Origin of the sequence: Streptomyces sp. NBC_00388 (assembly GCF_036061255.1) — a bacterium.
Taxonomy (GTDB): domain Bacteria; phylum Actinomycetota; class Actinomycetes; order Streptomycetales; family Streptomycetaceae; genus Streptomyces.
The window spans coordinates 1,742,550-1,799,582 of the sequence record NZ_CP107948.1 but is presented as its reverse complement, the minus strand read 5'-3'; the positions used below and the strand labels follow the sequence as shown (position 1 = coordinate 1,799,582).

At 70.3% G+C, this 57,033-nt stretch carries 52 protein-coding genes (2 of these 52 running past the window's edge); 35 read left to right on the top strand and 17 right to left on the bottom strand.

Going from position 1 to position 57,033, the window contains the following annotated elements; genetic code table 11:
* From uvrB to OG917_RS08275, 4 genes are all read left to right on the top strand, one after another.
* Positions 1-2,126: the 3' portion of an excinuclease ABC subunit UvrB gene (gene uvrB / locus OG917_RS08290; RefSeq protein WP_328316899.1), read on the top strand. 7 nt of this gene lie to the left of the window's left edge; only the last 2,126 of its 2,133 coding nucleotides appear in the window; its start codon lies off the left edge, out of view; its stop codon occupies positions 2,124-2,126.
* A 143-nt stretch (positions 2,127-2,269) separates the two neighbouring features.
* The gene (locus tag OG917_RS08285; protein WP_328321739.1) at positions 2,270-2,836 is read left to right on the top strand and encodes a TerD family protein; all 567 of its coding nucleotides are present in this window, start codon (positions 2,270-2,272) and stop codon (positions 2,834-2,836) included.
* Positions 2,837-3,006: 170 nt separating this feature from the next.
* Positions 3,007-4,803: a TerD family protein gene (locus tag OG917_RS08280; RefSeq protein WP_328316898.1), complete on the top strand. Its 1,797-nt coding sequence runs from the start codon at positions 3,007-3,009 to the stop codon at positions 4,801-4,803.
* Between the two features lie 289 nt (positions 4,804-5,092).
* Positions 5,093-6,073, top strand: a complete 981-nt coding sequence (locus tag OG917_RS08275; RefSeq protein WP_328316897.1) for a TerC/Alx family metal homeostasis membrane protein — start codon at positions 5,093-5,095, stop codon at positions 6,071-6,073.
* Positions 6,074-6,115: 42 nt separating this feature from the next.
* Here OG917_RS08275 and OG917_RS08270 read toward each other — a convergent pair whose 3' ends face one another.
* Both OG917_RS08270 and OG917_RS08265 read right to left on the bottom strand, forming a co-directional pair.
* Positions 6,116-6,772 carry an MBL fold metallo-hydrolase gene (locus tag OG917_RS08270; RefSeq protein WP_328316896.1) on the bottom strand — a complete coding sequence of 219 codons (657 nt, stop codon included), beginning with the start codon at positions 6,770-6,772 and terminating at the stop codon, positions 6,116-6,118.
* A 9-nt stretch (positions 6,773-6,781) separates the two neighbouring features.
* Entirely contained in the window at positions 6,782-7,405 is a 624-nt protein-coding gene (locus OG917_RS08265; protein ID WP_328316895.1) for a maleylpyruvate isomerase family mycothiol-dependent enzyme, read from the bottom strand.
* 188 nt (positions 7,406-7,593) lie between these two features.
* Between OG917_RS08265 and uvrA the strand changes: the two genes are divergently transcribed.
* A complete protein-coding gene (uvrA, locus tag OG917_RS08260) occupies positions 7,594-10,641 on the top strand; it encodes an excinuclease ABC subunit UvrA (protein WP_328316894.1) in 3,048 nt (1,015 codons plus the stop codon).
* 392 nt (positions 10,642-11,033) lie between these two features.
* On the opposite strand, the gene OG917_RS08255 is transcribed toward uvrA, so the two are convergent.
* On the bottom strand, positions 11,034-11,963 hold the full coding sequence (locus tag OG917_RS08255) for a carbohydrate kinase family protein (protein WP_328316893.1): 930 nt from the start codon (positions 11,961-11,963) through the stop codon (positions 11,034-11,036).
* A 123-nt stretch (positions 11,964-12,086) separates the two neighbouring features.
* On the opposite strand from OG917_RS08255, the gene OG917_RS08250 reads away from it, so the two are divergent.
* The 11 genes from OG917_RS08250 to pgi all read left to right on the top strand — a co-directional run bounded on the left by OG917_RS08250 (position 12,087) and on the right by pgi (position 23,521).
* Positions 12,087-12,512, top strand: a complete 426-nt coding sequence (locus OG917_RS08250; RefSeq protein ID WP_328316892.1) for a Rieske (2Fe-2S) protein — start codon at positions 12,087-12,089, stop codon at positions 12,510-12,512.
* A 52-nt stretch (positions 12,513-12,564) separates the two neighbouring features.
* Positions 12,565-14,544 (top strand): excinuclease ABC subunit UvrC, encoded by a 1,980-nt coding sequence (uvrC, locus tag OG917_RS08245; RefSeq protein ID WP_328316891.1) that lies wholly within the window; start codon positions 12,565-12,567, stop codon positions 14,542-14,544.
* Entirely contained in the window at positions 14,537-15,481 is a 945-nt protein-coding gene (rapZ, locus tag OG917_RS08240) for an RNase adapter RapZ (protein WP_328316890.1), read from the top strand. Before uvrC ends, rapZ begins: the two co-directional genes overlap by 8 nt.
* Positions 15,478-16,506: a gluconeogenesis factor YvcK family protein gene (locus OG917_RS08235; RefSeq protein ID WP_328316889.1), complete on the top strand. Its 1,029-nt coding sequence runs from the start codon at positions 15,478-15,480 to the stop codon at positions 16,504-16,506. The genes rapZ and OG917_RS08235 overlap by 4 nt, the downstream gene beginning before the upstream one ends.
* On the top strand, positions 16,497-17,486 hold the full coding sequence (gene whiA / locus OG917_RS08230) for a DNA-binding protein WhiA (RefSeq protein WP_328316888.1): 990 nt from the start codon (positions 16,497-16,499) through the stop codon (positions 17,484-17,486). The genes OG917_RS08235 and whiA overlap by 10 nt, the downstream gene beginning before the upstream one ends.
* Positions 17,487-17,751: 265 nt before the next feature.
* The gene (gene gap, locus OG917_RS08225; protein WP_328316887.1) at positions 17,752-18,756 is read left to right on the top strand and encodes a type I glyceraldehyde-3-phosphate dehydrogenase; all 1,005 of its coding nucleotides are present in this window, start codon (positions 17,752-17,754) and stop codon (positions 18,754-18,756) included.
* Between the two features lie 107 nt (positions 18,757-18,863).
* Positions 18,864-20,075, top strand: a complete 1,212-nt coding sequence (locus OG917_RS08220; protein WP_328316886.1) for a phosphoglycerate kinase — start codon at positions 18,864-18,866, stop codon at positions 20,073-20,075.
* A gap of 7 nt (positions 20,076-20,082) precedes the next feature.
* Complete coding sequence (gene tpiA / locus OG917_RS08215; protein ID WP_328316885.1) at positions 20,083-20,868, top strand: triose-phosphate isomerase; 786 nt, start codon at positions 20,083-20,085, stop codon at positions 20,866-20,868.
* Between the two features lie 111 nt (positions 20,869-20,979).
* Positions 20,980-21,210, top strand: a complete 231-nt coding sequence (gene secG / locus OG917_RS08210) for a preprotein translocase subunit SecG (protein ID WP_250303883.1) — start codon at positions 20,980-20,982, stop codon at positions 21,208-21,210.
* Between the two features lie 133 nt (positions 21,211-21,343).
* Entirely contained in the window at positions 21,344-21,679 is a 336-nt protein-coding gene (locus OG917_RS08205; RefSeq protein WP_328316884.1) for an RNA polymerase-binding protein RbpA, read from the top strand.
* 186 nt (positions 21,680-21,865) lie between these two features.
* Positions 21,866-23,521 (top strand): glucose-6-phosphate isomerase, encoded by a 1,656-nt coding sequence (gene pgi, locus OG917_RS08200; RefSeq protein WP_328321732.1) that lies wholly within the window; start codon positions 21,866-21,868, stop codon positions 23,519-23,521.
* Between the two features lie 90 nt (positions 23,522-23,611).
* Here the strand turns inward: pgi and pgl are convergent, their stop codons facing one another.
* Genes pgl through tkt form a run of 5 tightly spaced genes read right to left on the bottom strand, consistent with a single transcriptional unit; the run spans position 23,612 to position 30,206 of the window.
* Positions 23,612-24,394, bottom strand: a complete 783-nt coding sequence (pgl, locus tag OG917_RS08195; RefSeq protein WP_328316883.1) for a 6-phosphogluconolactonase — start codon at positions 24,392-24,394, stop codon at positions 23,612-23,614.
* Entirely contained in the window at positions 24,391-25,440 is a 1,050-nt protein-coding gene (opcA, locus tag OG917_RS08190) for a glucose-6-phosphate dehydrogenase assembly protein OpcA (protein WP_328316882.1), read from the bottom strand. Before opcA ends, pgl begins: the two co-directional genes overlap by 4 nt.
* Complete coding sequence (gene zwf / locus OG917_RS08185) at positions 25,437-26,960, bottom strand: glucose-6-phosphate dehydrogenase (protein WP_328316881.1); 1,524 nt, start codon at positions 26,958-26,960, stop codon at positions 25,437-25,439. The genes opcA and zwf overlap by 4 nt, the downstream gene beginning before the upstream one ends.
* A gap of 4 nt (positions 26,961-26,964) precedes the next feature.
* Complete coding sequence (tal, locus tag OG917_RS08180; RefSeq protein WP_328316880.1) at positions 26,965-28,083, bottom strand: transaldolase; 1,119 nt, start codon at positions 28,081-28,083, stop codon at positions 26,965-26,967.
* A 35-nt stretch (positions 28,084-28,118) separates the two neighbouring features.
* The gene (tkt, locus tag OG917_RS08175; protein WP_328316879.1) at positions 28,119-30,206 is read right to left on the bottom strand and encodes a transketolase; all 2,088 of its coding nucleotides are present in this window, start codon (positions 30,204-30,206) and stop codon (positions 28,119-28,121) included.
* Positions 30,207-30,537: 331 nt separating this feature from the next.
* Between tkt and OG917_RS08170 the strand changes: the two genes are divergently transcribed.
* The 3 genes from OG917_RS08170 to OG917_RS08160 all read left to right on the top strand — a co-directional run bounded on the left by OG917_RS08170 (position 30,538) and on the right by OG917_RS08160 (position 33,088).
* Positions 30,538-31,491 (top strand): heme o synthase, encoded by a 954-nt coding sequence (locus tag OG917_RS08170; protein ID WP_443058923.1) that lies wholly within the window; start codon positions 30,538-30,540, stop codon positions 31,489-31,491.
* A gap of 86 nt (positions 31,492-31,577) precedes the next feature.
* On the top strand, positions 31,578-31,928 hold the full coding sequence (locus tag OG917_RS08165) for a hypothetical protein (RefSeq protein ID WP_328316877.1): 351 nt from the start codon (positions 31,578-31,580) through the stop codon (positions 31,926-31,928).
* A gap of 65 nt (positions 31,929-31,993) precedes the next feature.
* Positions 31,994-33,088, top strand: coding sequence for an amidohydrolase family protein (locus OG917_RS08160; protein ID WP_328316876.1), 1,095 nt, complete (start codon positions 31,994-31,996; stop codon positions 33,086-33,088).
* 165 nt (positions 33,089-33,253) lie between these two features.
* On the opposite strand, the gene OG917_RS08155 is transcribed toward OG917_RS08160, so the two are convergent.
* The 3 genes from OG917_RS08155 to OG917_RS08145 form a co-directional block, all read right to left on the bottom strand.
* A complete protein-coding gene (locus OG917_RS08155; protein WP_328316875.1) occupies positions 33,254-34,252 on the bottom strand; it encodes a COX15/CtaA family protein in 999 nt (332 codons plus the stop codon).
* Positions 34,253-34,368: 116 nt separating this feature from the next.
* Entirely contained in the window at positions 34,369-35,136 is a 768-nt protein-coding gene (locus OG917_RS08150) for an ABC transporter permease (protein WP_328316874.1), read from the bottom strand.
* Complete coding sequence (locus tag OG917_RS08145) at positions 35,133-36,059, bottom strand: ABC transporter ATP-binding protein (protein ID WP_328316873.1); 927 nt, start codon at positions 36,057-36,059, stop codon at positions 35,133-35,135. Before OG917_RS08145 ends, OG917_RS08150 begins: the two co-directional genes overlap by 4 nt.
* A 165-nt stretch (positions 36,060-36,224) precedes the next feature.
* Here OG917_RS08145 and OG917_RS08140 point away from each other — a divergent pair, with 165 nt between their 5' ends.
* From OG917_RS08140 to OG917_RS08100, 9 genes are all read left to right on the top strand, one after another.
* Complete coding sequence (locus OG917_RS08140) at positions 36,225-36,956, top strand: helix-turn-helix transcriptional regulator (protein ID WP_328316872.1); 732 nt, start codon at positions 36,225-36,227, stop codon at positions 36,954-36,956.
* On the top strand, positions 36,953-38,374 hold the full coding sequence (gene sufB, locus OG917_RS08135) for a Fe-S cluster assembly protein SufB (RefSeq protein WP_328316871.1): 1,422 nt from the start codon (positions 36,953-36,955) through the stop codon (positions 38,372-38,374). The genes OG917_RS08140 and sufB overlap by 4 nt, the downstream gene beginning before the upstream one ends.
* Before the next feature lie 63 nt (positions 38,375-38,437).
* Positions 38,438-39,661, top strand: a complete 1,224-nt coding sequence (sufD, locus tag OG917_RS08130; RefSeq protein WP_443058922.1) for a Fe-S cluster assembly protein SufD — start codon at positions 38,438-38,440, stop codon at positions 39,659-39,661.
* Positions 39,661-39,981, top strand: a complete 321-nt coding sequence (locus tag OG917_RS08125; protein WP_328316870.1) for a bifunctional 3-phenylpropionate/cinnamic acid dioxygenase ferredoxin subunit — start codon at positions 39,661-39,663, stop codon at positions 39,979-39,981. Before sufD ends, OG917_RS08125 begins: the two co-directional genes overlap by 1 nt.
* 7 nt (positions 39,982-39,988) lie before the next feature.
* A complete protein-coding gene (sufC, locus tag OG917_RS08120; RefSeq protein ID WP_328316869.1) occupies positions 39,989-40,780 on the top strand; it encodes a Fe-S cluster assembly ATPase SufC in 792 nt (263 codons plus the stop codon).
* A complete protein-coding gene (locus OG917_RS08115) occupies positions 40,777-42,033 on the top strand; it encodes a cysteine desulfurase (RefSeq protein WP_328316868.1) in 1,257 nt (418 codons plus the stop codon). Before sufC ends, OG917_RS08115 begins: the two co-directional genes overlap by 4 nt.
* Before the next feature lie 58 nt (positions 42,034-42,091).
* The gene (sufU, locus tag OG917_RS08110; protein ID WP_328316867.1) at positions 42,092-42,547 is read left to right on the top strand and encodes a Fe-S cluster assembly sulfur transfer protein SufU; all 456 of its coding nucleotides are present in this window, start codon (positions 42,092-42,094) and stop codon (positions 42,545-42,547) included.
* Positions 42,544-42,882 (top strand): metal-sulfur cluster assembly factor, encoded by a 339-nt coding sequence (locus OG917_RS08105; protein ID WP_327298283.1) that lies wholly within the window; start codon positions 42,544-42,546, stop codon positions 42,880-42,882. Before sufU ends, OG917_RS08105 begins: the two co-directional genes overlap by 4 nt.
* Positions 42,883-43,062: 180 nt before the next feature.
* The gene (locus tag OG917_RS08100; protein ID WP_443058921.1) at positions 43,063-44,463 is read left to right on the top strand and encodes a hypothetical protein; all 1,401 of its coding nucleotides are present in this window, start codon (positions 43,063-43,065) and stop codon (positions 44,461-44,463) included.
* Here the strand turns inward: OG917_RS08100 and OG917_RS08095 are convergent.
* Entirely contained in the window at positions 44,447-45,457 is a 1,011-nt protein-coding gene (locus tag OG917_RS08095; protein WP_328316866.1) for a DUF7847 domain-containing protein, read from the bottom strand. The genes OG917_RS08100 and OG917_RS08095 overlap by 17 nt on opposite strands.
* A 232-nt stretch (positions 45,458-45,689) precedes the next feature.
* Between OG917_RS08095 and OG917_RS08090 the strand changes: the two genes are divergently transcribed.
* From OG917_RS08090 to dapD, 3 genes are all read left to right on the top strand, one after another.
* Positions 45,690-46,010, top strand: coding sequence for a DMT family transporter (locus tag OG917_RS08090; protein ID WP_328316865.1), 321 nt, complete (start codon positions 45,690-45,692; stop codon positions 46,008-46,010).
* Positions 46,010-46,600 carry a TetR/AcrR family transcriptional regulator gene (locus OG917_RS08085; RefSeq protein WP_328316864.1) on the top strand — a complete coding sequence of 197 codons (591 nt, stop codon included), beginning with the start codon at positions 46,010-46,012 and terminating at the stop codon, positions 46,598-46,600. Before OG917_RS08090 ends, OG917_RS08085 begins: the two co-directional genes overlap by 1 nt.
* Before the next feature lie 323 nt (positions 46,601-46,923).
* Positions 46,924-47,922 carry a 2,3,4,5-tetrahydropyridine-2,6-dicarboxylate N-succinyltransferase gene (gene dapD / locus OG917_RS08080; RefSeq protein WP_328316863.1) on the top strand — a complete coding sequence of 333 codons (999 nt, stop codon included), beginning with the start codon at positions 46,924-46,926 and terminating at the stop codon, positions 47,920-47,922.
* A gap of 27 nt (positions 47,923-47,949) precedes the next feature.
* Here the strand turns inward: dapD and dapA are convergent, their stop codons facing one another.
* Together dapA and OG917_RS08070 are read right to left on the bottom strand one after the other, a co-directional pair.
* Positions 47,950-48,843 carry a 4-hydroxy-tetrahydrodipicolinate synthase gene (gene dapA / locus OG917_RS08075; RefSeq protein ID WP_328316862.1) on the bottom strand — a complete coding sequence of 298 codons (894 nt, stop codon included), beginning with the start codon at positions 48,841-48,843 and terminating at the stop codon, positions 47,950-47,952.
* Positions 48,844-48,943: 100 nt separating this feature from the next.
* Positions 48,944-49,546: a COG4315 family predicted lipoprotein gene (locus OG917_RS08070; protein ID WP_328316861.1), complete on the bottom strand. Its 603-nt coding sequence runs from the start codon at positions 49,544-49,546 to the stop codon at positions 48,944-48,946.
* 331 nt (positions 49,547-49,877) lie between these two features.
* Between OG917_RS08070 and OG917_RS08065 the strand changes: the two genes are divergently transcribed.
* Entirely contained in the window at positions 49,878-50,381 is a 504-nt protein-coding gene (locus tag OG917_RS08065) for a DinB family protein (RefSeq protein WP_328316860.1), read from the top strand.
* A gap of 260 nt (positions 50,382-50,641) precedes the next feature.
* Here OG917_RS08065 and lepB read toward each other — a convergent pair whose 3' ends face one another.
* Positions 50,642-51,508 carry a signal peptidase I gene (lepB, locus tag OG917_RS08060; protein ID WP_328316859.1) on the bottom strand — a complete coding sequence of 289 codons (867 nt, stop codon included), beginning with the start codon at positions 51,506-51,508 and terminating at the stop codon, positions 50,642-50,644.
* A gap of 212 nt (positions 51,509-51,720) precedes the next feature.
* Entirely contained in the window at positions 51,721-53,565 is a 1,845-nt protein-coding gene (locus OG917_RS08055; protein WP_328316858.1) for an endonuclease/exonuclease/phosphatase family protein, read from the bottom strand.
* Between the two features lie 227 nt (positions 53,566-53,792).
* On the opposite strand from OG917_RS08055, the gene OG917_RS08050 reads away from it, so the two are divergent.
* On the top strand, positions 53,793-55,271 hold the full coding sequence (locus OG917_RS08050; protein ID WP_328316857.1) for a hypothetical protein: 1,479 nt from the start codon (positions 53,793-53,795) through the stop codon (positions 55,269-55,271).
* 113 nt (positions 55,272-55,384) lie between these two features.
* Here OG917_RS08050 and OG917_RS08045 read toward each other — a convergent pair whose 3' ends face one another.
* A complete protein-coding gene (locus OG917_RS08045; protein WP_328316856.1) occupies positions 55,385-56,152 on the bottom strand; it encodes an SDR family NAD(P)-dependent oxidoreductase in 768 nt (255 codons plus the stop codon).
* 103 nt (positions 56,153-56,255) lie between these two features.
* Between OG917_RS08045 and OG917_RS08040 the strand changes: the two genes are divergently transcribed.
* Positions 56,256-56,486, top strand: a complete 231-nt coding sequence (locus OG917_RS08040; RefSeq protein WP_164267523.1) for a CarD family transcriptional regulator — start codon at positions 56,256-56,258, stop codon at positions 56,484-56,486.
* 461 nt (positions 56,487-56,947) lie between these two features.
* On the top strand, positions 56,948-57,033 hold the 5' end (the start) of the coding sequence (locus OG917_RS08035) for a TetR/AcrR family transcriptional regulator (protein WP_328316855.1). The gene runs 502 nt beyond the window's last position; 86 of the gene's 588 nt are visible here — the first part of the coding sequence; it begins with the start codon at positions 56,948-56,950; the stop codon falls past the right edge of the window.

Genomic DNA, 57,033 nt, shown 5'->3' with positions numbered 1-57,033 from the left:
CCGTTTCCAAGATCGAACGCACGGTGGCGCCTTTCGAGGTCGTCAGTCCCTACCAGCCCAGCGGTGACCAGCCGACGGCCATCGCCGAGCTCGAGAAGCGTGTCCGCGCAGGTGAGAAGGATGTCGTCCTGCTCGGCGCGACCGGTACAGGCAAGTCGGCGACCACCGCCTGGATGATCGAGAAGCTGCAGCGCCCCACGCTCGTGATGGCACCGAACAAGACGCTCGCCGCCCAGCTGGCGAACGAGTTCCGCGAGCTGCTCCCCAACAACGCCGTCGAGTACTTCGTCTCGTACTACGACTACTACCAGCCCGAGGCCTACGTACCGCAGTCCGATACGTACATCGAGAAGGACTCCTCGATCAACGAGGAGGTCGAGCGGCTGCGCCACTCCGCGACGAACTCGCTGCTGACCCGCCGGGACGTGGTCGTGGTCGCCTCGGTCTCCTGTATCTACGGCCTGGGGACACCGCAGGAGTACGTGGACCGGATGGTGCCCCTCAAGGTGGGCGAGGAGTTCGACCGGGACGAGCTGCTGCGCCGTTTCGTCGACATCCAGTACACGCGCAACGACGTGGCGTTCACCCGTGGCACCTTCCGGGTGCGCGGGGACACCATCGAGATCTTCCCCGTGTACGAGGAGCTCGCCGTCCGTATCGAGATGTTCGGCGACGAGATCGAGGCGCTCTCGACGCTGCACCCGCTCACCGGCGAGATCATCAGCGAGGACGACTCCCTCTACATCTTCCCTGCGACCCACTACGTGGCGGGCCCGGAGCGCATGGAGAAGGCGGTCAACGGCATCGAGAAGGAGCTGGAGGAGCGGCTCGCGGAGCTGGACAAGCAGGGCAAGATGCTGGAGTCCCAGCGGCTGCGCATGCGCACCACCTACGACCTGGAGATGCTGCGCCAGATCGGCAGCTGCTCCGGCATCGAGAACTACTCGATGCACTTCGACGGCCGCGACCCCGGCACCGCGCCCAACACGCTCCTGGACTACTTCCCCGAGGACTTCCTCCTCGTCCTGGACGAGTCGCATGTCACCGTCCCGCAGATCGGCGCGATGTACGAGGGCGACGCCTCCCGCAAGCGCACCCTTGTCGACCATGGCTTCCGGCTGCCGTCGGCCCTGGACAACAGGCCGCTGAAGTGGGAGGAGTTCCAGAAGAGGATCGGCCAGACCGTCTACCTCTCGGCCACACCGGGGAAGTACGAACTCTCCCGGGGCGACGGCTTCGTGGAGCAGATCATCCGTCCCACCGGGCTTGTCGACCCCGAGGTGGTCGTCAAGCCGACCGAGGGCCAGATCGACGACCTCGTCCACGAGATCCGCCGGCGTACGGAGAAGGACGAGCGGGTCCTGGTCACCACGCTCACCAAGAAGATGGCCGAGGACCTGACCGACTACTTCCTCAACCTGGGCATCCAGGTGCGCTATCTGCACAGTGACGTGGACACGCTGCGCCGTATCGAGCTGCTGCGCGAGCTGCGGGCCGGGGAGTACGACGTACTGGTGGGGATCAACCTGCTGCGTGAGGGGCTCGACCTCCCCGAGGTGTCGCTGGTCGCCATCCTCGACGCCGACAAGGAGGGATTCCTCCGCTCCGGCACCTCGCTGATCCAGACGATCGGCCGCGCGGCGCGCAATGTGTCGGGCCAGGTCCACATGTACGCGGACCGGATCACGCCGGCGATGGAGAAGGCCATCGACGAGACCAACCGGCGCCGTGAGAAGCAGGTCGCGTACAACACGGAGCGGGGTCTCGACCCGCAGCCGCTGCGGAAGAAGATCAACGACATCGTCGCGACGATCGCGCGCGAGGAGGTCGACACCGAGCAGCTGCTCGGTACGGGCTACCGCAAGCCCAAAGAGGGGAAGCAGCCGAAGACTCCGGTGCCCGCTCTGGGCGGCGCAGCGGCGAAGGGCGGCAAGGGGGCCAAGGGAGCGAAGGCGGTTCCGACCGACCGCCCTGCCGAGGAACTGGCCGGAATCATCGAGGAGATGACCGAGCGGATGCGTGCCGCCGCAGCGGACCTGCAGTTCGAGGTGGCCGCCCGGCTCCGTGACGAAGTCGGTGAGCTGAAGAAGGAGTTGCGCCAGATGAAGGAGGGCGGGCTCGCCTGACCGGGTTGTTGCAAGAACGACACAAAAATGTCCCGGCCCTCCTGCGGTGTCCGCGCGACTGCGTAGGGTGCGGGGAAACGTGGGGAAACAGGAAGAAGGGACAGCGCGTGACGGCCAATTTTGCGAAGGGCCCCGGCGTCAATCTGACCAAGGGGCAGGCCATCAGCCTGCAGAAGAACGACGGGGGCACACTGACGGCGGTGCGGATGGGGCTCGGCTGGCAGGCGGCGCCGCGCCGTGGGCTGTTCGGCTCCCGCACCCGGGAGATCGACCTGGACGCATCGGCGGTGCTGTTCGCCGACAAGCAGCCGGTGGACGTGGTGTTCTTCCGCCACCTCGTCAGCGACGACGGCTCGGTCAAGCACACCGGTGACAACCTGGTCGGCGGTGCGGGCCAGGGCGGCGACGACGAGGCCATCCTGGTGGACCTCGCACGGGTCCCCGTCCACATCGACCAGATCGTCTTCACGGTGAACTCCTTCACCGGCCAGACGTTCCAGGAAGTGCAGAACGCCTTCTGCCGCATCGTCGACGAGACCAACGGTGAAGAGCTCGCCCGCTACACGCTCGACGGCGGGGGCCAGTTCACCGCCCAGATCATGGCGAAGGTGCACCGCGCGGGCGGCGGCTGGCAGATGACGGCCATCGGCAACCCTGCCAACGGGCGCACGTTCCAGGACCTGATGCCGGCGATCCTGCCGCACCTGTAGCCACCGAGACAGGCTCCCTCACCACGCGGCCTCACCACCCGGCGAAGAGCGCGCAGGCAGTTCCCGGCGGCACCACGCCGCCGGGAACTGCTGTTCGCGTGCCGGTGAAGCGGCGGCGGTGAAGCGGCGGGGCCGGTGAACAACCGCTACGCGACGAGGGGACACGCGCGATGACGGCCGAGCTGGCCCGGGGGCAGAACCACCCCCTGCCCGGGACCCGACTGGAGATCCGGGTGTCGGCCGGGAGTCCGGTCCTGGCCGGGGCGACATTCGGCGACGAACAGGGCAGGGTCAGCGGCGCGGAGTGGGTCGCCCACCCCGGAGCGCCCCGGCTGCCCGGTCTCGTAGTACCCCGGCAGGCGGCGGCCGATCACCGGCTCACGGTGGATCCGGAGGCGCTGCCGGAGGCCGTGCACCGGGTCCACATCCTGCTGGCTCTGCCCACCGGGACCGGTGGGCCGTCCTCTTTCGCCTCTGTCGCGGCGCCGTTCACGACCGTCACCGGACCGGACGGTGCGGAGGTCGTCAGCTACACCCTCACCGGCCTCGGCGCCGAGTCGGCAGTGGTGGCGCTGGAGCTCTACCGGAGACAGGGTGCCTGGAAGGTCCGTGCTGTCGGCCAGGGGTACGAGGGCGGCCTCGCCGAGCTGCTGGGCGACCAGGGAGTGCCGCGCGCCAGGGACCTCGCGGGCGTCATCGAGGCCGCCGTCACCGGCGGCGCGGCCGTCCCCGCGGCTCCGGCCGCGGGGCGCAGCGCCCAGCGAAGCCGGGTCGACTACACACACCCGCGCCGGCAACCGTCCGCGCCCCCGGCCGGGGACATGTCCGCGCCCGGGCCGGACGAGCGGGCCCGGCCGGTGGCGGGCGACGCCACCGGGTGGTCGATGGAGGAGCGGCTGTACAACCAGGTCCGGGGAATGTTCGAGGACCTGGCCCGGACGGTCGCCGCGTACCGCAGCGCGGTCGGCTTCGCCGACTCGCGGCTGGAGCGCGAGACCGACGGGGTGCTCGCCGACTCGCGCAGCCGTACCGGCCCCGCCGGCGCCGAGGCCCGGCGGCAGGCGCAGGAGAAGCGCGACCTGCTGACCGCTCGGGCGCAGGAGGTGCTCGACCGGGATCTCGACCAGCTGACCGCCGAGTCCGGGGTGGTCGAACCGGCGCTGGCCCCGGCCTTCGCCCGCTGGGATCACCCCGTCTGGCAGGGATACCGGGTGCCGGGGGAGGCCCCGCTCGCGGTGCGCGTCGGTGATCTGCACCTCCCGGTCCGTCCTGAGCTGCACATCCCGATGCTGGTGCGGCTGCCGCTGGAGCGCGGTATCTGGGTCGACAGCGGCCGTACCGGATCCGCGGCAGAGCTCGATGCGGCCGCGCTGCGCAGCCGTGCGATGGACACCGCCGTCGCCCACACGGCCCGCCTTCTCGCTGTCCACCCGGCGGGGGAGTTCTCCGTCCAGGTGATCGACCCGGCGGGCGCCGGTGCCGGCCCGCTGGCTCCGCTGACCGGTTCCGGAGTGCTCGACGCGCCCCCGGCGAGGGGCCCACAGGGAGTGACCGCCGTCCTCGCACGGCTGGTGCGGCGCGTGGACCTGGTGCAGATGGCGGTGCGCGGAGGCGCGGCCGATTCCCTGTCACCGGACCTCGACCCCGCCCAACAGCTGCTGATCGTCAACGACTTCCCGCACGGTTTCGACGACCGCGCCCTCACGCGGCTGCGCTATCTGGCCGACGAGGGGCCTTCTGCCGGTGTCCATCTGCTGATGGTCGCCGACCGGGAGGACGCGCGGGACCACGGCCCGGTGCTCGACCCGCTGTGGCGTGCGTTCCTGCGCATCACTCCGGTGCCGGACGACCACATCGCCGACCCCTGGGTCGGACACGCGTGGACCTACGAGCCCTCGGTGCCGGCGCCGGGCAGCGACCTCCTGCGGGACGTGCTGCGTCAGGTCGCCGCCGCTCGCCGCGCCTGACCTCTCCGGGATTCCCGCCCTCTGCGTTCGGGGAAGGGTTTGCCTTCTCAGACCCCACTGAGCTGCGCCTTTGGTCTTTTCTTTACTCAGCCCTTTACCTGGCCTTGGTGTTCCCTGTACTGTTTTTGGTGCGGAGGGGAGTACTCCCCAACTGCGGCGCACCCGTCAGTACGGACCCTTGAGGGTTCCGGGGCGCCGGCCCGGGGCGCCGGTCGGTCCGGCCCGGGTGGAGGAGACCTCCGGCAGCGACGACGCTGATCAAGTAGCCGTAGCAATCGCCGGAGGCGTGATGGACGTTTCACTGACCCTGTGGGCCCTGACCATTCTTGGTCTGGGCGCCCTGATCGCGGTCGACTTCGTGATCGGGCGCAAACCCCATGACGTATCGGTCAAGGAGGCCGGTGTCTGGACCGTGGTCTGGATCGCCCTGGCCGCGCTCTTCGGCCTCGGGCTGTTCCTCTTCGGTGGCGGCCAGGCGTCGGGGGAGTTCTTCGCCGGATTCATCACCGAGAAGTCGCTCAGCGTCGACAACCTCTTCGTCTTCATCCTGATCATGGCGAAGTTCTCGGTGCCGTCCCACCTGCAGCAGCGAGTGCTGCTGTTCGGAGTCCTGATAGCGCTGGTGCTGCGCGCGGTCTTCATCGCGGCGGGCGCGGCGATCATCGCCGGCTTCTCCTGGGTCTTCTTCCTCTTCGGCGCGTTCCTGATCTACACCGCCTGGAAGCTCATCAAGGAGGCGCGATCGGACGACGAGGAAGAGGAATACGAGGAGAACCGCCTGCTCAAGTCGGTCGAGCGCCGCTTCGGCGTGGCCGACCGCTACCACGGCACCAAGCTCTTCATCCAGCAGAACGGCAAGCGGATCATGACGCCGCTGATGGTCGTCATGCTCGCCATCGGCACCACTGACGTGCTGTTCGCGATGGACTCGATCCCCGCGATCTTCGGGCTCACCAAGGACCCGTACATCGTCTTCACGGCCAACGCCTTCGCCCTCATGGGCCTCCGTCAGCTGTACTTCCTCATTGGCGGCCTGCTGAAGAAGCTGGTGCACCTCAGCTACGGGCTGTCGGTCATCCTCGGCTTCATCGGCGTCAAGCTGCTGCTGCACGCGCTGCACGAGTCGGGGGTCCCGGTGCCGGAGATCTCCATCCCTGTCTCGCTGGCGGTCATCTGCGGTGTCCTGATCGTCACCACCGTCACCAGCCTTCTCGCGACCAGGAAGCAACGGGCGGCCGGGGCCGGGGAGAAGGACAGGACCCACGTCTGACGGAGCGGCCCGGAGCCGCAGGCGTACGGGCGCGGGCGCCGGTCACCAGCCGCGTGCGCGCCACTCCGCCAGGTGCGGGCGCTCGTCGCCCAGTGTGGTGTCGTGGCCGTGCCCCGGATAGACCCAGCTCTCGTCGGAGAGCTGGTCGAAGAGCTTCGTCTCGATACCGTCCAGCAGGCTGGTGAACGCCTTCGGATCCTCGTGGGTGTTCCCGACCCCGCCGGGGAAGAGGCAGTCACCCGTGAAGACGTGCGGGTGGCCGTGCGGGTCGTCGTAGATCAGCACGATCGAGCCGGGGGTGTGGCCGATCAGCCGGCGGGCCATCAGCGGGACCCGGCCGACATGGATCGTGTCACCGTCCTCCACCGGCACATCGGTGGCGACAGGGATGCCCCCGGCGTCGTACCGCCCGGCATAGGTACGGGCGCCGGTGGCATCCACCACCGCCTGCAGGGACTGCCAGTGGTCGCCGTGGCGGTGGGTGGTGACGACGGAGGCGATGGAGTCGGATCCGATCAGCTGCAGCAGTGTCCCGGTGTCGTTGGCCGCGTCGATCAGCAGCTGTTGCCCGGACTCGCGACAGCGCAGCAGGTACGCGTTGTTGTTCATCGGGCCCACCGCGACCTTGGAGATCATCAGAGCTGTCAGCTCGTGTACGTCCGCCGCGCCGCCGACCTTCACCACTCCGCTGTACGTCATGGTGCGAGTCTAGAGCGACGGCAGCGAGGGCAGGGCGCCGTTGCCGGGGACGGTCAGGCCCTTGCCGTCGCCCCGGCCCGAGAGCCAGCCCAGCAGCGCCGCGGCGGGCCCGGTGACGCCGGCCACCGCGGGGTCGGCGGAGAAGCGGTCCCGCAGGAAGTCGATCTCCCGCTCGGTGAACTCCCCGGGCAGATCGTCCAGCTCGTATCCGATGCCGAGATCGACGTGGTGCAGCTCGACCTCGGCCCACCGCCGGAAGGGGAGCCGGGCCGCCGTGTCCGTGACGCCGTTGCGCAGAGTGACGGTTCGGGACCAGTCCGCGGGGAGTCCGGTGTGCTCGCGGAGCCGGGCCGCGCTCTCGCGCACGTCCGCCAGCTGTTCGGCGAGCGGGCGGTGCGCGTCGCGCTCGATGTCGCCGTCGCGGGCCTCGGCGGACGCGTACATCGGAAGCCCGTTGAGAACATTTCCGATCGCGTCGGCGTTACGGGAGAGATGAGCCAGTACGTGACCGCGGGACCAGCCGGGAAGCCGTGACGGTTCCGCGGCCGCGGCGTTGTCCAGTCCGGCGGCCGAGGCCAGCAGCCTTTCGGTCGCCTCGTCCAGGGATCTCAGGTCTCGCGCGTGATCGATCATGCAGCCGACGATAGGCCCCTCCACTCCTTCGGGTGAAGCTGTTTACCGATGGCAGGTAATCGAATGCGCGTGCTATAAGCTCGTGAGAGACATCCAACAAGCCATCTTCAGACATCGCTGAGGCGCCCCCCATACCCTGGGGAGGGGGCTCCGCCCCTGCTTCTTCTCTCAGAAAGGTGCGGACCGGCGTGGCCGACCGTCTCATCGTTCGTGGCGCTCGCGAGCACAACCTCAAGAACGTCTCGATCGACCTCCCACGTGACTCCCTGATCGTCTTCACCGGGCTCTCCGGATCAGGCAAGTCCTCCCTCGCGTTCGACACGATCTTCGCCGAGGGGCAGCGCCGCTATGTCGAGTCGCTCTCCTCGTACGCCCGGCAGTTCCTCGGGCAGATGGACAAGCCCGATGTGGACTTCATCGAGGGTCTGTCCCCCGCCGTCTCGATCGACCAGAAGTCGACCTCGCGCAATCCGCGCTCGACGGTCGGCACCATCACCGAGGTCTACGACTACCTGCGGCTGCTCTTCGCACGCATCGGCAAGCCGCACTGCCCCCAGTGCGGCCGGCCCATCTCGCGCCAGTCCCCGCAGGCCATCGTCGACAAGGTCCTCGAACTGCCCGAGGGCAGCCGCTTCCAGGTCCTCTCGCCGCTCGTGCGCGAGCGCAAGGGTGAATTCGTCGACCTCTTCTCCGACCTCCAGACCAAGGGGTACAGCCGTGCCCGGGTGGACGGCGAGACGATCCAGCTCTCCGAGCCGCCCACGCTGAAGAAGCAGGAGAAGCACACCATCGAGGTGGTCATCGACCGCCTCACGGTGAAGGACAGCGCCAAGCGGCGCCTCACCGACTCCGTGGAGACCGCCCTCGGCCTGGCCGGCGGCATGGTCATCCTGGACTTCGTCGATCTGCCCGCTGACGACCCCGAGCGTGAGCGGATGTACTCCGAGCACCTCTACTGCGCGTACGACGACCTGTCCTTCGAGGAGCTGGAGCCGCGCTCCTTCTCGTTCAACTCGCCCTTCGGCGCCTGCCCCGACTGCACCGGCATCGGGACGCGCATGGAGGTCGACCCCGAGCTGCTCGTCCCGGACGAGGACAAGTCACTCGACGAGGGCGCGATCTCACCGTGGTCGCACGGCCACACCAAGGAGTACTTCGCCCGGCTGGTCGGCGCGCTCGCCGGCGAGCTCGGATTCCGCACGGACATCCCCTGGGCGGGGCTCCCGCAGCGCGCCAAGAAGGCCCTGCTGTACGGCCACAAGACCCAGATCGAGGTCCGCTACCGCAACCGGTACGGCCGCGAGCGCGCCTACACGACCTCCTTCGAGGGCGTGGTGCCCTTCGTCAAGCGGCGGCACTCCGAGGCCGAGAGCGACTCCAGCAGGGAGCGCTTCGAGGGCTATATGCGCGAGGTGCCCTGCCCGACCTGTGAGGGCACCCGGCTGAAGCCGATCGTCCTCGCGGTCACCGTGATGGAGAGGTCCATCGCCGAGGTCGCCGCCATGTCGATCAGCGAGTGCGCGGACTTCCTGGGCCGGCTGAAGCTCAACGCCCGCGACAAGAAGATCGCCGAGCGGGTGCTCAAGGAGGTCAACGAACGGCTGAGGTTCCTGGTCGACGTCGGCCTCGACTACCTCTCGCTCAACCGCGCGGCGGGCACGCTCTCCGGCGGTGAGGCGCAGCGCATCCGGCTGGCCACCCAGATCGGTTCCGGCCTGGTCGGTGTGTTGTACGTCCTGGACGAGCCGTCCATCGGCCTGCACCAGCGCGACAACCACCGCCTGATCGAGACGCTCATCAGGCTGCGCGACATGGGCAACACCCTGATCGTGGTCGAGCACGACGAGGACACCATCAAGGTCGCCGACTGGGTCGTGGACATCGGCCCCGGCGCGGGCGAGCACGGCGGCAAGGTCGTGCACTCCGGTTCGCTGAAGGACCTCCTCACCAACAAGGAGTCGCTGACCGGCCAGTACCTGGCGGGCAAGAGGGCCATCCCGATCCCGGACGTGCGCAGGCCCGTGGACCCGGGGCGGCGGCTGACGGTGCACGGAGCCCGGGAGAACAACCTCCAGGACATCGACGTGGCCTTCCCCCTCGGGGTGCTGACCGCGGTCACCGGTGTCTCCGGATCCGGAAAGTCGACGCTGGTCAACGACATCCTCTACACGCACCTCGCCCGCGAGCTCAACGGTGCGCGTACGGTCCCCGGCCGGCACACCCGGGTCGACGGCGATGACCTGGTCGACAAGGTCGTCCACGTCGACCAGTCGCCCATCGGACGTACGCCCCGGTCCAACCCGGCGACGTACACCGGAGTCTTCGACCATGTGCGCAGGCTCTTCGCCGAGACGATGGAGGCCAAGGTCCGGGGCTACCTTCCGGGGCGCTTCTCCTTCAACGTCAAGGGCGGTCGCTGCGAGAACTGCTCGGGTGACGGCACGATCAAGATCGAGATGAACTTCCTGCCGGACGTGTATGTCCCGTGCGAGGTCTGCCACGGTGCGCGCTACAACCGGGAGACCCTGGAGGTCCACTACAAGGGCAAGTCGATCGCCGAGGTCCTGGACATGCCGATCGAGGAGGGCCTGGACTTCTTCGAGGCCGTCCCGACGATCGCGCGTCATCTGCGCACGCTGCACGAGGTGGGCCTCGGGTACGTCCGGCTCGGGCAGTCCGCCCCCACCCTCTCCGGCGGTGAGGCGCAGCGGGTGAAGCTGGCGAGTGAGCTGCAGAAGCGTTCGACCGGCCGCACGGTCTACGTCCTGGACGAGCCGACGACGGGCCTTCACTTCGAGGACATCAGCAAGCTCATCAACGTGCTGTCGGGGCTGGTCGACAAGGGGAACTCGGTGATCGTCATCGAGCACAACCTGGACGTCATCAAGACCGCGGACTGGGTCGTCGACATGGGACCCGAGGGCGGCAACGGCGGTGGCCTGGTCGTCGCGGAGGGCACTCCCGAGGAGGTGGCCGGGGTCCCGGCCAGCCATACGGGGAAGTTCCTGCGGGAGATCCTGGACGCCGAGCGGATCAGCGACGCGGCCCCGGCCGTCCGCGCTCCGGCGAAGAAGGCCACCGCGAAGAAGGTCACCGCGAAGAAGGCGGCCCCGAGGAAGGTGACGGCGGCGAAGGCGCCGGCGAAGGGAGCCGTGGAGAAGAAGGCAGCGGCCAAGAAGCCGGCGGCCAAGAAGTCCCCGCCGAAGAAGGCGACGCGCACACGCCGGGCTTCGTGACCGGCGACGGGTGCCGCGCGCGGTGACGCCGTGACGGGCCCGGCCCGTCACGGCGCCGCGGACCGGCCCCGTGAAAGTGGCGCGGGCCGGCGGTGGCGTACGGTTCCGGGCCGCCGTGACGGGCCGGGGCGAAGGTCTGCCCGTGGTGCTCTGCCATGGGCAGTAGCGGCGGGCCGGGCGGGTCGCCCTGCGCCGTGCCGGGAGCCCCCCCGGGGGCCCCCGGGGGGCCCAAGGCCTGTCCCGCAATCCCTGGCGGGCGCACGACGTCAGCTACGGCACCTCGCCGCGTTGCCGGAACGCCCGGATACATCCAGTATGCGAACACCCCTGCGCCGTGCGAGGCACCGCAGACGGCGCCGCGCGCCGATCCACCAGGGATTACGGGACAGCCCTCAGCCGGGCCGCCGTTCGAGTTCCCACGCGTAGGGCGGTTCGGCCCCCGTGCGTGAGCAGGTCACTGCGGCCGCACGGGCAGCGAAGCCCAGGACCTGGGCCCAGTCGTCGGCGGACATCGCGGCCGTCGCCGCCGCCGACAGCGCGTCCCGTTCCGCCAGACCGTGCAGCAGCGCCGCGTTGACGGTGTCGCCTGCGCCGATCGTGTCCGCCACGTCGACCGCGGCGCCGGGGACCGCGTACCGGTCACCCGCCCTGGTCCGTACGGTCAGCCCCGCGCCACCGTGGGTGACCACGACCGCCTCAGGCCCCGCGGCCAGCCACTCCTCCGGGGTGCCGCCGAGCCAGTGGGCGTCCTCCTCCGACAGCTTCAGGAGGGTGACATCGGGCAGCCAGCCCCTGAAGCGTTTGCGGTAGGCCTCCGCGTCCTGGATCAGCCCCGCCCTGATGTTCGGGTCGAGCAGGGTGAACACCCCGCGCGCCGCCTCCCGCCGCAGGAGCGCCTCGTAGGCACTCGCACCCGGTTCGAGCACCAGTGAACAGGTCCCCACGGCCAAAGCCCGCACCTCGGAGGGGAGTTCCTCCGGTAGCTCGAAGAGCCGGTCCGCGCTGCCCTCCGCGTAGAAGCCGTACCCCGCGGAACCGTCGTCGCTCAGCGCCGCCACCGCGAGCGTCGTCGGCTCCGGCCCGCGCTGCACCAGGGAAAGGTCCACACCGGCCGCCCGGAGACCGCCGAGCAGCGCCTGGCCGAAGCCGTCGGTGGAGACCCGCGAGCAGAAGCCCACCCGGGCGCCGAGCCTCCCCAGGGCGATGGCCGTGTTGTAGGGCCCGCCGCCCAGCCGTGGCAGCAGCGCGGGCAGCGGTCCGCCGGGCGCCGCGGCGTTCTGCGGCACCAGGTCGATCAGGGATTCTCCGGCGACGGTGATCACAGATCCAGAACGTAGCCGAAGTTCCCGGGCCCGTAAACGCTGCAAACACCGCCTGCCGTGACGGGGATCTCCACCGGTATGGTCGGGTCCGTCGCCGATGCCCGTTGAACACTGGAGCCCCCCATGTCCGGTCTGCCCCCCGCCCGTCGTTCCGTCCTCATGGGAGCCGCCCTGGCCGGTGCCGCCGGACTGGGTCTCACCGCGTGTTCGGGAGGCGGCGGCGGCACCGCGTCGGGGCCGGACAAGCCCGTCGACCTCGGGTCCGCGGACGCCGTACCGGTCGGGGGAGTCAAGTACTACCGGGAGCAGTTCCTGCTCGTGAGCCGGCCGAGCGCCGACGAGTACAAGGCGCTCTGGTCGCGGTGCACCCACCAGAACTGCCCCCTGCAGAAGATCGAGGGCAAGGTGGGTATCTGTCCCTGCCACGGCAGCCGCTTCGACGTCACGACCGGCAAGGTCCTGCAGGGCCCCGCCAGCCGCCCGCTCGCCGACGTCCCGGTCAGGGTGCAGGGCGGAAAGCTGATCGCGGGCCCCGACAAGAAGGCCTGACGCCGCCCGCGGTGACTCCGCGCTGTCAGTCACCGCCAGTAGGGTGGGAGACATGGCAGACCCCTCCAGTTACCGCCCCAAGCCGGGACAGATCCCCGACTCCCCGGGGGTCTACAAATTCCGCGACGAGCACCACCGGGTGATCTACGTCGGGAAGGCGAAAAGCCTGCGCCCGCGCCTGTCCTCGTACTTCCAGGACCTGGCCAATCTCCACCCGCGCACCCGCACGATGGTCACCACGGCCGCGTCCGTGGAGTGGACCGTGGTCTCCACGGAGGTCGAGGCGCTCCAGCTCGAATACTCCTGGATCAAGGAATTCGACCCCCGTTTCAACGTCAAGTACCGGGACGACAAGAGCTATCCGTCCCTCGCTGTGACGCTGAACGAGGAATTCCCGCGGGTGCAGGTGATGCGCGGCCCCAAGAAGAAGGGCGTGCGCTACTTCGGTCCGTACGGCCACGCCTGGGCCATCCGCGAGACCGTCGATCTGATGCTCCGCGTCTTCCCGGTGCGCACCTGCTCCGCCGGGGTGTTCAAACGCTCCGCGCAGATCGGCCGCCCCTGCCTCCTCGGCTACATCGGCAAGTGCTCGGCCCCCTGTGTCGGCCGTGTCACCCCCGAGGAGCACCGTGAACTCGCGGAGGAGTTCTGCGACTTCATGGCCGGCCGCACCGGTGCCTACATCCGCCGCATCGAGAGGGAGATGCGGGAGGCGGCCGAGGAGATGGAGTACGAGAGGGCCGGCAGGCTCCGCGACGACATAGAGGCGCTCAAGCGCGCCCTGGAGAAGAACGCCGTCGTCTTCAACGACGCCACCGACGCCGACCTGATCGCCGTGGCCGAGGACGAGCTGGAGGCCGCCGTCCAGATCTTCCACGTCCGGGGCGGCCGGGTCCGCGGCCAGCGCGGCTGGGTGACCGACAAGGTCGAGGCGGTGGAGACCTCCGGCCTCGTCGAGCACGCGCTCCAGCAGCTGTACGGCGAGGAGCAGGGTGAGGGCGTGCCCAAGGAGGTGCTGGTCCCGGCGCTCCCGGAGCGGACCGAAGCCGTCGCCCAGTGGCTCGCCGACCGCCGTGGTTCCCATGTCTCGCTGCGCATCCCGCAGCGCGGTGACAAGAAGGACCTGATGGCGACCGTGCAGCGCAATGCCCAGCAGGCGCTGGTGCTGCACAAGACCAAGCGCGCCTCCGACCTCACCACCCGGTCCCGGGCCCTGGAGGAGATCGCCGCGGCCCTGGGCCTCGACAGCGCCCCGCTGCGGATCGAGTGCTACGACATCTCGCACCTCCAGGGCGACGACGTGGTGGCGTCGATGGTGGTCTTCGAGGACGGTCTGGTCCGCAAGGGGGAGTACCGCCGCTTCCAGATCAAGAGCTTCGAGGGGCAGGACGACGTCCGGTCCATGCACGAGGTGCTCACCCGGCGCTTCCGGCGGTACCTCCAGGAGAAGGAGCGGACCGGGGAGTGGACCGAGGAGCAGGCCGCCGAGGCCTGCGAGGAGGACGGCCGCCCCAAGCGCTTCGCCTACCCGCCCCAGTTGGTGGTGGTCGACGGCGGGCAGCCCCAGGTGGCGGCGGCGAAGCGGGCACTCGACGAGCTGGGCATCGACGACGTCGCGGTCTGCGGGCTGGCCAAGCGGCTGGAGGAGGTCTGGCTCCCCGACGACGACGATCCGGTGGTCCTGCCGCGGTCCAGCGAGGGGCTCTACCTCCTCCAGCGGGTGCGTGACGAGGCCCACCGTTTCGCCATCACCTACCAGCGGGCCAAGCGGGCCAAGCGTTTCAAGGCGGGCCCGCTCGACTCGGTGGCCGGGCTCGGCGACACCAGGAAACAGGCTCTGATCAAGCACTTCGGCTCGGTGAAGAAGCTTCGGCAGGCAACAATCGACCAGATCTGCGAAGTGCCCGGCATAGGCCGCAGGACGGCCGAGTCGGTGGCCGCGGCGCTCGCACAGGCGGCCCCGGCCGCACCTGCCGTGAACACGGCCACAGGAGAGATCATGGAAGACGACGGGGGCGACACGCATGAGTGACGAACAGGAACGGGACGGAACACACGTGAGTACGGGCAGTGGGGGCACGGGCACGGCAGCCGAGACAACGGAAGCGGCCATCCCGGAGCTGGTGATCATCTCCGGGATGTCCGGCGCCGGACGGTCCACCGCGGCGAAGTGCCTGGAGGACCTCGGCTGGTTCGTGGTGGACAACCTCCCGCCCGCGCTGATCCCCACCATGGTGGAGCTCGGCGCCCGCTCGCAGGGGAACGTGGCCCGTATCGCCGTGGTCGTCGATGTCCGGGGCCGCCGCTTCTTCGACAACCTCCGCCAGTCCCTCGCGGACCTGGCCGCCAAGGAGGTCACCCGGCGCATCGTCTTCCTGGAGTCCTCGGACGACGCGCTGGTGCGCCGCTTCGAGTCGGTCCGCAGACCGCACCCGCTCCAGGGGGACGGCCGGATCACCGACGGCATCGCAGCCGAGCGCGACCTGCTGCGCGAGCTCCGCGGCGACGCCGACCTGGTGATCGACACCTCCAGCCTCAACGTGCACGAGCTGCGAGCCAAGATGGACGCCCAGTTCGCAGGCGACGAGGAGCCCGAGCTGCGGGCGACCGTGATGTCGTTCGGCTACAAGTACGGGCTGCCGGTCGACGCGGACCTCGTCGTCGACTGCCGCTTCCTGCCCAACCCGCACTGGGTCCCCGAACTGCGCCCGTTCACCGGCCTCAACGAGGAGGTGTCCGCGTACGTCTTCAACCAGCCGGGCGCCAAGGAGTTCCTCGACCAGTACAGCGAACTGCTCCAGATCATCGCCACCGGCTACCGCCGTGAGGGCAAGCGGTACGTGACCATCGCCGTCGGCTGTACCGGCGGCAAGCACCGCTCCGTTGCGATGTCCGACAAGCTCGCCGCCCGGCTGGCGTCGGAAGGGATCGAGACGGTGCTCGTCCACCGGGACATGGGGCGCGAGTGACGGGCCGCAGCACCGCCAGGCTGCGGCGCGTACGGCTGGTGCCGGGCCGGACCAGGCGCGGCACCCAGCCGAAGGTCGTCGCGCTGGGCGGCGGCATGGGGCTCTCCGCGTCGCTGGCCGCGCTGCGCCGGATCACCGGGGACCTGACCGCCGTGGTGACCGTGGCCGACGACGGCGGCTCCAGCGGCCGGCTCCGCGAGGAGCTGGGTGTGCTGCCGCCGGGCGATCTGCGCAAGGCGCTCGCCGCGCTCTGCGGGGACGACGACTGGGGACAGACCTGGGCCCGGGTCATCCAGCACCGCTTCCAGTCCAAGGGCGATCTGCACGAGCACGCGGTCGGGAATCTGCTGATCGTCGCCCTCTGGGAGCAGCTCGGCGACCACGTACAGGCCCTGGACCTGGTCGGCAGGCTGCTCGGCGCGCACGGCAGAGTGCTGCCGATGTCCGCGGTGCCGCTGGAGCTCCAGGCGCTGGTACGCGGCCACGATCCGAACCGTCCTGACGATGTCGACACGGTCCGCGGGCAGGCCACGGTGGCCCTCACCCCCGGCGAGGTGCAGTCCGTGCACCTCGTGCCGAACGACCCGCCGGCCGTCCCCGAGGCGGTCGCGGCGGTCCTCGACGCGGACTGGGTCGTGCTCGGTCCCGGCTCCTGGTTCTCGTCGGTGATCCCGCACCTGCTGGTGCCTGAACTGCTCGACGCGCTGATCGAGACGAAGGCGCGGAAGGTGCTCTCGCTCAATCTCGCTCCGCAACCCGGTGAAACCGATGGCTTCTCACCGCAGCGTCATTTGGAGGTTTTGGCCCGACACGCCCCTAAACTCGCCATGGACGTGGTGCTTGCCGACGAGGCCGCCGTGCCCGACCGCCCGAGTCTCGCCGAAGCCGCCAAAGGGCTCGGCGCGGCGGTCGAGCTGGCCCCCGTGGCCTCGCCCGACGGCTCCCCGAGACATGACAGGGAGCTGCTGGCCGCCGCGTACGACCGTATTTTTCGGATGCATGGAAGGATCGGCCCATGGCGATGACGGCAGCGGTGAAGGACGAAGTCTCCCGGCTCCCCGTCACCCGGACCTGCTGCAGGAAGGCGGAGGTTTCGGCGATTCTTCGGTTCGCCGGCGGGCTGCACCTGGTGAGCGGGCGGATTGTGATCGAGGCGGAGCTGGACACCGCCATGGCGGCGCGCCGGCTGAAGCGGGACATCCTGGAGATTTTCGGACACAACTCCGAACTGATCGTGATGGCCCCCGGCGGTCTGCGCAGAGGCAGCCGCTACGTCGTACGCGTGGTGGCGGGCGGCGACCAGCTGGCACGCCAGACCGGCCTGGTGGACGGCCGCGGCCGCCCCATCCGCGGGCTGCCCCCGCAGGTGGTCTCGGGGGCCACCTGCGACGCCGAGGCGGCCTGGCGCGGCGCCTTCCTGGCGCACGGCTCGCTCACCGAGCCCGGGCGCTCCTCGTCGCTTGAGGTGACCTGCCCCGGGCCCGAGGCGGCGCTCGCCCTGGTGGGGGCGGCCCGCAGGCTCCAGATCCCCTCCAAGGCCCGTGAGGTGCGCGGTGTGGACCGGGTCGTCGTCCGGGACGGGGACGCGATCGGCGCCCTCCTCACCCGGCTCGGCGCACACGAGTCCGTGCTGGCGTGGGAGGAGCGGCGGATGCGCCGCGAGGTCCGCGCCACCGCCAACCGCCTCGCCAACTTCGACGACGCCAACCTCCGCCGCTCGGCGCGGGCCGCGGTCGCGGCCGGGGCCCGGGTGGGCCGCGCGCTGGAGATCCTCGCCGACGAGGTGCCCGAGCACCTCGCGGCGGCCGGCCGGCTGCGGATGGAGCACAAGCAGGCGTCGCTGGAGGAGCTCGGTGCGCTCGCCGACCCGCCGCTGACCAAGGACGCCGTGGCGGGCCGCATCCGCCGGCTGCTGGCCATGGCGGACAAGCGGGCGCAGGATCTGGGGATTCCCGGAACCGAGTCCACGCTTTCCGAGGAGATGGACGACAGCCTGGTCGGCTGAGCGCCGAATCCGGCGGAACCGCAGCGGTATTCGCCACGGAGTTCCGTCCGCCGGTGCCGGTGCCCATATGGGTACCGGCACCGTCGTATGAGCCGGGCGTATGTACTGGTGGGTACGGGTCTCCGTGCCGCATGTGAAATTCCGTACGGTCCTGTTCGATATGACCCTGAGGCCTTTCGGGAGGTAGGGTCGTAGGCGGTCGGGGACATCCCATACATCTCGCCGTGGCGTCGAAACCCGGCGTACCAACGAGGAGATCGAGTTCGTGACGATCCGCGTAGGCATCAACGGCTTTGGCCGCATCGGTCGTAACTACTTCCGCGCGCTGCTGGAGCAGGGTGCTGACATCGAGATCGTGGCTGTCAACGACCTGGGTGACACCGCGACCACCGCGCATCTGCTGAAGTACGACACGATTCTGGGCCGCCTCAAGGCCGAGGTCTCGCACACCGCAGACACCATCACCGTTGACGGTCACACCATCAAGGTGCTGTCCGAGCGCAACCCGGCCGACATCCCCTGGGGTCAGCTGGGCGTCGACATCGTGATCGAGTCGACCGGCTTCTTCACGAAGAAGGCCGACGCCGAGAAGCACATCGCCGGCGGCGCCAAGAAGGTCCTCATCTCGGCTCCGGCCAAGGGCGAGGACATCACCATCGTGATGGGCGTGAACCAGGACAAGTACGACGCGGCCAAGCACCACGTCATCTCCAACGCCTCCTGCACCACGAACTGTGTGGCGCCGATGGCCAAGGTTCTCCTGGAGAACTTCGGCATCGTCAAGGGCATGATGACGACGGTCCACGCGTACACCAACGACCAGCGCATCCTGGACTACCCGCACTCGGACCTGCGCCGCGCCCGCGCCGCCGCCGAGAACATCATCCCGACCACCACGGGCGCCGCCAAGGCGACCGCGCTGGTCATCCCGGAGCTCGAGGGCAAGCTCGACGGCATCGCGATGCGCGTCCCGGTCCCGACGGGCTCCGTGACCGACCTGGTCATCGAGCTGGAGCGCGAGGTCACCAAGGACGAGGTCAACGCCGCGTTCCAGAAGGCCTCCGAGGGCCAGCTCAAGGGCCTCCTCGACTACACCGAGGACCCGATCGTCTCCTCGGACATCGTCAACTGGCCGGCGTCCTGCACCTTCGACTCCTCCCTGACCATGGTCCAGGGCAAGAGCGTCAAGGTCATCGGCTGGTACGACAACGAGTGGGGCTACTCCAACCGCCTGGTCGACCTGACCGTCTTTGTCGGCAACCAGCTCTGAGCACGGGCCGGTAGGCACCTCGATGTGAGCACGGGGCTCGGACTGCGCAACGAAGCGCGGTCCGGGCCCCGTCGCCTGTCCAGATCGTCCAAGGAGTCCTGGAACCCATGAAGACCATCGACGAACTTCTCGCCGAAGGGGTCGCGGGCAAGCGGGTATTCGTCCGCGCCGACCTCAATGTGCCGCTCTCCGGCACCACGATCACCGACGACGGCCGGATCCGCGCCGTCCTGCCGACGGTCACCAAGCTCGCGGAGGCCGGCGCCCGTGTCGTCGTCGCCTCGCACCTGGGCCGCCCGAAGGGCGCCCCAGACCCGGCGTTCTCGCTCGCGCCCGCCGCCGCCCGCCTCGGTGAACTCCTCGGCGCCGACGTCGCGTTCGCGACCGACACGGTCGGCGATTCCGCCAGGGCCACGGTCGCCGGCCTCGCCGACGGCCAGGTCGCCGTCATCGAGAACCTCCGCTTCAACGCCGGTGAGACCTCGAAGGACGACGCCGAGCGCGGCGCCTTCGCCGACCGGCTCGCCGAGCTCGCCGATGTCTACGTCGGTGACGGCTTCGGCGCCGTCCACCGCAAGCACGCCTCGGTCTACGACCTCCCCGCGCGTCTGCCGCACGCCGCCGGCTACCTCATCGCCACCGAGGTCGGCGTCCTCAAGAAGCTGACCACCGACGTCCAGCGCCCGTACGCCGTGGTGCTCGGCGGCGCCAAGGTCTCCGACAAGCTGGGCGTCATCGACCACCTCCTGGAGCGCGCCGACCGCATCCTCATCGGCGGCGGCATGGCGTACACCTTCCTCAAGGCCCAGGGCCACGAGGTCGGCAGCTCCCTCCTGCAGGAGGACCAGATCCCGGTGGTCCTGGAGTACCTGGAGCGCGCCAAGGCCAAGGGCGTGGAGTTCGTGCTCCCCGTCGACGTCGTGGTCTCCGACGGCTTCCCCGACCTCAAGGCCAAGGCGCCGACGCACCCCGACACGGTCCCCGCGGACGCGATCCCGGCCGGGCAGATGGGCCTGGACAACGGCCCCGAGACCAACAAGCTCTACGCATCGAAGCTCGCCGACGCGGCCACCGTCTTCTGGAACGGCCCGATGGGCGTCTTCGAGCACCCCGACTACGCCGACGGCACCCGTGCCGTCGCGCAGGCGCTCGTCGACAGCCAGGCCTTCACGGTCGTCGGTGGCGGCGACTCGGCCGCCGCGGTCCGCATCCTGGGCTTCGACGAGAACACGTTCGGACACATCTCGACCGGTGGCGGCGCCAGCCTCGAATACCTCGAAGGCAAGACGCTTCCCGGCCTCGCCGCACTGGAGAACTGACAACCTCATGACACAGCAGAGCACCCGCACCCCGCTCATGGCGGGCAACTGGAAGATGAACCTCAACCACCTTGAGGCCATCGCACACGTCCAGAAGCTCTCCTTCGCCCTCGCCGACAAGGACTACGACGCGGTCGAGGTGGCGGTCCTGCCGCCCTTCGTCGACCTGCGCTCCGTCCAGACCCTCGTCGACGGCGACAAGTTGAAGATCAAGTACGGCGCCCAGGACATCTCGGCGCACGACTCCGGCGCGTACACCGGTGAGGTCTCCGGTCCGATGCTGGCCAAGCTGAAGTGCGCCTATGTGGCCGTCGGGCACAGCGAGCGCCGTCAGTACCACGCCGAGACCGACGAGGTCTGCAACGCCAAGGTGAAGGCCGCCTACAAGCACGGCATCACCCCGATCCTCTGCGTCGGCGAAGGGCTGGACGTCCGCAAGGCCGGCCAGCAGGTCGCGTACACGCTGGGCCAGCTCGACGGCGGGCTCAAGGACATCCCGGCCGACGAGGCCGAGTCCATCGTGATCGCGTACGAGCCGGTGTGGGCCATCGGGACCGGCGAGGTCGCCACCCCCGAGGACGCCCAGGAGGTCTGCGGGGCGATCCGCGGCCGGCTGGCCGAGCTGTACTCGCAGGAGCTGGCCGACAAGGTCCGCATCCAGTACGGCGGCTCGGTCAAGTCCGGCAACGTGGCCGCGATCATGGCGCAGCCCGATGTGGACGGTGCGCTGATCGGCGGCGCCGCCCTAGACGCCGACGAGTTCGTCAAGATCGTCCGCTTCCGCGACCAGTGAGTATGCGCTAGCGCGGATCCGTCGTACCCTTGCGGGGCCGAGACGGCTGGCAACAGCCGTCCGGCCCCTTCGTCCGTTATGAGTTCCGAGGAAGTTGGTCCAGCCGTGATTCTGGGGTTCTCGATCGCCCTGATCGTCTTCAGCCTGCTGCTGATGCTGCTGGTGCTGATGCACAAGGGAAAGGGCGGCGGCCTCTCCGACATGTTCGGTGGCGGCATGCAGTCGTCCGTCGGCGGCTCCTCGGTCGCCGAGCGCAACCTCGACCGCATCACCGTGGTGCTCGGCCTGCTGTGGTTCGTCTGCATCGTCGTGCTCGGTCTGCTGATGAAGCTGAAGAACTGACCATCGGTATCCGCGTTCCCGCCGCGCGCCGCCCGCGTTTCGCCGCGGGGGTGTAACTCCAATCACTGGACGCGCGTTGGGCCTTACGTAGACTGGGGCACCTTCGAGCACCATCACGCAGGGAGTTACGACCGTGGCAAGTGGCAACGCGATCCGGGGAAGCCGGGTCGGAGCGGGGCCGATGGGGGAGGCCGAGCGGGGCGAGTCCGCACCGCGCCTGTGCATCTCCTTCTGGTGCTCGAACGGGCACGAGACGCAGCCGAGCTTCGCCCACGACGCGCAGGTTCCCGAGACCTGGGACTGCCCGCGCTGTGGGTTCCCGGCCGGTCAGGACAGCGACAACCCCCCGGACCCGCCGCGCACCGAGCCGTACAAGACTCACCTCGCGTATGTGCGCGAGCGCCGCAGCGACGAGGACGGCGAGGCGATCCTCGCCGAGGCCCTGGCGAAGCTGCGGGGCGAGATCTAGCAGTGTGAATTCCGGCCGGACCCCACGCGGGTGTCCGGCCGGACTGCGTAGGAGCCGCCGCCGGTCGTGGCGGGGCACCGGTCCATGAGCCGCGAGTGCTGGTCGCGGCACTCGTCCGCCCGATCAATTAGGTTGGACGGAGCGGAGCATGCACGCAGGTACGAGAAGAATGGACTGATGTCCGAGATGAACGCAGCAGGCCGTGCCAGGCTCAACCAGATGCCCGAGTGGACCGCACTGGGCAAGCACCGGGAGCAGCTGGGCGACACCGGCCTCCGGGAGCTGTTCGACGGGGACCCCGAGCGGGGGAGTACCTACACCCTCCGGGCGGGCGACCTGTATCTCGACTACTCCAAGCACCTGGTGACCGGTGAGACGCTCGGCCTGCTCCGTGAGCTGGCCGCCGCCACCGGGGTGGCCGGGCTGCGCGACGCGATGTTCCGCGGCGAGAAGATCAACACGACCGAGGACCGCGCGGTGCTGCACACGGCGCTCCGCGCCCCGCGTGGAGCGGTCGTCGAGGTGGACGGGGAGAACGTCGTACCCGCGGTGCACGCCGTGCTCGACAAGATGTCCGCCTTCTCGGACAAGGTCAGGTCGGGCGAGTGGACCGGTCACACCGGCCGGCGCATCAGGAACATCGTCAACATCGGTATCGGCGGTTCGGACCTGGGCCCGGCGATGGCGTACGAGGCGCTGCGCTCCTTCGCCGACCGCGACCTCCGGTTCCGCTTCGTCTCGAACGTCGACGGGGCCGACCTGCACGAGGCCGTGCGGGACCTGGACCCGGCGGAGACCCTCTTCATCGTCGCCTCCAAGACCTTCACCACCATCGAGACCATCACCAACGCGACCTCCGCGCGCAACTGGCTGCTGACGAACCTGCGGGCCGGCGAGGACGCGGTGGCCAAGCACTTCGTGGCCCTGTCGACGAATGCGGAGAAGGTCGCGGACTTCGGTATCGACACGGCCAACATGTTCGAGTTCTGGGACTGGGTCGGCGGCCGGTACTCCTACGACTCGGCGATCGGTCTCTCGCTGATGATCGCGATCGGTCCGGAACGCTTCCGGGAGATGCTCGACGGCTTCCACCGGATCGACGAGCACTTCCGCACCGCGCCGCCCGAGGAGAACATCCCGCTCCTGCTCGGCCTGCTCGGCGTCTGGTACGGGGCGTTCTTCGACGCCCAGTCGCACGCCGTCCTGCCGTACTCGCACTACCTCTCCAAGTTCACCGCCTACCTCCAGCAGCTGGACATGGAGTCCAACGGCAAGTCCGTGGACCGTGAGGGCAATCCCGTCGACTGGCAGACGGGGCCCGTGGTCTGGGGCACGCCCGGCACCAACGGCCAGCACGCGTACTACCAGTTGCTGCACCAGGGCACCAAGCTCGTGCCCGCGGACTTCATCGGCTTCGCCAAGCCCGTCGACGACCTGACCCCGGGTCTGGCGGCCCAGCACGACCTCCTGATGGCGAACTTCTTCGCCCAGACCCAGGCGCTGGCCTTCGGGAAGACCCCCGACGAGGTACGGGCCGAGGGCGTCGCCGAAGAGCTGGTCCCGCACAAGACGTTCCGCGGCAACCACCCCACGTCGACGATCCTCGCCGACGCGCTCACCCCGTCCGTCCTGGGGCAGCTGATCGCGCTCTACGAGCACAAGGTCTTCGTCCAGGGCGCCATCTGGAACATCGACTCCTTCGACCAGTGGGGCGTCGAGCTCGGCAAGGTGCTCGCCAAGAAGATCGAGTCGGTGCTCACCGGCGGCCGGGGCGGTGCGGACCTGGACAGCTCCACCGCCACGCTGGTCGACACCTACCGGGCACTGCGGGCCAAGCAGTAACGGCGCACGGCCGGCGGACCCCGCACAGGACCGGCCCGCACCCCCAGCAGGGGGTGCGGGCCGGTCCTGTGCGCCTGCCGGTCCTCTGTGTCAGGCCGTGGCGGGCGCGTAGAGCTGGGGCGGCAGCTGGGAAGCCGCCGCCGTGTCCAGCAGCCACAGCGTCCTGCTGCGGCCCCGGGCACCCGCTGCCGGGGCCTGGACCTCTCCGGCCCCCGACAGCGCGAGCGCCGCAGCCCCCGCCTTGTCCTCGCCCGCGGCGAGCAGCCACACCTCGCGCGCGGCCCTGATCGCGGGCAGCGTCAGAGACACCCGCACGGGCGGCGGCTTGGGCGCGCCGTGCACGCCGACGACGGTCCGTACGGACTCCCGTACGGCGGGCAGCTCGGGGAAGAGCGAGGCCACATGCGCGTCCGGGCCCACCCCCAGCATCAGGACGTCGAACGCCGGCACGTCGCCGTGGTCCTCCGGGCCGGCCGCCGCGGCCAGCTCCGCCGCGTAGGCCGCGGCGGCGGCCTCCACGTCGCTGCCGTACGGACCGTCCGAAGCGGCCATGGCGTGCACCCGCTCGGGGGCGACACCCACCGAGTCGAGCAGCGCCGCCCGCGCCTGGGTGACGTTCCGCTCGGGGTCGCCCTCCGGCAGGAAGCGCTCGTCGCCCCACCACAGATCGATCCGCGACCAGTCGACGGCGTCCCGTGCGGGCGCCTCGGCGAGGGCCGCGAGCAGCCCGTTGCCGTTGCGCCCGCCGGTGAGCACCACGGAAGCCGAGCCGCGGGCGGCCTGGGCGTCCACGATCTTCGTGATCAGCCGGGCCGCCGCGGCCTGTGCCATCAGCTCCTTGTCGCGGTGGACGACGAGCTGCGGCGCGCTCACTTCGACGCCGCCTTCTTTGCGGGGGCCTTCTTCGTGGCGGCGGCCGGCTTCCCGGCCTCCTCCGCGGCGTCCTCGGACCCGGTGCCGGACCCGCCGGCGTCCGCCGCCTTCTCCGGCGCCGGGGTGACCAGCCGGTCCACGCCGTACTTCAGCGTGGCCGCGTAGGTGTCGTCGGGATCGAGCCTGCGCAGCTCCTCGGCGAGCAGCTCCGAGGTCTCCCGGCGCTTGAGCGCCACCGCGCGGTCCGGCTGGCCCTCCATGCAGAGGGTGGCCAGCGAACCGTCGGGACGGTCCAGCACGATGTCGCCGTGGTCCGTCTGCATCCGTACGGCGGTGAGACCGGGGCCGGACGAGACGCTGCGGGTCACCGGTACGTCGAGCCGCTCGGCGAGCCACATCGCGAGCAGCTCACAGCTCGGATTGAACTCCTCGCCCTCCACCTCGGCGCCCTTCACCCGGCTCGGCACCTGGTCGAGGGCCGCGGCGAGCATTGAGCGCCAGGGGGTGATGCGCGACCACGACAGGTCCGTGTCGCCCGGGGAGTACGCGGCGGCGCGGCTCGTGAGTTCCGCGATCGGCTGCTCGGCCGCGTACGAGTCGGTGACACGTCGCTGGCCCAGTGCGCCCAGCGGGTCCTTCGCGGGGTCGAGCGGCGCGTTCACCGGCCACCAGACCACCACGGGGGCGTCGGGCAGCAGCAGTGGCAGGACCACCGACTGGGCGTGGTGCAGCACCTCGCCGTACATCCGCAGGACGACGGTCTCGCCGCTGCCCGCGTCCGTACCGACCCGGATCTCCGCGTCGAGCCGGGCCGTGGCCCTGCTGCGCGGGGAGCGGGAGACCCGCTTGACGACCACCAGGGTGCGCGAGGGGTGCTCGCGCGACGCCTCGTTGGCCGCCCTGAGCGCGTCGTAGGCGTTCTCCTCGTCGGTGACGATGACGAGGGTCAGCACCATGCCGACCGCGGGGGTGCCGACGGCACGGCGCCCCTCCACCAGTGCCTTGTTGACCTTGCTGGCCGTGGTTTCCGTCAGATCGATTTTCATGGCCGACGCCAGCTCCGTCCTTCTCGTGCGAGCATTTCGTCCGCCTCGGCCGGTCCCCAGGTGCCCGACTCGTACTGCGCGGGCTTTCCGTGGGTGTCCCAGTACTCCTCGATCGGGTCGAGGATCCGCCAGGACTGCTCGACCTCCTCCAGACGCGGGAAGAGGTTCGAGTCGCCGAGCAGCACATCGAGGATGAGCCGCTCGTACGCCTCCGGGCTGGACTCGGTGAAGGACTCGCCATAGGCGAAGTCCATCGACACGTCCCGGATCTCCATCGAGGTGCCGGGCACCTTGGATCCGAACCGCATGGTGATGCCCTCGTCGGGCTGGACGCGGATGACGATCGCGTTCTGGCCCAGCTCCTCCGTCGCCGTGTGGTCGAACGGCGAGTGCGGGGCGCGCTGGAAGACCACGGCGATCTCGGTGACGCGGCGGCCCAGGCGCTTGCCGGTGCGGAGGTAGAAGGGGACGCCCGCCCAGCGGCGGTTGTCGATCTCCAGCCGCACCGCGGCATAGGTGTCGGTCGTCGACTTGGGGTCGATGCCGTCTTCCTGGAGGTAGCCGACGGCCTGCTCGCCGCCCTGCCAGCCCTCGGCGTACTGGCCGCGGACGGTCTCCTTGCCGAAGTCCTTCGGCAGCCGCACGGCGCCGAGCACCTTGGTCTTCTCGGCCACCAGCGCATGGGCGTCGAAGGAGGCGGGCTCCTCCATCGCGGTCAGCGCGAGCAGCTGGAGGAGGTGGTTCTGGATGACGTCACGGGCCGCGCCGATGCCGTCGTAGTACCCGGCCCGGCCACCGATGCCGATGTCCTCGGCCATGGTGATCTGGATGTGGTCGACGTACGACCGGTTCCAGATCGGCTCGAAGAGGGTGTTGGCGAAGCGGAGCGCCAGGATGTTCTGGACGGTCTCCTTGCCGAGGTAGTGGTCGATCCGGAAGACCTCGTGCGGCGGGAAGACCTCGTGCACGACCTTGTTGAGATCCTGGGCGCTCTTCAGGTCGTGGCCGAACGGCTTCTCGATGACGGCACGGCGCCAGGAGCCGTTCTGCTGGTCGGCGAGCCCGTGCTTCTTGAGCTGCTGGACGACCTTGGGGAAGAACTTCGGCGGGACCGACAGGTAGAAGGCGAAGTTGCCTCCGGTGCCCTGCTGCTTGTCCAGTTCCTCGATCGTCGCCTTGAGCGTGGCGAAGGCCGCGTCGTCGTCGAAGTCGCCCTGGACGAAACGCATGCCCTGGATGAGCTGCTGCCAGACCTCCTCGCGGAACTGCGTCCGCGCGTGCTCCTTGACCGAGTCGTGGACGACCTGGGCGAAGTCCTCGTCCTCCCAGTCACGGCGGGCGAAGCCGATGAGCGAGAAGCCCGGCGGGAGGAGGCCGCGATTGGCCAGGTCGTAGACAGCGGGCATCAGCTTTTTACGGGACAAATCACCCGTGACGCCGAAAATGACCAGGCCCGACGGCCCCGCGATACGCGGGAGCCGTCGGTCCGCGGCGTCACGCAGCGGGTTGCTGCTTGACAAGGTTTCAGCCCTCCGAAGGAGCGAGGCGCTCGAGCTCCGCCTGAGTGGACTTGAGCAGGTCGTTCCAGGAGGTCGCGAACTTCTCCACGCCCTCGTCCTCCAGGACCTTCACGACGTCGTTGTACGGGATCCCGAGCTTCTCGATGTCGTCGAGCTCGGCACGGGACTGCTCGTAGGTGCCGGAGACGGCGTCCCCGGTGACCTCGCCGTGGTCGGCGGTGGCGTTGAGGGTCGCCTCCGGCATGGTGTTCACCGTGTTGGGGGCGACGAGGTCCACGACGTACATCGTGTCGCGGTATGCCGGGTCCTTGACGCCGGTCGACGCCCACAGCGGACGCTGCTTGTTGGCGTGGGCCTTGTCGAGCGCGGCCCAGCGGTCGGAGGAGAAGATCTCCTCGTACGCCTGGTAGGCGAGGCGGGCGTTGGCCACGGCCGCCTTGCCCTTGAGCGCCTTGGCCTGGTCGGTGGCCAGGGCGTCCAGCCGCTTGTCGATCTCGGTGTCCACCCGGGACACGAAGAAGGACGCGACCGAGTGGATCTTGGAGAGGTCGAGGCCCGCGGCCTTGGCCTTCTCCAGGCCCGCCAGGTAGGCGTCCATGACCGCGCGGTAACGCTCCAGCGAGAAGATCAGCGTGACGTTGACGCTGATGCCCCGGCCGATGGTCTCGGTGATGGCCGGCAGGCCGGCCTCGGTCGCCGGGATCTTGATGAGCGTGTTCGGGCGGTCCACCAGCCAGGCGAGCTGCCTGGCCTCGGCGGCGGTGGCCTGGGTGTTGTGGGCGAGGCGCGGGTCGACCTCGATCGAGACCCGGCCGTCCTGGCCGTCCGTCGCGTCGAAGACCGGGCGCAGGATGTCGGCGGCGTCACGGACGTCCGCCGTCGTGATCATGCGGATGGCCTCCTCGACGGAGACCCTGCGGGCCGCGAGGTCGCTGAGCTGCTGGTCGTAACCGTCGCCCTGGGAGATCGCCTTCTGGAAGATCGACGGGTTGGTGGTGACACCCACCACGTGCTGCTGGTCGATCAGCTCGGCGAGGTTGCCGGATGTGATGCGCTTACGCGAAAGGTCGTCGAGCCAGATCGCGACGCCTTCGTCGGAGAGGCGCTTGAGTGCGTCTGTCATGGGAATTGCATCTCCTACTTGTCTGTATGTAAGCGTCAGCGCGCTGCGGCTTCGAGTGATTCCCGGGCGGCCTGTGCGACAGCCTCCGGGGTGAAGCCGAACTCGCGGAAGATGACCTTGGCGTCGGCGGACGCGCCGAAGTGCTCCAGCGAGACGATCCGCCCCGCGTCACCCACGAAGCGGTGCCAGGTCAGGCCGATACCGGCCTCGACCGCCACGCGCGCCCTGACGGCAGGCGGCAGCACCGAGTCGCGGTACGCCTGGTCCTGCTCGTCGAACCACTCGACGCAGGGCATCGAGACCACCCGGGTCGGAACGCCGGCGGCCTGGAGCTGCTCGCGCGCCTCGACGGCCAGCTGCACCTCGGACCCGGTGCCGATCAGGATGACCTCGGGCTCGCCGCCCTCGGCGTCGAACAGTACGTAGCCGCCCTTGGCCGCTTCGTCGTTCGCCTCGTACGTCGGCACACCCTGGCGGGTCAGCGCGAAACCGTGCGGGGCGCCCTTGCCGAACACCTTGGTGTAGCGCTGGAGGACCTCGCGCCAGGCGATGACGGTCTCGTTGGCGTCCGCAGGGCGGATCACGTTCAGGCCGGGGATGGCACGCAGCGAGGCCAGGTGCTCCACCGGCTGGTGCGTCGGGCCGTCCTCGCCGACACCGACCGAGTCGTGCGTCCACACGTAGGTGACCGGCAGGTGCATCAGTGCGGAGAGCCGGACCGCGTTGCGCATGTAGTCGGAGAACACCAGGAAGGTGCCGCCGTAGATGCGCGTGTTGCCGTGCAGCGCGATGCCGTTCATCTCCGCGGCCATGGAGTGCTCGCGGATCCCGAAGTGGACCGTGCGGCCGTAGGGGTCGGCACCCGGCAGCGAGTTGCCCGCGGGCAGGAACGACGACGTCTTGTCGATCGTGGTGTTGTTCGAGCCCGCGAGGTCGGCGGAGCCGCCCCACAGCTCCGGGATGACACCGCCCAGCGCCTGGAGCACCTTGCCGGAGGCGGCGCGGGTGGCGAGGGACGTGCCGGCCTCGAAGGCGGGGAGCTCGTCCTGCCAGCCCTTGGGCAGCTCGCCCGCACGGATCCGGTCGAACTCGGCGGCGCGCTCCGGGTTGGCGGTGCGCCACGCGGCGAAGCTCTTGTCCCACTCGGCCTTGGCGTCACGGCCGCGGTCCAGGAGGGCGCGGGTGTGCGCGAGGACATCGCCGGAGACGTCGAAGGACTTCTCCGGGTCGAAGCCGAGGACCTTCTTGGTCGCGGCGACCTCCTCGTCGCCGAGAGCCGACCCGTGCGCGGCGCCGGTGTTCTGGGCGTGCGGCGCGGGCCAGGCGATGATCGAGCGCATCGCGATGAACGACGGGCGCCCGGTCTCGGCCTTCGCGGCCTGGAGCGCCGTGTACAGCGCGGCCGGGTCGAGGTCGCCGTTCTCCTTCGGCGCCACACGCTGGACGTGCCAGCCGTACGCCTCGTAGCGCGCGCAGGTGTCCTCGGACACCGCGGTCTCGGTGTCGCCCTCGATCGAGATGTGGTTGTCGTCCCACAGCAGTACGAGGTTGCCGAGCTTCTGGTGGCCCGCGAGGGAGGACGCCTCGGAGGAGATGCCCTCCTGGAGGCAGCCGTCACCGGCGATCGCGTAGATGAAGTGGTCGAACGGTGAGGTGCCGGGGGCCGCGTCCGGGTCGAAGAGACCGCGCTCGTAGCGGGTGGCCATGGCCATGCCCACTGCGTTGGCGACACCCTGGCCCAGCGGCCCTGTGGTGGTCTCGACGCCGGAGGTGTGCCCGTACTCCGGGTGCCCCGGGGTCTTCGAACCCCAGGTGCGGAACGCTTCGAGGTCCTCCAGCTCCAGACCGAAGCCGGCCAGGTAGAGCTGGGTGTAGAGGGTCAGCGAGGAGTGACCGGCCGAGAGGACGAACCGGTCACGACCGGTCCAGTCGGGGTCGGCCGGATCGTGCCGCATCACCTTCTGGAAGAGGGTGTACGCGGCCGGGGCCAGGCTCATGGCCGTACCGGGATGGCCGTTGCCGACCTTCTGTACGGCGTCCGCGGCCAGCACGCGGGCGGTATCGACGGCCCGCTGGTCCAATTCGGTCCACGCGAGTTCAGTGGTGGTCGGCTTGGTACTCACCCTGGGTCAGGGCTCCTCTCCACATATGTAATCCCGGTTACGTTCGGTGCACCGGGCGTTGTCGAGCCTACCCCCGCAGCAACGCCCGTCTTTTCGAGTTCCCGTCGGTGGGAGACAGACACTTCCCAGGGTGCGGGCGCGGCCGACGATTCGCCCGTCGAGGGAGGCTCCTCCGCACGGAACAGCCGCCCATTCCGCCCGGAACAAGGGGCCCAACACGACCGCACCCCCGGGGATGGCGACGTATGGGCAACGTCTAGAGTGGCGTGGTACGCGCAAGTCTTTACCGGCTCTTCACGGCCGGAACTTGCTGGGAAATTCTCTGTCAGGGGTGTACGTGACGGCCGTCGAGTCCCGACCCGCAGGGGTCGTCCTGACTCCCAGCCCGGGGGCCCATCGGCCATTCGGGGCCCGCGTCAGGGCTTTTGTGGCGCTGACAAAGCCGCGGATCATCGAACTGCTGCTGATCACCACCGTGCCGGTGATGTTCCTCGCGAAGCAGGGCGTGCCCAATCTGTGGCTGGTGCTGGCGACCTGCTTCGGCGGTTATCTCTCCGCCGGCGGCGCCAACGCGTTCAACATGTACATCGACCGCGACATCGACGCGCTGATGGACCGCACGTCGCAGCGTCCACTGGTCACGGGCATGGTGTCGCCGCGCGAGTGCCTGATCTTCGCCTTCGCGCTGGCCACGTTCTCCACGCTCTGGTTCGGGCTGCTCGTCAACTGGCTCTCCGCGGCCCTCTCGCTGGGCGCGCTCCTCTTCTATGTCGTCGTCTACACGATGATCCTCAAGCGCCGGACCTCGCAGAACATCGTCTGGGGCGGCATCGCGGGCTGTATGCCCGTGCTCATCGGCTGGTCCTCGGTCACGGACTCCATGTCGTGGGCCCCGGTCATCCTCTTCCTGGTGATGTTCTTCTGGACGCCGCCCCACTACTGGCCGCTGTCGATGCGGGTCAAGGACGACTACGCGCGCGTCGGGGTCCCGATGCTGCCGGTCATCGCGACCAACCAGGTCGTGGCCAAGCAGATCGTCATCTACAGCTGGGCGATGGTCGTGGTCTCGCTGCTGCTGACCCCGCTCGGTTACACGGGCTGGTTCTACACGGTGGTGGCTGTGCTCTCCGGCGCCTTCTGGCTGCGGGAGGCGCACGCGCTGCGGAGCCGGGCCAAGAGCGGCGTCACGGGCGCCAAGCTCAAGGAGATGCGGCTCTTCCACTGGTCGATCACCTATGTGTCGCTGCTCTTCGTGGCCGTCGCGGTGGACCCCTTCCTGCGCTAGCGATACCCCCGCGACGGGCAGGCGCAGTGGCTCACGCCACGCACCTGCCCGTCGCGCGTTGTGCTACCCGCTAGTAGCATGCCGCCATGGCAGAGACGCAGGTTGACGAGAAGCGGGACGCCGGAGCCGAACGGAAGACGGCGAGGCTCGCCCGGCAGATCCAGTCCTTCGGCCGGGCACACGGCGGCGCTGAGGCGCAGCTCGCGTACATCGGCGAGCGCGGGGCGCGCATCGTGCTGGTGGGCGAGGACGGCAGCTGGGGAGACCTGGTCGCGCCGTCGTACGCCATGGCGCAGAGCGCTGCCGAGCAGGCCGGGGTCACCGTCCACGAGTCCTTCGACGGCGACCTCGCGGCCAAGGTCCGCACCGGTCCTTACGAGTGGAAGCGGATGGCCGGTATCCAGCTCGGCGGCTCCGGAGCCGCCGCGGCCGGCTGAGGGCAACACCTGGGGGCGGGTTTCCCCGTTAGGGCTGGAGAGGACAGCCCGAACCGGAGGCCCGGATGATCGAGACACCCTGCCTGGTGGACCAGTTCTGCCACGGCGTGCTCCGCACCGAGCTCGGTCTCGGCACGTTCGAGGCGCACCTCGGCAGGAATCCCGGCCCGCCCGCCCCCGGCACCACCTTCTTCGACACCCAGACCGGCTTCGCCGTGCGCCGCTGGTGCCCGCCGCTGCTCGGACTCGAACCGCACTGCGCCCCCGCGCGCTACCTCGCCCGCCGGCGCGAGCTGGGCGTCCTGGAGGTGGGCAGACGGCTGCTGCGCTCCAGCGGGATCACCACGTATCTGGTGGACACCGGACTTCCGGGCGACCTCACGGGGCCCGCCGAGATCGCGGCGGCAGGCGGCGCCGACGCCCACGAGATCGTCCGGCTCGAACTCCTCGCCGAGCAGGTCGCCGACACGTCGGGCACCGTCGAGTCGTTTCTCGCGAACCTGGCCGAGGCGGTGCACGGGGCGGCCGGATCCGCTGTGGCCTTCAGCTCGGTCGCCCCCGTACGGCACGGGCCCGCCCTGGAGCCCGACCCGCCCGGCGCCGGTGAGGTGCGCGGCGCCGCGGGGCGCTGGCTCGCGGACCGCCAGGTCGGCGGGAGACTCACCGACCCGGTGCTCCTGCGCCATCTGCTGTGGAACGCCGTCGCGTCCGGCCGCCCCCTCCAGCTGCATCTCGGGGCCGGTGACCCGCTGCAGCTGGAGGCCTTCATCGTCGCGGCGACCGGGCTCGGCACCGACCTGGTACTGCTGCACGGGCACCCGTACCACCGGCAGGCCGCGCACCTGGCGAGTGTCCACCCGCATGTGTACGCCGACCTGGGGCCCGCCCTCGCGCACACGGGGGCGCGGGCCGCCACCGTGCTCGCGGAGATCCTGGAGCTCGCGCCGTTCGGGAAGCTGCTGTTCTCCAGTGGCGCCCGGGCCCTGCCCGAGCTGCATGTGGTGCGTGCGCGGGTGTTCCGGGAGGCGCTGGGCCGGGCGCTGGGCGGCTGGGTCGCCGACGGCGCCTGGTCGCGTACGGACGCCACCCGGGTCGCCGGAATGATCGCGGCGGGCAACGCCCGCCGCGTCTACGGTCTCGAAGAACCCGGCAAGGCCTGAGGGCTGTCCGTGATCCGTGGCGGGCGCACGACGACAGTTACGGCACATCGCCGTGTTGCCGGAACGCCCGGATGCATCCGGTATGCGAACGCCTCTCCGCCTTGCGAGGTACCGCATCCGGCGCCGCGCGCCGATCGACCGGGGACCACGACCACGGGACAGGCCTCAGACGGTGGTGAGCGCCGAGTCCCCGGACTGTGCCGGGATCTGCGCACCGGCGGCGGGCCGCTCGCGGAGCGAGAGCAGCACCCGCATCACACCGATCCACACCAGCGTCGCGCCGAACATGTGCAGCCCGACCAGGATCTCGGGGGTGTGGGTGAAGTACTGGACGTAGCCGATCACGCCCTGGGCCAGCAGGATCAGGAAGAGGTCACGGGCCCGGTGCAGCGGTCCGGCCGGCGCGTCCACCGCCTTGAGGACGAACCAGAGCGCCGCGGTGAGCGCCACCACGACCCAGGCGAAGTCGGCGTGCAGCTGCGCGATCATCGACCAGTCCACCGGGATGCGCTCCACCTCGCTGGAGTCGCCCGCGTGCCGGCCCGCTCCCGAGACGACCGTGCCGACGGCGATCAGGGCGCCCGCGGCCACGACGAGCAGCCAGGTCAGCTGGACGACCGCCTTGCCCACCAGGGGCCTCGGCGCCTCGTCGCCCTCGCGCACCCGCTGCCAGGTCACCACGGCGACCGAGATCAGCGCGGTGGACAGCAGGAAGTGTGCGGCCACCGTGTACGGGTTGAGGCCGACCAGCACCACGACGCCGCCCAGCACCGCGTTGCCCATGACCACCCAGAACTGCGCCCAGCCGAGCCGGGTCACCGAGCGGCGCCTCGGCTTGGCCGAGCGGGCCGCGATGATCGCCCAGCCGACCGCCGCGCACAGCACGTACGTGAGCATCCGGTTGGAGAACTCGATGGCGCCGTGGAAGCCCATCTCGCTGGTCGCCGTGAGGCTCTGGTCGGTGCACTTGGGCCAGGTCGGGCAGCCGAGCCCGGAGCTGGTCAGCCTGACCGCGCCGCCGGTCACGACGATGACCACCGTCATCACCAGGGCGACGAGCGCCGCGCGCCGGACGGTCCGGGGGTCCGGGGTCCAGCGTTCGGCGATGAAGGCGAGCGGATTGCGCACGGCGCCAACAGCTTCGGCGCGGGTCAGTTTTGGCACGGGGACATCGTAGGCCGGGCGCTTGTGCGTACTTTCACGAGGGGGCGCTTTCCCGCCGGACCGGGCGAACCGGACCTGCCGGGCGGCCCGGCGCGGGAGCGGCCCCCGCCGCGCGGCTACTCCCAGCGGAAGAAACGGGCGGCCGCTCCCAGCCCGAGCACCGCCCACACCGCGAGGATGCCCAGGTCGCCCCAGGGCATCGACGCGCCGTGCTGCAGGACGTCCCGCAGGCCGTCCGAGAGTGCGGAGACCGGCAGCAGCTCCAGCACGGACCTGACGCCACCGGGGAACTTGTCCATCGGCACGATCACGCCACCGCCGACCAGCAGCAGCAGGAAGACCAGGTTGGCCGCGGCCAGCGTGGCCTCCGCCTTGAGGGTCCCCGCCATGAGCAGGCCCAGCCCCGAGAAGGCGGCCGTACCGATGACCAGCAGCAGGAGGACGGCGAACGGGTTCCCGTGCGGCGACCAGCCCAGCAGGAGCGCGATCACGGTCAGCAGGACGATCTGCAGGACCTCGGTGACGATCACGGAGAGGGTCTTGGAGGTCATCAGCGCCCAGCGGGGGAGCGGTGAGGCGCCGAGCCGCTTGAGCACCCCGTACCTGCGCTCGAACCCGGTCGCGATCGCCTGCCCGGTGAAGGCCGTCGACATCACGGCCAGCGCGAGGATGCCCGGCGCCAGGAAGTCCACCGGCCTGCCCGCCCCGGTGTCGACGATGTCGACCGCCGAGAAGAGGACCAGCAGCAGCGAAGGGATGATCACGGTCAGCAGCAGCTGCTCGCCGTTGCGCAGCAGCATCTTCGTCTCGAACACGGTCTGCGCGGCGATCATGCGGGACAGCGGGGCGGCCCCCGGCTGCGGGGTGTACGTACCGGCGCTCATGCGCGCAGCTCCTTGCCGGTCATTTCCAGGAAGACGTCTTCGAGGGTGTGGCGCTCCACCGAGATGCGGTCCGGCAGCACACCGTGCTGGGCGCACCAGGAGGTGACGGTGGCGAGCAGCTGGGGGTCGACCGTACCGGTGATCCGGTAGCTGCCCGGGATCAGCTCGGTGGCCGCCGAGCCGTCCGGGAGCGCCTTCAGCAGGGAGCCGACGTCGAGCCCCGGACGCCCCCCGAAGCGGAGAGTGTTCTCGGCGCCGCCCCGGCAGAGCTCCTCGGGTGTTCCCTGCGCGACGGCCCGGCCCGCGTCGATGATCGCCACCTCGTCGGCGAGCTGCTCGGCCTCGTCCATGAAGTGGGTGGTGAGGACCGTCGTCACCCCGTCCGCGCGCAGCTCCCGTACGAGATCCCAGGTGGACCTGCGCGCCTGCGGGTCGAGGCCGGCGGTCGGCTCGTCGAGGAAGACCAGCTCGGGGCGGCCCACGACGGCCATCGCCAGGGCCAGCCGCTGCTGCTGCCCGCCGGAGAGTCTGCGGTAGGTGGTGCGGCCGCAGCCCGCGAGGCCGAGCCGCTCGATCAGCGCGTCGACGTCGAGCGGGTGCGCGTGCAGTTTCGCCGTGTGGCGGAGCATCTCGCCGGCGCGGGCGCCCGAGTAGACACCGCCCGACTGGAGCATCACACCGATCCGGGGACGCAGCCGCGCCGCGTCGGCCACCGGGTCGAGACCGAGGACCCGGACGGTGCCGCCGTCCGCGCGGCGGTAGCCCTCGCAGGTCTCGACAGTGGTGGTCTTGCCTGCGCCGTTGGGTCCGAGTACGGCGGTCACGGTGCCCGTCCCGACCGTGAGGTCCAGGCCGTCCACAGCGGTCTTGGTGCCGTACCGCTTGACGAGGCCGCGGACCTCAACGGCGGGATCTGTACTCATACGGGGGAGTCTACGAAGCGGGCGGGGCGCGGATCGTACAGGGGGCGGAGGCCGTGGGGGAACAGGCATCCGGCACTGTTTAGGTGACCCTAAGTGATCGAGGCCACCGCAGGGGTTCCGGGTCTTTACTTGTCGCGGGCCGATGAATTACGCAACAATGGCGTTGTGAAAAACGTCGGCGAGGCTCCGCAGGAGGAACTCGCGACCGGTGAGCGGTCCACCCGCACCCGGGTCGCGCGCTCCATCCTGGACCACGGCCCGTCCACCGTCACCGAGCTCGCGGGACGTCTCCGGCTCACCCCGGCGGCCGTCCGCCGCCATCTCGACGCCCTGGTCACCGACGACGTCGTCGTGGCCCGCGAACAGCGGGTGTACGGCGCCAGGACCCGGGGCCGCCCCGCCAAGGTCTTCGCGCTCACCGAGTGCGGCCGTGACGCCTTCGACCAGTCCTACGACCAGCTCGCCGCCGACGCGCTGCGCTGGATCGCCCGGCGCTCGGGCGGCGAGGAAGTCATGGCCTTCGCCCGCGACCGGCTCGCCACCCAGGCGGAGGCGTACCGCGAGGCCGTCGAAGCCGCCGCGCCGGAGGACCGCACGGAGGCTCTCGCCAGGGCATTGACCACCGACGGGTACGCTGCTACGGCGCGAAGCGCACCGGTCGGCGAGCAGCTCTGCCAGCACCACTGCCCGGTGGCTCATGTCGCCGAGCAGTACCCGCAGCTGTGCGAGGCGGAGACCGAGGTCTTCTCCCGCCTGCTCGGGACCCATGTGCAGCGTCTGGCCACCATCGCCCACGGCGACGGCGTGTGCACGACGTTCATTCCCAAGACCGCCCATCAAGCCCATCAGGTAAACGACTCAGCATCCGCCAGCACGGCCGGGAGGAACCCCGCATGACTCTCCCCACGGAGACTGTCCACCCCGAACTCGAGGGCCTGGGCACGTACGAATTCGGCTGGGCCGACTCCGACGTGGCAGGCGCCGCGGCCAAGCGAGGCCTGTCCGAAGCTGTCGTCCGCGACATCTCGGCGAAGAAGAACGAGCCGGAGTGGATGCTGAAGCTGCGTCTCAAGGGCCTCAAGCTCTTCGGCAAGAAGCCCATGCCCAGCTGGGGATCCGACCTGTCGGGCATCGACTTCGAGAACATCAAGTACTTCGTGCGGTCCACCGAGAAGCAGGCGGCGTCCTGGGAGGAGCTGCCGGAGGACATCAAGAAGACGTACGACAAGCTCGGCATCCCCGAGGCGGAGAAGCAGCGCCTCGTCGCGGGTGTCGCCGCCCAGTACGAGTCCGAGGTCGTGTACCACCAGATCAACGAGGAGCTGGAGGCGCAGGGTGTCATCTTCATGGACACCGACACCGCGCTGAAGGAGCACCCGGAGCTCTTCCAGGAGTACTTCGGCACGGTCATCCCGGTCGGCGACAACAAGTTCGCCTCGCTGAACTCGGCCGTGTGGTCCGGCGGTTCCTTCATCTACGTGCCGAAGGGTGTGCACGTCGAGATCCCGCTCCAGGCCTACTTCCGTATCAACACGGAGAACATGGGCCAGTTCGAGCGGACGCTGATCATCGTCGACGAGGACGCCTACGTCCACTACGTCGAGGGCTGCACCGCCCCGATCTACTCGTCCGACTCGCTGCACAGCGCCGTCGTGGAGATCATCGTGAAGAAGGGCGGCCGCTGCCGCTACACGACGATCCAGAACTGGTCGAACAACGTCTACAACCTCGTCACCAAGCGTGCCGTGGCGTACGAGGGCGCGACCATGGAGTGGGTCGACGGCAACATCGGCTCCAAGGTGACCATGAAGTACCCGGCCGTCTACCTGATGGGCGAGCACGCCAAGGGTGAGACGCTGTCGATCGCCTTCGCGGGCGAGGGCCAGCACCAGGACGCCGGCGCCAAGATGGTCCACATGGCTCCGAACACCTCCTCCAACATCGTCTCCAAGTCGGTGGCGCGAGGCGGCGGCCGTACCTCCTACCGCGGTCTGATCGAGATCGGCGAGGGCGCCGAGGGCTCCAAGTCGAACGTCCTCTGTGACGCGCTGCTCGTCGACACCATCTCCCGCTCGGACACGTACCCCTATGTGGACGTCCGTGAGGACGACGTGTCCATGGGCCACGAGGCAACCGTCTCCAAGGTCTCCGACGACCAGCTCTTCTACCTGATGAGCCGCGGTATGACGGAGTTCGAGGCGATGGCGATGATCGTGCGCGGCTTCGTCGAGCCGATTGCCAAGGAACTCCCCATGGAGTACGCCCTGGAGCTCAACCGGCTGATCGAGCTGCAGATGGAGGGCTCGGTCGGCTAGCAGCCGCCCGCCCCCGTCGCCCGACCCAGACGTTTCCACCAGAAAGCGAGCACGACGACAGCCATGGCTGAGGCTCAGAATTCCCCCAAGGACCTGCGAGAGGCTCCGGTCCAGGGGGGACCCCCCGCTGCGGGTTCCACCACGGCCGGGTCCATCGCGGTGGCTGCCGAGTCCACCGTCGCCACCCGTATGAGCGCCCCCCCGTCCTTCGACGTCGCGGACTTCCCCGTCCCGAACGGCCGTGAGGAGGAGTGGCGGTTCACTCCGCTGGAGCGGCTCAGGGGCCTGCACGACGGCACCGCCGTCGCGACCGGCTCCGGTGTCGAGATCGAGGTGTCCGCCCCCGAGGGCGTCAGCATCGAGACCGTCGGCCGTGACGACGCGCGCATCGGCCGGGCCGGCGCCCCGGTGGACCGGGTCGCCGCCCAGGCGTACTCCTCCTTCGAGAAGGCCTCGGTCGTCTCGGTCCCCAAGGAGACCGTGCTCAGCGAGCCCATCCGGATCGCCGTGCGAGGCGCCGGCGGTGTCGCCTACGGCCACCAGGTCATCGAGCTCGGCGCCTTCGCCGAGGCCCTCGTGGTCATCGACCACACCGGTGACGCGGTGCTCGCGGCGAACGTCGACTACATCCTGGGCGACGGCGCGAAGCTGACCGTCGTCTCCGTGCAGGACTGGGAGCCCGGCGCCGTCCACGTGGCACAGCACAACGCGCTGGTGGGCAGGGACGCCTCGCTCAAGTCGGTCGTCGTCACCTTCGGCGGCGACGTCGTACGCCTCCACCCGCGCGTGCAGTACGCGGGTCCCGGCGGCGAGGCCGAGCTCCTCGGCCTGTACTTCACCGACGCCGGCCAGCACCAGGAGCACCGTCTCCTGGTCGACCACAACGCGCCCCACTGCAGGTCGAACGTGGCCTACAAGGGCGCCCTCCAGGGCCAGGACGCGCACGCCGTGTGGATCGGTGACGTCCTGATCAGGGTCGCCGCCGAGGGCACCGACTCGTACGAGCTCAACCGCAACCTCGTCCTCACCGACGGCGCGCGGGTCGACTCGGTCCCGAACCTGGAGATCGAGACCGGCGAGATCGCGGGCGCGGGTCACGCGTCGGCCACGGGCCGCTTCGACGACTCGCAGCTCTTCTACCTGCAGTCGCGTGGTATCCCCGAGTCCGAGGCCCGCCGTCTGGTGGTCCGCGGCTTCTTCGCCGAGCTGGTCCAGCAGATCGGTCTGCCGGACGTCGAGGAGCGCCTGCTCGACAAGATCGACGCCGAGCTGCAGGCAGCCGTCTGATGGCCGCCTTCGTCAGGGCCTGTGCGCTGAGCGAGCTGGAGGAGGACACCCCGAAGCGGGTGGAACTCGACGGCACGCCGGTGTCCGTGGTCCGCACGGAAGGGGAGGTGTTCGCGATCAACGACATCTGCTCGCATGCGAACGTCTCCCTCTCCGAGGGCGAGGTCGAGGACTGCACCATCGAGTGCTGGCTGCACGGTTCCAGCTTCGACCTCCGCACCGGCAAGCCGTCCGGCCTTCCCGCGACGCGCCCGGTCCCCGTTTACCCCGTAAAGATCGAAGGGGACGATGTGCTCGTCTCCGTATCCCAGGAGTCCTGAGTCACCCATGGCAACGCTTGAAATCCGCGACCTGCACGTCTCCGTCGAAACCGAGAACGGTACGAAGGAGATCCTCAAGGGCGTCGACCTGACCGTGAAGCAGGGCGAGACCCACGCCATCATGGGCCCGAACGGCTCCGGCAAGTCGACGCTGGCGTACTCCCTCGCGGGGCACCCCAAGTACACGATCACCAGCGGCACCGTCACCCTCGACGGTGAGGACGTGCTGGAGATGACCGTCGACGAGCGGGCCCGCGCCGGCGTCTTCCTCGCCATGCAGTACCCGGTCGAGGTCCCCGGCGTCTCCGTCTCCAACTTCCTGCGTACGTCGGCCACCGCCATCCGCGGCGAGGCGCCGAAGCTCCGTACCTGGGTGAAGGAGGTCAAGACGGCCATGGAGACCCTCCAGATGGACCCGGCCTTCGCCGAGCGCAACGTCAACGAGGGCTTCTCCGGCGGTGAGAAGAAGCGCCACGAGATCCTCCAGCTGGAGCTGCTCAAGCCGAAGATCGCGATCCTCGACGAGACGGACTCCGGTCTGGACGTCGACGCGCTGCGCCAGGTCTCCGACGGCGTCAACCGCGTCCGCGAGGGCGGCGAGGTCGGCACCCTGCTGATCACCCACTACACGCGCATCCTGCGCTACATCAAGCCCGACTTCGTGCACGTCTTCGCGAACGGCCGGATCGCCGAGTCCGGCGGCCCGGAGCTCGCCGACAAGCTGGAGAACGAGGGCTACGAGGCATACACGAAGGTTGGCACCGTGAGCGGAGCGAACCCGGAGGAGGACGTCGCGTGACACAGCTGCCGGGCCTCCTGGACACCGACGCGATCCGCAAGGACTTCCCCCTGCTGGATCGTGTGGTCCACGACGGGAAGAAGATCGTTTACCTGGACAACGCGGCGACCTCGCAGAAGCCGCGCCAGGTCCTCGACGCGCTGAACGAGTACTACGAGCAGCACAACGCCAACGTCCACCGCGGCGTGCACGTGCTCGCCGAGGAGGCCACGGCGCTGTACGAGGGCGCCCGCGACAAGGTCGCCGCCTTCATCAACGCGCCGAGCCGCGACGAGGTGATCTTCACCAAGAACGCCTCCGAGTCGCTCAACCTCGTGGCCAACATGCTCGGCTGGGCCGACGAGCCCTACCGGGTCGACCACGAGACCGAGATCGTCATCACGGAGATGGAGCACCACTCCAACATCGTGCCGTGGCAGCTGCTCTCGCAGCGCACCGGCGCGAAGCTGAAGTGGTTCGGCCTCACCGACGACGGCCGCCTCGACCTGTCCAACGTCGAGGAGATCATCACCGAGAAGACGAAGATCGTCTCCTTCACGCTGGTCTCCAACCTGATGGGCACGGTCAACCCGGTCGAGGCGATCATCCGGCGCGCCCAGGAGGTCGGTGCGCTGGTCTGCATCGACGCCTCCCAGGCCGCGCCGCACATGGTGCTGGACGTCCAGGCGCTGCAGGCCGACTTCGTGGCCTTCACCGGCCACAAGATGGTCGGTCCGACGGGGATCGGTGTCCTCTGGGGCCGCCAGGAGCTCCTTGAGGACCTCCCGCCGTTCCTCGGCGGCGGCGAGATGATCGAGACCGTGTCGATGCACTCCTCGACGTACGCCCCCGCACCGCACAAGTTCGAGGCGGGTACGCCCCCGATCGCCCAGGCCGTCGGCCTCGGCGCGGCCGTGGACTACCTCTCCGCGATCGGCATGGACAAGATCGCCGCGCATGAGCACGCGCTCACCGAGTACGCGATGAAGCGTCTCGCCGAGATCCCGGACCTGCGGTTCATCGGACCGTCCACGGCCCTGGACCGCGGCGCGACGATCTCCTTCACGCTCGGCGACATCCACCCGCACGACGTGGGCCAGGTCCTCGACGAGGAAGGCATCGCGGTCCGCGTGGGTCACCACTGCGCACGGCCGGTCTGCCTGCGGTACGGAATTCCTGCGACGACGCGAGCGTCGTTCTATCTGTACTCCACGCCGGACGAGGTCGATGCGCTGGCGGACGGGCTGGAGCACGTACGGAACTTCTTCGGCTAGAGACAGGCCCGGCCGGTCAGGCCCGGCACGGACGAGGACATCGGGTAGGGACTGGATCGTGAAGCTGGATTCGATGTACCAGGAAGTGATCCTGGACCACTACAAGCACCCGCACGGGCGCGGTCTCCGCGAGGGCGACGCCGAGGTGCACCACGTCAATCCGACGTGCGGCGACGAGATCACGCTGCGTGTGCGGTACGAGGGCGACCACGTCGCGGATGTGTCGTACGAGGGCCAGGGCTGCTCCATCAGCCAGGCCAGTGCGTCCGTGATGAACGAACTGCTGGTCGGCAAGGAACTGGGCGACGCCCGGAAGATCCAGGAGACCTTCCTGGAGCTGATGCAGTCCAGGGGCCAGATCGAGCCGGACGACGCGATGGAGGAGGTGCTGGAGGACGCCGTCGCGTTCGCCGGTGTCTCGAAGTACCCGGCGCGCGTCAAGTGCGCGCTGCTGAGCTGGATGGCGTGGAAGGACGCGACGGCGCAGGCGCTGTCCGAAGGGAAGACCGCATGAGTGAGAACGAGACCGCCACGATGAAGCCGGCCTCCGAGGAGGAGGTCCGCGAGGCGCTGTACGACGTGGTCGACCCCGAGCTGGGGATCGACGTGGTCAACCTCGGGCTGATCTACGGCATCCACGTGGACGACGCCAACATCGCCACGCTGGACATGACGCTGACGTCCGCGGCCTGCCCGCTGACCGATGTCATCGAGGACCAGGCGAAGTCGGCCACCGAGGGCATCGTCAACGAGCTGAAGATCAACTGGGTCTGGATGCCGCCGTGGGGCCCGGACAAGATCACTGACGACGGCCGCGAGCAGCTGCGCGCGCTCGGCTTCAACGTCTGACCGCTCCCTGCCCGTCCGCTCGTCCCGGTACGTGCCCCTACGGCCCCGGTGCTCCGTGCACCGGGGCCGTATTGTGCTGTTCGCGTTCCGTACGTACGGTGTCCGCGCCCCGTTGGCGCCGAGGCCGGAGCCTTCTCGTCGACGACACCCCACCGCGATCCCCCCGACGAGAGGGTCCCCGTGCAGATCCCCGCCATGCCGTTCCGCCGCAGGACCGCCGGAGCGGTCGCCGCCGCGAGCGGACTTGTCTCCCTGGCCCTCACCGGCGTCAACGCCCCCGCGCACGCGGCGGGTTACGGAACGCCCACGGTCTCTCTCTCGGCGTCCTATCTCTCCGGCGCGGTCGGTGCCACCGGCGACCCGGCCATCACCGTCACCGTGGCACAGAGCGGCGCGGACGCCTCGGCGCTGACCGTGGCCGCGTCGGCCAGTTCCACGTCCTCGGTCGCCGGAACCGGCGACGTCTCCGTCACGGGCACCGGCGCGACCCGGCGGGTGACGGTCGGTGCCCGAGCGCAGGGCTACACCGACCTCACCCTCAAGGTCACCGGGCTCGGCGGCAAGAGCGCCACCAAGACCCTGCACTACGCGGCCTCGGCCGCGGTGCAGCACAGCGCGGACACCCGCTACTTCACCGGATCGTCCGACGCCTCGGCCGCCGTCCCGGTCGGCGGCGGCTATGTGGTGGTCGCTGACGACGAGTCCAACACCCTGCGTCTGTACGACGGTTCGGCGTCCGGAGCGCCGGTGCGGACCTGGGACTTCAGCGACGCGCTCGGCGTCGCGAAGGAGATGGACATCGAGGCCGCCGCCCGGGTCGGCGACACGGTCTACTGGACGGGCTCGCTGGGCAACAACAAGGACGGCGAGTACAAGTCCGACCGCAACCGGATCTTCACCACCGAGGTCACCGGCTCCGGGGCCTCGACCCAGCTGTCACTCGGCGGCTCGTACGCGAAGCTCCGTGACGACCTGGTCTCCTGGGACAAGGCCAACGGCAACCGCTACGGATTCGCCGCGGGTACCGAGGACGGTCAGGTCCCCAAGCGGATCGACGGATTCAACATCGAGGGCCTGGAGTTCGCGCCCGGCTCGTCCACCACGGCCTACCTCGGCTTCCGTGCCCCGCTGGTGCCGCCCAAGAGCGGCGGCAAGGCGCTGATCGTGCCGGTCACCGACATCGACCAGGTGGTCACCGGCAAGAAGGCCACCTTCGGCACGCCAATCGAGCTGGACCTCGGCGGGCTCGCCATCCGGGACATCCGGAAGAACGCGGCCGACCAGTATCTGATCGTCGCCGGCTCCTGGGCCGCCGACGACAACTCCGATCCGTACGCCCTCTACTCCTGGGACGGTGTCGCCGGGCACGCCCCCGTGAAGCGGGCCGACCTGCCGACCAGTGACCCGGGCGGCTGGGAGTCCGTGGTGGAGGTCCCCGATCTGAACGCCACCGGGGCGCGCGCCCAGCTCATCACCGACGACGGATCCGCCGACCTCTACGGGGACGGCACGGAGGCGAAGGACCTCACCCACGACGAGTGGAAGAAGTCCCGCGCCACCTGGTTCACCGTGGGGAAGTGACGTCCGGCGGGTGCCCTCCCGCGGCTGCCGCGGCGGGCTCCGCCGCGGCAGCCCCGATGAGCGCCGGGGCCAGATCCTCCCGGCGCATCCGCCGGTCGACGTAGAGCAGACCGGTCACCAGCTGCGGAAAGGTCACCGACACGATCTGGCTGAGTGTCTGGCCCAGCAGGGACACGGCCAGATAGCCGGAGGCGCCGGCCAGCAGCTGCGCGATGTCCGGTTCGGCGCCGTTCTCCGAGTGGAGCGTCAGGTTGTGGAACGTCCCGAGCATGGTGAACGGGAGCTGGATGAAGGAGCCCGCCGTGGCGCCGATCGCCAGCGCCAGCAGTGAGATGCCGCAGACCCGCCACCAGGCGCCGCGTACCAGCAGGGCCGACCTGCGCAGTGCGCCGAGCGGGCCCTGGCGCTCGAAGACCACGGCCGCCGGAGCCAGGCAGTAGCGCACCCAGAGCCAGGCGGCCGCCGGCAGCAGTGCCAGCCCTCCGAGCACGCCGGCCACGATCGCGACGGCCGGGTTGTCCGCACTGACCGCGGCGATGACGACCGCGACCGCGCCCCCCGCGATCAGCAGCAGCGGTACGAGGACGATCAGCCCGGTCAGCAGTACGGTGCCGATCACCGGGAGGACCCGGGCCCAGGCCCGCCGCCAGACGGCCCGGAAGGTCGCGGGCCGGCCGAGTACCGCCTCCTGCAGCACGGTCGCGCAGGTCGCGTGGACCATGGCCGTGCAGACCATGTTCAGCAGTCCGGCGGCCAGGAGCACCCCGAAGAACGCCAGCACCAGGGGGCCGGCTTCGTCCCAGCCGACGTCGGACGGCGCCGTCGCGTGGACGATCTCGTCGATCCGGCCGGAGAGCGACGCGTACAGAATCGCGAGCGCCGCCGCCACGATGGCAGCGGCGCCGCCGTAGACCGCCGCCGCCACGCCGACCAGCTGCTTCCAGTGGCGGCCGACCGTGGAGACTGCGCCGCCGAGGATGTCGCTGACCTGCAACGGCCGCAGGGGTATCACCCCCGGCTTGGGTGCCGGGGGCGGCCCGGGGGCTCCCCACCCCGGCGGCCCCCACCCCGCGGGCCCCCCGTACGGCGCGCCTCCGTGCGCCCCTGCCCACCCCGAGTCCTGTGCCACCGCTCGCTCCGTCCTGTGCGTCGCCCGCCGGGAATTCCGTACCGGATTCCACTGGACCGCACACCGTAGCCCCTCCTTGATGTGTACGGTCGTACGCATGCCCTACGTACTGCTTGCCGCGGCCATCGCCGCAGAGGTCGGCGGGACCACCGCCATGAAGTACAGCGACGGGTTCAGCCGGCTGTGGCCCTCGCTGGCGACCGGCGCCGGATACGTGCTCGCCTTCGTCCTGCTGGCGCAGGTGCTGAAGTCCCTGTCGGTGGGGACCGCCTACGCGATCTGGGCCGGCAGCGGCACCGCCGCCATCGCGGCCATCGGCATGCTCTTTCTGGGGGAGTCGATGAGTGCGGCGAAGCTCGCCGGGATCGCCCTGGTCATCGGCGGGGTCGTGCTGCTCAATCTGGGCGGCTCGCACTGATGGCCCGGCGCTACGACCCGGGCCGCCGGGACCGGATCATCGACGCGGCGATCCGGGTCACCGGCGACCACGGCATCACCGGTCTGAGCCACCGCTCGGTCGCCGCGGAGGCGGATGTGCCGCTCGGCTCGACGACGTACCACTTCGCCACGCTCGACGAACTGCTGGTCGCCGCGTTGCGGAAGGTCACCGACGAGCCGCGGACCGGGGTCGACGGATGGGCGCGGGCACTCGGTGAGCCGGGGAGCGGGCTCGCCGGCCGGCTCACCGCCCTGCTCGGGCGGCTCGTCTCGGGGGACCGGAGCCGGGTGCGGCTGGAGTACGAGCTGTATCTCGCCGCGCTGCGCCGCGACGCGCTGCGGCCCGTCGCGGCGGAGTGGCTGGACGCCTGCGTGGAGGTCGTCCGGCCGCACGTCGCAGGCGACGCAGCCACGGCCCGCGCACTGGTCGCACTGATCGACGGGCTGCTGATCCAACTCCTGCTGACGGGAAGGGCGTTCGAGCCGGACGAGGTGCGGGAGGCGTTCGCCCGGATCATCGGGGGCCGGGACGCCACGGGCCCCGGCGACCCGGGCCAGGCGGGCGGCTAAGGGCTGTCCCGTAATCCCCGGCGGGCGCACGACGACAGCTACGGCGCCTCGCCGCGTTGTCGGAACGCCCGAATACATCCAGTATGCGAGCGCCCCTCCGCCTTGCGATGCACCGCATCTGACGCCCCGCGCTGATCCACCAGGGATTAAGGGACAGCCCTCAGGGGCGTATCGGGCCGTGTGTGCCCGGCAGGCGCACGCGGCCCGATGCGCCCCCGCGAGACGCGGCGCGCGCCGGGTGCGCGACCCGTCCTGTGACCGGGCGGTGGCCGGCGGTCGAGACCGGTTCGCAGGTGAGGCGTCCGGCCGGTTAGGTTTTGGTCATGACCGACACCCTCTCGCAGACCCCTGCCCGCTCCACCGGCGCCGTGGCCGCCGGACTTGCCACGATCGCCGCCGACGGCACCGTTCTCGACACCTGGTTCCCCGCCCCCGGTCTCACCGCCGAGCCCGGCCCCGCGGGCACCGAGCGGCTCTCCGCCGAGCGCGCCGCGGAGCTGCTGGGCGAGGCCGCCCCGAAGGCGCTGGGCCCCGACCCGCGCCGCGGCGTCGAGGTCGTCGCCGTCCGTACGGTCATCGCCTCGCTCGACGACAAGCCGCTGGACGCCCACGACGCGTACCTGCGGCTGCACCTGCTCTCGCACCGGCTGGTCCAGCCGCACGGGCAGAGCCTGGACGGCATGTTCGGCCTGCTCGCCAACGTCGCGTGGACCTCGCTGGGCCCGGTCGCCGTGGACGACATCGAGAAGGTGCGGCTGAACGCCCGCGCCGAGGGCCTGCACCTCCAGGTCACCTCGATCGACAAGTTCCCGCGGATGACGGACTACGTCCTGCCCAAGGGCGTCCGTATCGCCGACGCCGACCGGGTCCGTCTCGGCGCGCACCTCGCCGACGGGACGACCGTCATGCACGAGGGCTTCGTCAACTTCAACGCGGGCACGCTCGGCACCTCCATGGTCGAGGGCCGCATCTCCGCGGGCGTCGTGGTCGGCAACGGCTCCGACATCGGCGGCGGCGCCTCGACCATGGGCACCCTCTCCGGCGGCGGCAACGTCCGCATCACCGTCGGCGAGCGCTGCCTGGTCGGTGCCGAGGCGGGTGTCGGGATCGCGCTCGGGGACGAGTGCGTCGTCGAGGCGGGGCTCTACGTCACCGCGGGCACCCGCGTCACCATGCCCGACGGCCAGGTCGTCAAGGCCCGTGAGCTCTCCGGCGCGTCGAACATCCTCTACCGCCGCAACTCGGTCACCGGCACGGTCGAGGCCCGCCCGAACAACGCGGTCTGGGGCGGCCTCAACGAGATCCTGCACAGCCACAACTGAGCCCGCGCCGCCGCCGGCGGCCCCGTCTCACCCGGCGGCGAGCAGCTCCGTGTACGCCCTCCGCAGCCCGTCGGCCGCATCGCGGCCGGCGGGCAGCAGTGGTCCGCGAACCGGTCCGGACGGCAGCCCGGCAGCGCCGAGCAGGGTCTTCGCGGTGACCGTGCCCGGCAGGCCGGACGCCATCATCAGCTCGACCAAGGGGGCGTTGAGCCCGTTGAGCCGTGCGGCCCCGGCGGGGTCCGGTGCGTCGTGCGCGTCGAGCACCGCCCGCAGCTGTCGCGGTGCCACGTTCGCGACCGTACTGACGAAGCCCGAGCCCCCCACCGCGTACAGCGGGAGGTTCAGCTCCTCGCAGCCCGAGTAACAGGCCAGCCCGGTACGGGAGATGACCTTCGTGGTGCCCAGCAGGTCATAGGCGCAGTCCTTCACGGCCGCGATGCGCGGGTGTCCGGACAGCCGCAACAGCGTCTCGGTCCCGATCCGGGTGCCGGTGCGGCCGGGAATGTCGTAGAGCATCACCGGCAGGGCCGTGGCGTCGGCGACCGTGCGGAAGTGGGCCTCCACGGCCTCCTGCGGCGGGCGGCTGTAGTAGGGCGTCACCACCAGCAGGCCGTCGGCGCCGGCGCTCTCGGCCGCCCGCGCCAGCTCGACGGTGTGCCGCGTGGCGGGGCTGCCCACCCCCGCCACGATGTGCGCGCGGTCACCGACGGCCTCCGCCACCGCCCGTACCAGTGCGGTCTTCTCGGCGTCCGTGGTGGTCGGGGACTCCCCGGTGGTGCCGCTGAGAACGAGCCCGTCGCACCCCGCGTCGACCAAGTGCGCGGCGAGCCGCTGTGCGCCCTGCAGATCGAGCTCACCGGCAGCGCTGAACGGTGTGATCATTGCGCAGAGCGCACGCCCGAAGGGCCGGGAAGGGGTCATGACGGAAGTCTTGCCTCAGCAGAGAGTGAAGGTCTACTTAGTTCTGCTCCGGGTCAATGCACAGCAGCGCTGAACAGTGGCCCGAAGGACGGGCGGCGGATCAGTAGCCCGAGCCGCTGCTGGAGCTGCTCGACGGTGAACTGCTCGAACTGCTCGAAGGCGAGCTGCTGGCCTTCGGCTGCGCGGTGATCTTCTTGCCGTCGGGACCCACGACGTACCACTTGGCCCCGAACTGGGTGAGGCCCTGGCCGTTGGTCTGACCGGCCTTGTTGTGGTCGCCCAGGAACGTGTAGAGCGGGTGGCCCTTGTAGGTGACCTGCTTGCCGCCCGTGCTCCGGGGCGATGTGCTCAGCAGCTTGGTCTGCACCTCGCTGCCCGCGGTCGGCGTGTTCTTGGCCAGCAGCGGCGGCCAAGCCTTGGCGCAGGCACCCGTGCAGGTCGACTTGGAGGTCTTGTCCGCCTCGAAGAGGTAGAGCGTCCGGCCCTTCCCATTGACGAGGATCTTGCCGAGCGGGGTCTTCTTGACCATGACCGTCCGCACCGAGGCCGTCGCCGACGGGCTGCTCGACTCGGTCATGCTGCTCGACGGCGAGGACCCGGCTCCGCTGACCTGGGCCTTCGATCCGCCGGCACATCCGGTGACTGCCACTGCGAACAGTCCGGCCGCGGCTACGGCAGCCGCTGTACTGATGCTGCTCCTCATGGGGGGCTCCTCCGGTCGGCCGCCGGGCGGGCGGCTCTGGTGGCCGGCCCGGAGCGGGCCGCCGGATCCACTGGATCGCGAGACCCGGCGCCGGGCCACCCGGAAGGGCCGTCCGGATTACGGCTCCGCGGCCCCGCCGGCCGCTTCGGCTGTCACCGGGACGGTTCACCGGATCGGGGTGGCCGGAGCCGTGGGGCACGGCCTGTCGTGCGAAGCGAGTACTCGCGCCGGCCGCCGCCATCCGGCCCACCGGGCACGGCGGGCAACCCGTCATGCGATCGCTGACCGCGTACGGCCACCGGCGGCTTGTCCGGTCGTCTACGGTTCCGCCATGACGAGTGTGGAGCCCCGCCCCGATCTCCGGCCCCCCGGCCTGAACGCCGACGAGAAGACCACCCTCCTGACCTGCCTGGACTACCTGCGCGAGTCCATCCTCGCGAAGGCGGCCGGCGTCCCGGAGCCGGCGGTCCGCACGGCCGGCGTCCCTTCAGGGACCAGCCTGCTCCAGCTGCTCAAGCACCTGACGGCCGTCGAGCTCAACTGGTTCGTCTGGGCCTACTCCGGCGCCGACCGCGAGCGCTGGGACGACGAGGGGGCGGTGTCCGCCGAGGGCACCGCGCCGGACGTGACAGACGCCTACCGCGAGGCTGTCGCCCGGGCCAACGAGGCCGCCCTCGCCTGCACCGACCTGGACCGTCCCGGCGCCCGCTCGCTGCGCGAGACTCCGCCGCCTTCGATGCGCTGGGTGCTGGTCCACATGATCGAGGAGACCGCCAGGCACGCCGGTCACGCGGACATCCTGCGCGAGCAGATCGACGGCTCGACCGGTCGGTGACGCGGGTGCGGTACATCAGGTGCGCTCGCACGGGGACCGACCGGTCACGCGAGCCCTGACCGCCTGCGACCACTCAGCCCCCTGGAATCGATCGGTCTAAGGGCTGTCCCGTAATCCCTGGTGGATCAGCGCGGGGCGTCAGATGCGGTGCATCGCAAGGCGGAGGGACGCTCGCATACTGGATGTATTCGGGCGTTCCGACAACGCGGCGAGGCGCCGTAGCTGTCGTCGTGCGCCCGCCGGGGATTACGGGACAGCCCTTAGGGAGCGTCCGGTGTGTCCGACGGCTGCCGGGTCGGCAGCGGGGCGCGCCTGCGCCTGCGCCACAGCACCAGCGGCACGGCGCCCATCAGGCCCGCCGCGCCGGGGGCGGACGCCGCCGCCGCGCTCAGGCCCGGCCGGCCGAAGGTCCCGGGAACGGGCAGGTTGTTCAGCCGGTCGAGCGGCCAGGCGATCACCTCGGCGCGGCCCACGACGTCCTTCACCGGTACCGAGCCCCCGCCCTTCTTGTCCTGGTGGTAGCGGGAGTCGGCCGAGTACTGCCGGTGGTCGCCCATGACCCAGAGGTGGCCCTTGGGCACCTTGACCTTGAACTGGCCCTGCGGGTCCGTGCTGCACGCCGTGTTGCCGGGGAAGACATACGGCTCGTCCAGGGCCTTGCCGTTCACCTTGACCGGGCCTGTGCCCTTGCACTCCACCGTGTCACCGCCGACCCCGATGACCCGCTTGATCAGGTCCTTCTCGTTGGCGGACGGCATCAGCCCGATGAAGCCGAGCCCCTTCTGGACCACGTTGGGCGTGGCGGCAGGCTCGTCCGCCAGCCAGCCGTCCGGATCGTGGAAGACGATGACCTCGCCGCGGTGCGGCTCCGCACCGAACCACGGGGTCAGCTTGTCGACCAGTACGCGGTCGCCGGTCTGCAGGGTGTTCTGCATGGAGTCCGACGGGATGGAGAACGCCTGCAGCAGGAACGTCTTGATCACCAGCGCGAGGACCAGCGCGACGACGACGAGCAGCGGCAGCTCCTTCCAGAAGGAACGCTGCGTGCCCCTGGTTGCCCTGCCGCGGCCCGAGTCCCGCGCGTCCGGCGCATCGCTCTCCTGGCCCGACTCCGTGCCGACCGTCACATCCCCGCCCTCACTGCATCCGGGAGCTGGCTCATTTCACCCAGATCTTCGCACGCATCCCGCCCCGCCCGGCGCGCCCCTTTATCCCGTGCACACAAGTGCCCCGGGCATCCGGGGCCCCGCGGGGAGCGGGGCGCTCCGGGCAGGGACGCGGGGTGCGCCGGCCGCCCGGAGACCCTGCCGCTCGCCGCGGGGGTGTCCGGCCTTCCGTACTACGGACGGAAGCGCAGCACGCTCGGGTCGTGGTCGCTGTTCTGGTCGGCGAACTCGGCGTTGATGTGGACGATGTCCAGCTGGTAGTCGCGGACCGACGGGCTCACCAGGATCTGGTCCAGGATCTGTGAGTTGCCCTGGTAGACGTAGGAGTACCGCTCGTTCGCCGGGAGCGAGTAGGCCGTCGCCGACAGCGCCTTGCCGCCGGTGAGGATCTTCGCCGTGTCGGAGAACTCGAAGTCGTTGAGGTCGCCGAGCACCACGACCTCCGCGTCCCGCTGTGCCGAACGGATCTTCTTCACGAAGGTGTTCACGGCCTCGGCCTGCTGGTGGCGGGCCGTCTCCGAGCTGCGCGACGGCGGCTGGTACTGGGAGTCGAGCGCCTGGTCACCGCCCTTGGACGAGAAGTGGTTGGCAACCAGGAAGACCTTCCTGCCGCGGAAGGTGAACTCTCCGGCGAGCGGCTTGCGGCTGTCCTTCCACGCGGGGCCGGCCGGGTCGACACGGCCGGGCGAGTAGGTCAGTGCCGCCTTGCCGCCCCGGGAGGTGACGCCGGTCGCGTTGGTGGCCGTGCCGCCGGGGCGTTCGGTGAAGCCCACGCGGGCCGGGTTGTAGAGGAAGCCCTGGCGGATGTTGCCGCCGGGTTCCCCGCCGTCCGCCAGGTCGACCGGGTCGATGGAGCGCCACTCGTAGCGCGGTCCGCCCGCGGCGACGATGGCGTCGATGAACTTGCCGACCGTCACATCGGCGGCCACGACCCCGTCGTTCTTGGCACCGTCGTTGTCCTGGACCTCCTCGATGGCCACGATGTCGGGCGACGAGAGGTGGTCCACGATCCCGGCCGCCAGCTTGTCGAACTTGCTCTGCGGGTCGGTCGGGTCCAGGTTCTCCACGTTGTACGTGGCGACGGCCAGCTCGTCCTTCCGCTGTTTGCGGGTGACCTCCGGCTTGGTGCGGCCCGCCTTGAGGGTGCCCAGCTGCCGGGCGGCCACGGTGTACGTACCGGCGTACTGGTTGTAGTCCAGCGGCCCCTCGGTCGTGCCGGTCAGCGCGTCACCGACGTTCGCCGACGGGAACGCCGCGGCGCCGCCGGGGGCCAGTGACTGGACCATCAGCCGTCCGGTGTTCTGCGAGCGGTAACCGTTGTACAGGGTGCCGCCGCGCGGCGTCGGGCGCTCGCCCGGCTTCACGGTGACCCACAGCTCCCCGTAGGCGTCGGTCGCGCCGGTGACCCGTGAGGTGCCGATCCGGACGTTCATGCCCTCCAGGGACTCGTAGCGGTCGAGGGCGTACTTCTCCGGCCTCAGGGTGAGACCGTTGATGCTGCCGCCCGCCGCCTTGTCGCCCGCAGGGGCGAAAGTCCCGGGAACGCCGCGGGAGTCGAGGACGGTCGCGGCGGGCAGCGGGTTGCCCGACGAGCCGACGGTCACGGCCGGCTTGCCGATCTCGGTGACCGACTGGTTCCCGGAGGCGGCGCCGCCCGGTATGTACTCGTCGACCGTGCCGGCGACCGTGACCGCGTCACCCACGGCGACGGTCGGCGCGGAGCTGGTGAAGACGAAGACACCCTCGCTGGTCGCGGGGTCGGCGTCCGGGTGCGGGTCCTGGAACCAGAAGCCCCTGGAGCCGGATGTCCGCACCCCCGTCACGATGCCGGGCACCCCTGCCACTGCCTTTCCGGCCAGCGGGGAGAGCCGGGTCCTGCCCTGGATGTCGTGGATCCTGACCTCTGCTGCACCGGCGGAGGCGGGATTGACGGCAAGCAGGCCGGCCGCCAGCGCGGCGGTGACGACGGCCGTGACAGCGGCCGGTTTTGTGCGGGAAAGAGCGGGAAGAGCGCGCATCTACGGAACTCCGGAGGTGAGGGTGGAGCGGAGCGGGGCTACGTTCTACGCGCGTCAATCTCTTGTGTGGGGAGGGGAGTTGTCAAGGGTCGGGAGGTGGACACCGGTTGACGGGTACATGAACCAGGTGGCATGGGTTCAAATGCGTCTACGCTGGGGCGCCCGAACCGTATGCCGGCAGACCGTACGCCCTCGCCGGCCGGTCCCAGCCCCGAGGAGAACCACCGATGCCCGGAGACCGCCCCACCCTGCCGCCGGTGCGGCTGAACTCCGAAGCGGAGCTCGCACGTGACGCGCTGGCCGCGCCCCTGCTGACGCGGGCGGTCCGGCTGGCGCGCTGGGCCGGGCCCGGTACGCGCGTGGGCGCGGGAGGCGAGCTGGTCGACGAGCAGCTGCCCGCGGCGGCGGCGGAGCTCGGTCTCGGCGCGGACGAGGACGGCGCGGCCCTGGCGAGCGAGGCCTGGCGGCTCGCCGTGGACACCGGCCTCGTCGACGTCGTCGACGCGCAGGACCCGGAAGGCACCGCGGAAACGGAGGACGCCGAAGGGACGGCGGCCCCCGGTGAGAGCCTGGCGCTGGTCACCTCCGGCAGCCCCCAGGAGATCCTCGCGCTCTGGCTGGACGGCCTGGAGACCGTGCACGCCGATGCCATCGCCCCGCAGTTCGACGACTTCGCCGACCTGGTGGGCGACGACGGCGAGATCGACTTCGGGAAGCTGGAGTGGGACCCCGAGGCGGAGGCGGAGTTCCTCGACGGCGTACTGGGCAACCTCTACCTGCTCACCGTGACGGAGACCGGCGCGCAGGACGCCCCGGTACCGCTCCCCGCGCTGGCCGCCTCGATGATCGTCCCCGATGACATGGGCGAGCCCACCGACGACGTACTGGAACAGGTGTCGGAGGCGATGATGCGCCTGGACGACCAGTTCAGCCTGCTCGAACCGATCGGGCTGGTCGAGTACCAGCCGGTCGACGAGGCGCTGATGGCCGAGGAGGCGGAGTACGCGGAGGGTGCGGGGCCCGAACGGCCCGTGGACGACGAGGACGTCTCGCGGTACGGCATGGTGCGCCTCACCCCGCTCGGCCTGTACGGGGTCCGGGCCAGGATGCTGGACGCGGGCGTCGACGCGCCCGCCGTCGGCGAGCTCGCGGAAAAGGACGCGGGCGCCCTGCTGGACGCCCTGGCGAACTTCCCGGAGGGGGCCGCCCGCGCCGAGACCGTGCTCTGGCTCAACGGCCGTGAACCGGCTGCCGCGGCTCGCGAGTTGCTGTCGGCGGCGCGGGGTGGGGACCGGGGCGCGCCGCTGCGCAGGCTGCACTGCCAGCAGGCGCTCTCGCTGGTGGCGGGCGACGCGGCGGAGCACGAGGTCCGCGAGGTGCTCGACGACGCCCAGCTCGGCGGGCTCGCCCGGGTCTGGCTCGCCGAGCGGGGCGCTGCCGGCGTGCCCGCGCCGCCGGAGTCGATGATCTTCTGGCTGGCCATCGACACGCTGGCCGCGCAGCTGGACGCGGAGGGCGAGGCCGAGGAGCTGCAGGGGCTCGTCGAGGGGCTGACCGGGCAGCACAGCGGCTTCTTCGACGCGGCCTGGCGGGTGGAGCACCCGGCGACCGCCGAGGTACTGGAGGCCATGGGCCGGCTGCACCCGGACAGGAAGGCGGCGAAGGACGCCCGCAAGGCGGCCTTCAAGGCCAGGTCGCGGGCCTGATCCCGGCCGGGGCGTACTCCGGGGGTGCGGGCGGCGCTCTGTCGTCCCGCGCCCCCGGAGGCCCTCGCACGCCGGCCTCCGGGCCGCTCGCCCGCGCTGTCCGGGCCGGCCTCTCAAGTCCGCAGGTAGGAAGCCCCGTTGAGGTCGAGCACGGAACCCGAGGACCACTCGGCGGCCGGTGAGGCCAGCCAGAGCACCGCCGCCGCGATCTCGTCGGCCGACGCCACCCGTCCGAACGGCGACTGTGCCCGGATCGCCTCGCCCCCGGCGCCGCTCAGACGGTCCGCCACCCGCTCCGTCTCGATGAACCCGGGGGCGACGGACGCGACCCCGATCCCGTACGGGGCGAGGGAGACGGCGAGCGACTGGCCGAGTGCGTGCACGGCCGCCTTGGTCGCGCCGTACGCCGGGTGATCGGGCTCCCCGCGGAACGCGCCGCGCGACCCGACGTTCACGATCCGGCCGCCGTTCCCGGCGTCGATCATGCGGCGCCCGGCCAGATGGCTGAGATGCGCGGTGGCGAGCAGATTGACCGCGACATGCTGCTGCCAGAGAGCCACCCACTCCTCGTACGGGGTCCCGGGCAGCGGATGGCGCTCGTTCACGGCGGCGTTGTTCACCAGCACGTCGATGCCGCCCAGCCCGTCGGCCGCGCGCCCGGCGACCGCGGCGGCCCCAGCCGGGTCCGAGAGGTCGCCGCCGGCCAGGACGTGACCGTCGCCGGGGAGCGCCGCGAGGGTGTTCCGGGCGTCGTCCTCCCGGGTTCCGTAGTGCACCGCCACGCGGTCCCCGTTGGCGGCGAAAGCGAGGGCGGCGGCGCGGCCGAGGCCGCGGGAGGCACCGGTGACGAGTACGCGACGGCCTGTTGCCGGGAATTCCATCCCCCGATCATCGCAGGGAAATCCTCGCGGTGATGCCGCCCCCGGAGCCGGGAGGTGGGACAGACATGGCGTGAGGGCGGCTCGCGGGCGCATACTGACAGCAATGACTAAGTCAGCCGGTTCCCGGCGCCACCTGCCCTCCAGTCCCTTCAACCGTCCGGCCCAAGCCGCCGCACCCATCGAGATCTTCGATGTCGGCGACCGTGTTTCGCATGATCAGTTCGGGCTCGGAAGAGTCATCGGAATCGAGGGCGACAATGACGCTGTGCTCATCGACTTCTCGGGGCGTCAGGGGAGGATCCTCAGCCCTTACGCCAAGCTGACCAAGCTCTGAGTCCGGCGAGGACAGGTCAGCGGGGCCGGCCACGGACCAGTCGCCGGCCCTCGGTCACGAGGGCGGCGTGAAGTGACCCGGTGCGATGCCGGGTCACTTTTCCGTAGGCGGCCACCGGGGGTGGAAGCCCCTGCGAGCAGTCCGGGCGCAGATCTGCGCCCTGGGCTGCCCACCGGTCCCCGCCCCGGTCCTGGAGCCCCCCGGGCGGCCCTGACGGCGGTGTGGGACGGCCGGCGACATTGACGCCGGAACGGCCGGTGGCGACCATGAAGCGGGGCGGTGGCGCAGCCGGCGGCGACGCCGGGGTGCCGCGACCGGAACCCGGCGGCGGGGCGCTGGCGGCAGGACGTGTCCGCCCCCGTGCACGGACAGCGCTCAGTGCCCCGGGCGGTAAGCGGGGGATTTCTCCGTTTTCTGCCCGTACGATACGGAGAACGTCCCCGGTTCGCAAGGAGCAGCCGATGCCGAAGCCGAAGCGGGCCGATGCGCGCCGCAATTACGAACGCCTTCTGAAGGAGGCGGCGCTGGCCTTCGCCGAACGGGGGGT

Excerpts from the sequence above, each read along its gene's own strand:
- OG917_RS08160 (WP_328316876.1), top strand. The coding sequence starts at position 31,994 with ATGATCGAGACACCCTGCCTGGTGGACCAGTTCTGCCACGGCGTGCTC.
- OG917_RS08165 (WP_328316877.1), top strand. The coding sequence starts at position 31,578 with ATGGCAGAGACGCAGGTTGACGAGAAGCGGGACGCCGGAGCCGAACGG.
- pgi (WP_328321732.1), top strand. The coding sequence starts at position 21,866 with ATGAACGCAGCAGGCCGTGCCAGGCTCAACCAGATGCCCGAGTGGACC.
- sufB (WP_328316871.1), top strand. The coding sequence starts at position 36,953 with ATGACTCTCCCCACGGAGACTGTCCACCCCGAACTCGAGGGCCTGGGC.
- OG917_RS08220 (WP_328316886.1), top strand. The coding sequence starts at position 18,864 with ATGAAGACCATCGACGAACTTCTCGCCGAAGGGGTCGCGGGCAAGCGG.
- OG917_RS08085 (WP_328316864.1), top strand. The coding sequence starts at position 46,010 with ATGGCCCGGCGCTACGACCCGGGCCGCCGGGACCGGATCATCGACGCG.
- whiA (WP_328316888.1), top strand. The coding sequence starts at position 16,497 with ATGGCGATGACGGCAGCGGTGAAGGACGAAGTCTCCCGGCTCCCCGTC.
- OG917_RS08275 (WP_328316897.1), top strand. The coding sequence starts at position 5,093 with ATGGACGTTTCACTGACCCTGTGGGCCCTGACCATTCTTGGTCTGGGC.
- tpiA (WP_328316885.1), top strand. The coding sequence starts at position 20,083 with ATGACACAGCAGAGCACCCGCACCCCGCTCATGGCGGGCAACTGGAAG.
- OG917_RS08065 (WP_328316860.1), top strand. The coding sequence starts at position 49,878 with ATGACGAGTGTGGAGCCCCGCCCCGATCTCCGGCCCCCCGGCCTGAAC.
- OG917_RS08090 (WP_328316865.1), top strand. The coding sequence starts at position 45,690 with ATGCCCTACGTACTGCTTGCCGCGGCCATCGCCGCAGAGGTCGGCGGG.
- OG917_RS08105 (WP_327298283.1), top strand. The coding sequence starts at position 42,544 with ATGAGTGAGAACGAGACCGCCACGATGAAGCCGGCCTCCGAGGAGGAG.
- OG917_RS08270 (WP_328316896.1), bottom strand. The coding sequence starts at position 6,772 with ATGACGTACAGCGGAGTGGTGAAGGTCGGCGGCGCGGCGGACGTACAC.
- sufD (WP_443058922.1), top strand. The coding sequence starts at position 38,438 with ATGGCTGAGGCTCAGAATTCCCCCAAGGACCTGCGAGAGGCTCCGGTC.
- OG917_RS08055 (WP_328316858.1), bottom strand. The coding sequence starts at position 53,565 with ATGCGCGCTCTTCCCGCTCTTTCCCGCACAAAACCGGCCGCTGTCACG.
- OG917_RS08250 (WP_328316892.1), top strand. The coding sequence starts at position 12,087 with ATGTCCGGTCTGCCCCCCGCCCGTCGTTCCGTCCTCATGGGAGCCGCC.
- uvrC (WP_328316891.1), top strand. The coding sequence starts at position 12,565 with ATGGCAGACCCCTCCAGTTACCGCCCCAAGCCGGGACAGATCCCCGAC.
- sufC (WP_328316869.1), top strand. The coding sequence starts at position 39,989 with ATGGCAACGCTTGAAATCCGCGACCTGCACGTCTCCGTCGAAACCGAG.
- dapA (WP_328316862.1), bottom strand. The coding sequence starts at position 48,843 with ATGACCCCTTCCCGGCCCTTCGGGCGTGCGCTCTGCGCAATGATCACA.
- OG917_RS08050 (WP_328316857.1), top strand. The coding sequence starts at position 53,793 with ATGCCCGGAGACCGCCCCACCCTGCCGCCGGTGCGGCTGAACTCCGAA.
- OG917_RS08040 (WP_164267523.1), top strand. The coding sequence starts at position 56,256 with ATGACTAAGTCAGCCGGTTCCCGGCGCCACCTGCCCTCCAGTCCCTTC.
- opcA (WP_328316882.1), bottom strand. The coding sequence starts at position 25,440 with ATGAAAATCGATCTGACGGAAACCACGGCCAGCAAGGTCAACAAGGCA.
- OG917_RS08145 (WP_328316873.1), bottom strand. The coding sequence starts at position 36,059 with ATGAGTACAGATCCCGCCGTTGAGGTCCGCGGCCTCGTCAAGCGGTAC.
- rapZ (WP_328316890.1), top strand. The coding sequence starts at position 14,537 with ATGAGTGACGAACAGGAACGGGACGGAACACACGTGAGTACGGGCAGT.
- OG917_RS08280 (WP_328316898.1), top strand. The coding sequence starts at position 3,007 with ATGACGGCCGAGCTGGCCCGGGGGCAGAACCACCCCCTGCCCGGGACC.
- tal (WP_328316880.1), bottom strand. The coding sequence starts at position 28,083 with ATGACAGACGCACTCAAGCGCCTCTCCGACGAAGGCGTCGCGATCTGG.
- dapD (WP_328316863.1), top strand. The coding sequence starts at position 46,924 with ATGACCGACACCCTCTCGCAGACCCCTGCCCGCTCCACCGGCGCCGTG.
- OG917_RS08150 (WP_328316874.1), bottom strand. The coding sequence starts at position 35,136 with ATGAGCGCCGGTACGTACACCCCGCAGCCGGGGGCCGCCCCGCTGTCC.
- OG917_RS08265 (WP_328316895.1), bottom strand. The coding sequence starts at position 7,405 with ATGATCGATCACGCGCGAGACCTGAGATCCCTGGACGAGGCGACCGAA.
- OG917_RS08125 (WP_328316870.1), top strand. The coding sequence starts at position 39,661 with ATGGCCGCCTTCGTCAGGGCCTGTGCGCTGAGCGAGCTGGAGGAGGAC.
- OG917_RS08045 (WP_328316856.1), bottom strand. The coding sequence starts at position 56,152 with ATGGAATTCCCGGCAACAGGCCGTCGCGTACTCGTCACCGGTGCCTCC.
- OG917_RS08070 (WP_328316861.1), bottom strand. The coding sequence starts at position 49,546 with ATGAGGAGCAGCATCAGTACAGCGGCTGCCGTAGCCGCGGCCGGACTG.